The 56,455-nt window shown below is 71.6% G+C and carries 58 protein-coding genes and 1 riboswitch (2 of these 59 only partly in view); of the genes, 43 read left to right on the forward strand and 15 right to left on the reverse strand.

The features are described 5' to 3' along the window. The 30 genes from carB to ACYVNR_RS18145 all read left to right on the forward strand — a co-directional run. Window positions 1-54, forward strand: partial view of a carbamoyl-phosphate synthase large subunit gene (gene carB, locus ACYVNR_RS18000; RefSeq protein WP_461049888.1) — the 3' end only. The gene continues 3,279 nt to the left of window position 1, outside the view; the window shows 54 of its 3,333 coding nt (coding positions 3,280-3,333); the start codon falls outside the window, past its left edge; the stop codon is at window positions 52-54. Window positions 55-113: 59 nt separating this feature from the next. After that, window positions 114-977: a dihydroorotate dehydrogenase electron transfer subunit gene (locus ACYVNR_RS18005; RefSeq protein WP_461049890.1), complete on the forward strand. Its 864-nt coding sequence runs from the start codon at window positions 114-116 to the stop codon at window positions 975-977. Then, on the forward strand, window positions 977-1,927 hold the full coding sequence (locus tag ACYVNR_RS18010; protein WP_045192266.1) for a dihydroorotate dehydrogenase: 951 nt from the start codon (window positions 977-979) through the stop codon (window positions 1,925-1,927). Before ACYVNR_RS18005 ends, ACYVNR_RS18010 begins: the two co-directional genes overlap by 1 nt. Before the next feature lie 69 nt (window positions 1,928-1,996). After that, the gene (gene pyrF, locus ACYVNR_RS18015; RefSeq protein ID WP_461049893.1) at window positions 1,997-2,839 is read left to right on the forward strand and encodes an orotidine-5'-phosphate decarboxylase; all 843 of its coding nucleotides are present in this window, start codon (window positions 1,997-1,999) and stop codon (window positions 2,837-2,839) included. Between the two features lie 48 nt (window positions 2,840-2,887). Further along, window positions 2,888-3,349 (forward strand): hypothetical protein, encoded by a 462-nt coding sequence (locus ACYVNR_RS18020; protein WP_461049895.1) that lies wholly within the window; start codon window positions 2,888-2,890, stop codon window positions 3,347-3,349. Between the two features lie 51 nt (window positions 3,350-3,400). Then, complete coding sequence (locus ACYVNR_RS18025; protein WP_461049897.1) at window positions 3,401-3,784, forward strand: hypothetical protein; 384 nt, start codon at window positions 3,401-3,403, stop codon at window positions 3,782-3,784. Window positions 3,785-3,918: 134 nt separating this feature from the next. Continuing rightward, window positions 3,919-4,236, forward strand: coding sequence for an integration host factor, actinobacterial type (gene mihF, locus ACYVNR_RS18030; RefSeq protein ID WP_045192272.1), 318 nt, complete (start codon window positions 3,919-3,921; stop codon window positions 4,234-4,236). Continuing rightward, window positions 4,236-4,874, forward strand: a complete 639-nt coding sequence (gene gmk / locus ACYVNR_RS18035; RefSeq protein WP_082081052.1) for a guanylate kinase — start codon at window positions 4,236-4,238, stop codon at window positions 4,872-4,874. The genes mihF and gmk overlap by 1 nt, the downstream gene beginning before the upstream one ends. A gap of 99 nt (window positions 4,875-4,973) precedes the next feature. After that, a complete protein-coding gene (gene rpoZ, locus ACYVNR_RS18040; protein ID WP_045192274.1) occupies window positions 4,974-5,237 on the forward strand; it encodes a DNA-directed RNA polymerase subunit omega in 264 nt (87 codons plus the stop codon). Between the two features lie 28 nt (window positions 5,238-5,265). After that, window positions 5,266-6,513, forward strand: a complete 1,248-nt coding sequence (gene coaBC, locus ACYVNR_RS18045; RefSeq protein WP_461049900.1) for a bifunctional phosphopantothenoylcysteine decarboxylase/phosphopantothenate--cysteine ligase CoaBC — start codon at window positions 5,266-5,268, stop codon at window positions 6,511-6,513. A 79-nt stretch (window positions 6,514-6,592) separates the two neighbouring features. Next, entirely contained in the window at window positions 6,593-7,816 is a 1,224-nt protein-coding gene (gene metK / locus ACYVNR_RS18050) for a methionine adenosyltransferase (protein ID WP_045192275.1), read from the forward strand. Window positions 7,817-7,832: 16 nt separating this feature from the next. Beyond that, window positions 7,833-9,866, forward strand: a complete 2,034-nt coding sequence (locus ACYVNR_RS18055) for a primosomal protein N' (RefSeq protein WP_461049902.1) — start codon at window positions 7,833-7,835, stop codon at window positions 9,864-9,866. Window positions 9,867-9,902: 36 nt separating this feature from the next. Next, entirely contained in the window at window positions 9,903-11,237 is a 1,335-nt protein-coding gene (locus ACYVNR_RS18060; protein ID WP_461049905.1) for a saccharopine dehydrogenase family protein, read from the forward strand. Next, window positions 11,234-11,782, forward strand: coding sequence for a dihydrofolate reductase family protein (locus tag ACYVNR_RS18065; RefSeq protein ID WP_461049907.1), 549 nt, complete (start codon window positions 11,234-11,236; stop codon window positions 11,780-11,782). The genes ACYVNR_RS18060 and ACYVNR_RS18065 overlap by 4 nt, the downstream gene beginning before the upstream one ends. A 64-nt stretch (window positions 11,783-11,846) precedes the next feature. Then, window positions 11,847-12,395 (forward strand): ArsR/SmtB family transcription factor, encoded by a 549-nt coding sequence (locus tag ACYVNR_RS18070; RefSeq protein WP_045192277.1) that lies wholly within the window; start codon window positions 11,847-11,849, stop codon window positions 12,393-12,395. Then, window positions 12,392-13,696: an MFS transporter gene (locus ACYVNR_RS18075; RefSeq protein ID WP_461049910.1), complete on the forward strand. Its 1,305-nt coding sequence runs from the start codon at window positions 12,392-12,394 to the stop codon at window positions 13,694-13,696. The genes ACYVNR_RS18070 and ACYVNR_RS18075 overlap by 4 nt, the downstream gene beginning before the upstream one ends. A gap of 42 nt (window positions 13,697-13,738) precedes the next feature. Next, on the forward strand, window positions 13,739-14,284 hold the full coding sequence (gene def, locus ACYVNR_RS18080) for a peptide deformylase (protein WP_461049912.1): 546 nt from the start codon (window positions 13,739-13,741) through the stop codon (window positions 14,282-14,284). A 1-nt stretch (window position 14,285) separates the two neighbouring features. Next, entirely contained in the window at window positions 14,286-15,233 is a 948-nt protein-coding gene (gene fmt, locus ACYVNR_RS18085; RefSeq protein WP_461049914.1) for a methionyl-tRNA formyltransferase, read from the forward strand. Then, window positions 15,226-16,728: an RsmB/NOP family class I SAM-dependent RNA methyltransferase gene (locus ACYVNR_RS18090; RefSeq protein ID WP_461049916.1), complete on the forward strand. Its 1,503-nt coding sequence runs from the start codon at window positions 15,226-15,228 to the stop codon at window positions 16,726-16,728. The genes fmt and ACYVNR_RS18090 overlap by 8 nt, the downstream gene beginning before the upstream one ends. A gap of 93 nt (window positions 16,729-16,821) precedes the next feature. Then, the gene (locus ACYVNR_RS18095) at window positions 16,822-17,598 is read left to right on the forward strand and encodes a class I SAM-dependent DNA methyltransferase (RefSeq protein WP_461049918.1); all 777 of its coding nucleotides are present in this window, start codon (window positions 16,822-16,824) and stop codon (window positions 17,596-17,598) included. A gap of 29 nt (window positions 17,599-17,627) precedes the next feature. Next, the gene (gene rpe, locus ACYVNR_RS18100; RefSeq protein ID WP_045192441.1) at window positions 17,628-18,284 is read left to right on the forward strand and encodes a ribulose-phosphate 3-epimerase; all 657 of its coding nucleotides are present in this window, start codon (window positions 17,628-17,630) and stop codon (window positions 18,282-18,284) included. Between the two features lie 90 nt (window positions 18,285-18,374). Further along, a riboswitch (FMN riboswitch) is annotated at window positions 18,375-18,503 on the forward strand. A 115-nt stretch (window positions 18,504-18,618) separates the two neighbouring features. Beyond that, complete coding sequence (locus ACYVNR_RS18105; protein ID WP_045192282.1) at window positions 18,619-19,380, forward strand: nicotinamide mononucleotide transporter family protein; 762 nt, start codon at window positions 18,619-18,621, stop codon at window positions 19,378-19,380. Between the two features lie 2 nt (window positions 19,381-19,382). After that, entirely contained in the window at window positions 19,383-20,504 is a 1,122-nt protein-coding gene (ribD, locus tag ACYVNR_RS18110) for a bifunctional diaminohydroxyphosphoribosylaminopyrimidine deaminase/5-amino-6-(5-phosphoribosylamino)uracil reductase RibD (protein WP_461049921.1), read from the forward strand. A 32-nt stretch (window positions 20,505-20,536) separates the two neighbouring features. Beyond that, window positions 20,537-21,142, forward strand: a complete 606-nt coding sequence (locus ACYVNR_RS18115; RefSeq protein ID WP_045192283.1) for a riboflavin synthase — start codon at window positions 20,537-20,539, stop codon at window positions 21,140-21,142. Then, entirely contained in the window at window positions 21,139-22,383 is a 1,245-nt protein-coding gene (gene ribB, locus ACYVNR_RS18120; RefSeq protein WP_461049923.1) for a 3,4-dihydroxy-2-butanone-4-phosphate synthase, read from the forward strand. The genes ACYVNR_RS18115 and ribB overlap by 4 nt, the downstream gene beginning before the upstream one ends. Continuing rightward, the gene (gene ribH / locus ACYVNR_RS18125) at window positions 22,380-22,865 is read left to right on the forward strand and encodes a 6,7-dimethyl-8-ribityllumazine synthase (RefSeq protein ID WP_461049925.1); all 486 of its coding nucleotides are present in this window, start codon (window positions 22,380-22,382) and stop codon (window positions 22,863-22,865) included. Before ribB ends, ribH begins: the two co-directional genes overlap by 4 nt. Before the next feature lie 44 nt (window positions 22,866-22,909). Further along, on the forward strand, window positions 22,910-23,173 hold the full coding sequence (locus tag ACYVNR_RS18130; protein ID WP_028785574.1) for a phosphoribosyl-ATP diphosphatase: 264 nt from the start codon (window positions 22,910-22,912) through the stop codon (window positions 23,171-23,173). 14 nt (window positions 23,174-23,187) lie between these two features. Further along, entirely contained in the window at window positions 23,188-24,033 is an 846-nt protein-coding gene (hisG, locus tag ACYVNR_RS18135) for an ATP phosphoribosyltransferase (protein WP_045192286.1), read from the forward strand. Between the two features lie 23 nt (window positions 24,034-24,056). Further along, a complete protein-coding gene (locus tag ACYVNR_RS18140) occupies window positions 24,057-24,614 on the forward strand; it encodes a PH domain-containing protein (protein ID WP_461049927.1) in 558 nt (185 codons plus the stop codon). Further along, on the forward strand, window positions 24,611-25,162 hold the full coding sequence (locus ACYVNR_RS18145) for a flavin reductase family protein (RefSeq protein WP_461049929.1): 552 nt from the start codon (window positions 24,611-24,613) through the stop codon (window positions 25,160-25,162). The genes ACYVNR_RS18140 and ACYVNR_RS18145 overlap by 4 nt, the downstream gene beginning before the upstream one ends. Before the next feature lie 239 nt (window positions 25,163-25,401). Here ACYVNR_RS18145 and ACYVNR_RS18150 read toward each other — a convergent pair whose 3' ends face one another. From ACYVNR_RS18150 to ACYVNR_RS18160, 3 genes are all read right to left on the reverse strand, one after another. Continuing rightward, a complete protein-coding gene (locus ACYVNR_RS18150; RefSeq protein WP_461049931.1) occupies window positions 25,402-26,256 on the reverse strand; it encodes a phosphotransferase family protein in 855 nt (284 codons plus the stop codon). Window positions 26,257-26,330: 74 nt separating this feature from the next. Then, entirely contained in the window at window positions 26,331-26,663 is a 333-nt protein-coding gene (locus ACYVNR_RS18155; RefSeq protein WP_461049933.1) for a tautomerase family protein, read from the reverse strand. Between the two features lie 252 nt (window positions 26,664-26,915). Next, complete coding sequence (locus tag ACYVNR_RS18160; RefSeq protein WP_461049935.1) at window positions 26,916-27,662, reverse strand: hypothetical protein; 747 nt, start codon at window positions 27,660-27,662, stop codon at window positions 26,916-26,918. A gap of 207 nt (window positions 27,663-27,869) precedes the next feature. On the opposite strand from ACYVNR_RS18160, the gene ACYVNR_RS18165 reads away from it, so the two are divergent. The 4 genes from ACYVNR_RS18165 (at window position 27,870) to ACYVNR_RS18180 (ending at window position 31,672) form a co-directional block, all read left to right on the forward strand. Next, window positions 27,870-28,760: a pentapeptide repeat-containing protein gene (locus ACYVNR_RS18165; RefSeq protein WP_461049937.1), complete on the forward strand. Its 891-nt coding sequence runs from the start codon at window positions 27,870-27,872 to the stop codon at window positions 28,758-28,760. An 85-nt stretch (window positions 28,761-28,845) separates the two neighbouring features. After that, window positions 28,846-29,283, forward strand: coding sequence for a DUF6584 family protein (locus ACYVNR_RS18170; RefSeq protein ID WP_461049939.1), 438 nt, complete (start codon window positions 28,846-28,848; stop codon window positions 29,281-29,283). A 243-nt stretch (window positions 29,284-29,526) separates the two neighbouring features. Further along, on the forward strand, window positions 29,527-30,165 hold the full coding sequence (locus ACYVNR_RS18175; RefSeq protein WP_461049941.1) for a hypothetical protein: 639 nt from the start codon (window positions 29,527-29,529) through the stop codon (window positions 30,163-30,165). A gap of 493 nt (window positions 30,166-30,658) precedes the next feature. Further along, window positions 30,659-31,672: a serine hydrolase domain-containing protein gene (locus ACYVNR_RS18180; protein WP_461049943.1), complete on the forward strand. Its 1,014-nt coding sequence runs from the start codon at window positions 30,659-30,661 to the stop codon at window positions 31,670-31,672. Window positions 31,673-31,941: 269 nt separating this feature from the next. Here ACYVNR_RS18180 and ACYVNR_RS18185 read toward each other — a convergent pair whose 3' ends face one another. Beyond that, window positions 31,942-33,138: an IS110 family RNA-guided transposase gene (locus tag ACYVNR_RS18185; protein ID WP_461049945.1), complete on the reverse strand. Its 1,197-nt coding sequence runs from the start codon at window positions 33,136-33,138 to the stop codon at window positions 31,942-31,944. Between the two features lie 286 nt (window positions 33,139-33,424). Further along, window positions 33,425-33,766, reverse strand: coding sequence for a hypothetical protein (locus tag ACYVNR_RS18190; protein WP_461049947.1), 342 nt, complete (start codon window positions 33,764-33,766; stop codon window positions 33,425-33,427). A gap of 451 nt (window positions 33,767-34,217) precedes the next feature. On the opposite strand from ACYVNR_RS18190, the gene ACYVNR_RS18195 reads away from it, so the two are divergent. Further along, window positions 34,218-37,100, forward strand: coding sequence for a S8 family serine peptidase (locus tag ACYVNR_RS18195; protein WP_461049949.1), 2,883 nt, complete (start codon window positions 34,218-34,220; stop codon window positions 37,098-37,100). 170 nt (window positions 37,101-37,270) lie between these two features. Here ACYVNR_RS18195 and ACYVNR_RS18200 read toward each other — a convergent pair whose 3' ends face one another. The 8 genes from ACYVNR_RS18200 to ACYVNR_RS18235 form a co-directional block, all read right to left on the reverse strand. Beyond that, a complete protein-coding gene (locus tag ACYVNR_RS18200; RefSeq protein ID WP_461050169.1) occupies window positions 37,271-37,747 on the reverse strand; it encodes a DUF2500 domain-containing protein in 477 nt (158 codons plus the stop codon). Window positions 37,748-37,932: 185 nt separating this feature from the next. Beyond that, entirely contained in the window at window positions 37,933-38,265 is a 333-nt protein-coding gene (locus ACYVNR_RS18205; RefSeq protein WP_458799706.1) for a VOC family protein, read from the reverse strand. 115 nt (window positions 38,266-38,380) lie between these two features. Next, complete coding sequence (locus tag ACYVNR_RS18210) at window positions 38,381-38,677, reverse strand: hypothetical protein (protein ID WP_461049951.1); 297 nt, start codon at window positions 38,675-38,677, stop codon at window positions 38,381-38,383. Between the two features lie 132 nt (window positions 38,678-38,809). Continuing rightward, on the reverse strand, window positions 38,810-39,667 hold the full coding sequence (locus tag ACYVNR_RS18215; RefSeq protein ID WP_461049953.1) for a hypothetical protein: 858 nt from the start codon (window positions 39,665-39,667) through the stop codon (window positions 38,810-38,812). A 151-nt stretch (window positions 39,668-39,818) separates the two neighbouring features. Continuing rightward, a complete protein-coding gene (locus tag ACYVNR_RS18220) occupies window positions 39,819-40,301 on the reverse strand; it encodes a group II truncated hemoglobin (protein WP_461049955.1) in 483 nt (160 codons plus the stop codon). Window positions 40,302-40,377: 76 nt separating this feature from the next. Then, window positions 40,378-44,112 (reverse strand): IPT/TIG domain-containing protein, encoded by a 3,735-nt coding sequence (locus tag ACYVNR_RS18225; protein ID WP_461049957.1) that lies wholly within the window; start codon window positions 44,110-44,112, stop codon window positions 40,378-40,380. A gap of 375 nt (window positions 44,113-44,487) precedes the next feature. Beyond that, window positions 44,488-45,684 carry an MFS transporter gene (locus ACYVNR_RS18230; RefSeq protein ID WP_458799715.1) on the reverse strand — a complete coding sequence of 399 codons (1,197 nt, stop codon included), beginning with the start codon at window positions 45,682-45,684 and terminating at the stop codon, window positions 44,488-44,490. A 2-nt stretch (window positions 45,685-45,686) separates the two neighbouring features. Next, on the reverse strand, window positions 45,687-46,274 hold the full coding sequence (locus tag ACYVNR_RS18235) for a nucleoside/nucleotide kinase family protein (protein ID WP_458799716.1): 588 nt from the start codon (window positions 46,272-46,274) through the stop codon (window positions 45,687-45,689). 44 nt (window positions 46,275-46,318) lie between these two features. Between ACYVNR_RS18235 and hisF the strand changes: the two genes are divergently transcribed. After that, window positions 46,319-47,092, forward strand: coding sequence for an imidazole glycerol phosphate synthase subunit HisF (hisF, locus tag ACYVNR_RS18240; RefSeq protein WP_461049960.1), 774 nt, complete (start codon window positions 46,319-46,321; stop codon window positions 47,090-47,092). Window positions 47,093-47,095: 3 nt separating this feature from the next. On the opposite strand, the gene ACYVNR_RS18245 is transcribed toward hisF, so the two are convergent. After that, entirely contained in the window at window positions 47,096-47,737 is a 642-nt protein-coding gene (locus tag ACYVNR_RS18245; RefSeq protein ID WP_461049962.1) for a TIGR03085 family metal-binding protein, read from the reverse strand. A gap of 81 nt (window positions 47,738-47,818) precedes the next feature. On the opposite strand from ACYVNR_RS18245, the gene ACYVNR_RS18250 reads away from it, so the two are divergent. From ACYVNR_RS18250 to hisI, 4 genes are all read left to right on the forward strand, one after another. Continuing rightward, entirely contained in the window at window positions 47,819-48,853 is a 1,035-nt protein-coding gene (locus tag ACYVNR_RS18250) for a GNAT family N-acetyltransferase (protein WP_461049964.1), read from the forward strand. Between the two features lie 49 nt (window positions 48,854-48,902). Beyond that, window positions 48,903-50,783: an ABC transporter ATP-binding protein gene (locus ACYVNR_RS18255; protein WP_461049966.1), complete on the forward strand. Its 1,881-nt coding sequence runs from the start codon at window positions 48,903-48,905 to the stop codon at window positions 50,781-50,783. Beyond that, window positions 50,780-52,591, forward strand: coding sequence for an ABC transporter ATP-binding protein (locus ACYVNR_RS18260; RefSeq protein ID WP_458799726.1), 1,812 nt, complete (start codon window positions 50,780-50,782; stop codon window positions 52,589-52,591). The genes ACYVNR_RS18255 and ACYVNR_RS18260 overlap by 4 nt, the downstream gene beginning before the upstream one ends. A 116-nt stretch (window positions 52,592-52,707) precedes the next feature. Continuing rightward, window positions 52,708-53,115, forward strand: a complete 408-nt coding sequence (hisI, locus tag ACYVNR_RS18265) for a phosphoribosyl-AMP cyclohydrolase (RefSeq protein ID WP_461049968.1) — start codon at window positions 52,708-52,710, stop codon at window positions 53,113-53,115. 21 nt (window positions 53,116-53,136) lie between these two features. Here hisI and ACYVNR_RS18270 read toward each other — a convergent pair whose 3' ends face one another. Continuing rightward, a complete protein-coding gene (locus ACYVNR_RS18270; RefSeq protein ID WP_458799730.1) occupies window positions 53,137-53,883 on the reverse strand; it encodes a metal-dependent hydrolase in 747 nt (248 codons plus the stop codon). Between the two features lie 264 nt (window positions 53,884-54,147). Here ACYVNR_RS18270 and ACYVNR_RS18275 point away from each other — a divergent pair, with 264 nt between their 5' ends. The 3 genes in view from ACYVNR_RS18275 to ACYVNR_RS18285 are tightly spaced (at most 58 nt apart) and all read left to right on the forward strand, a layout consistent with a single transcriptional unit that may run on beyond the window. Then, entirely contained in the window at window positions 54,148-55,725 is a 1,578-nt protein-coding gene (locus ACYVNR_RS18275; RefSeq protein ID WP_461049971.1) for an anthranilate synthase component I, read from the forward strand. After that, complete coding sequence (locus ACYVNR_RS18280; RefSeq protein ID WP_461049972.1) at window positions 55,722-56,315, forward strand: Trp biosynthesis-associated membrane protein; 594 nt, start codon at window positions 55,722-55,724, stop codon at window positions 56,313-56,315. Before ACYVNR_RS18275 ends, ACYVNR_RS18280 begins: the two co-directional genes overlap by 4 nt. Before the next feature lie 58 nt (window positions 56,316-56,373). Continuing rightward, a protein-coding gene (locus ACYVNR_RS18285) for an HGxxPAAW family protein (protein ID WP_045192303.1) crosses the window boundary here: on the forward strand, window positions 56,374-56,455 show its beginning. 188 nt of this gene lie beyond the right edge of the window; the window shows 82 of its 270 coding nt (coding positions 1-82); its start codon is at window positions 56,374-56,376; its stop codon lies off the right edge, out of view.

The following is a 56,455-nucleotide window of genomic DNA, read 5'->3' on the forward strand; positions in this document are numbered from 1 at the left end:
CTCGACCTCTACGGGCGGAAGGACGCCCTCGTCGGGACGGGGGCCACCGCGTGACAGGCCCTGTGACGGGCCCTGTGACCGGCCCTGTGACCGAGCGCGGACTGCGTGCCCGTGTGACCCAGGAGGTCGCCGAGGTCATCGCGACCCGCCGCGTCGGCGCCTACCAGCACGTCACGCTCGTCGCTCCGGGGGTCGCCGAGCTGGCGCGCCCCGGCCAGTTCGTGGCGCTCGCCGTCGGTGGCGAGTCCTCCGGCACGCTGCTGCGGCGCTCGTTCTCGATCCACAAGGTCAGCCCGAGCGGCACCTACGGCGGCACCGTCGAGATCGTCGTCTCGGCGGTCGGGGCGGGCACACGCTGGATCGTCGACCGCGCGCCGCACGACACCATCGACGTCGTCGGTCCGCTCGGCAAGGCGTTCCCGCTCCCCACCGACCCGGTCGCCTGCGTCCTCGTCGGCGGCGGCTACGGCAGCGCCCCGCTCTTCTGGCTCGCCGGCGAGCTGCGCGAGCGCGGCTGCCACGTCGAGATGGTGCTCGGCGCCGCGAGCGAGGACCGCCTCTTCGGCGTCGTCGAGGCACGGCGCAGCTGCGACGGCGTCACCGTCACGACCGACGACGGCTCGGTCGGCCAGCAGGGCTGGGTCAGCGACGTGCTGCCCGACATCATCGACCGCACGAAGGCCGGCGTCGTCTACGGCTGCGGCCCCATGGGCATGCTCGAGTCGATCACCCGGGTCGCCGACAACCACGGCGCAGTCGCGCAGGTGGCCGTCGAGGAGTCGATGGCCTGCGGCATCGGCGTGTGCATGACGTGCGTCATGCCCGTGGTGGGCTCCGACGGGCGTACGCGCATGGTGCGCTCGTGTGTCGAGGGCCCCGTGTTCCGGGGAGACCGCGTCCGTTGGGACGCCTTCGACGGGGGGCACGCAAGGGTGCCCGACGATGCCGTCGGCGCGCCGAAGGTGGGTGGGCACTGATGGTCGACCTCTCCGTGGACCTCGGCGGCGGCCACCGCCTGCCGAACCCCCTCATGACCGCGTCGGGCTGCGCCGCGAACGGCAAGGAGCTGCACCGCTTCTTCGACGTGTCGGACCTCGGCGCCTTCGTCACCAAGTCGGTCATGGCCGACCCCCGTTCGGGGCGCGGCACCCCGCGCATGGCCGAGACGCCCTCGGGCATGCTCAACTCGATCGGCCTGCAGGGGCCGGGCATCGAGGCGTTCGTCGACGAGGACCTGCCGTGGCTGCAGTCCGTCGGCGCCCGGGTGCTGCCGTCGATCGCGGGCAGCTCGAGCACCGAGTACGCCCACGTGGCCGCGACGCTCCGCGCCAGCAGGGCGTTCGACGCCGTCGTCGGTGTCGAGGTCAACATCTCGTGCCCCAACGTCGCCAACCGCGGGCTCGTCTTCGCGTGCGACCCGATGGCGTCGGCCAAGGTCATCGCCCTGGTGCGCGAGCAGCTGCCGCGTGACGTCCCCGTGTTCGCCAAGCTGAGCCCCGACGTCACCGACATCACCGCGATCGCAGCCGCCTGCGTCAAGGCCGGCGCCGACGGTCTGACGATGATCAACACCCTGCTGGGCATGGTCATCGACACCGACCGGATGCGTCCGCAGCTCGGCGGCGTCACCGGCGGGCTCTCGGGTCCCGGCATCAGGCCCGTCGCCGTGCGCGCGATCTGGCAGGTGCGTCAGGCGATGTTCGAGGGCCGCATCCCGACCGTGCCGATCATCGGCGTCGGGGGAGTGCGCACCGGACGTGACGCGCTCGAGATGGTCGCCGCCGGCGCGAGCGCCATCCAGGTCGGCACCGTGGTCTTCAACGACCCGTCGGCCCCCGTCCGGGTGCTGCGCGAGCTGTGCGAGCTGCTCGAGGCCAAGGGCTACGACCACTTCACCGACGCCGTGGCGGTCGCCCACGGTCGCTGACGGCCGCCGCCCTTCCCTCCAACCCTCCCACCCCTGCCCCTCCCGACCGCCGAGCGGAGACCCACGACCATGACGCAGCCCTTCGGAGCGCGCCTGCAGCTCGCCATGCGAACCCACGGACCCCTGTGCGCGGGGATCGACCCGCACCGCGGCCTCGTGGAGTCGTGGGGCCTGTCCTACGACGTGAGCGGCCTCGAGCGGTTCGCCCTGACGTGCGTCGAGGCGTTCGCCGGGCGGGTCGCCGCCGTGAAGCCCCAGTCGGCCTTCTTCGAGGTGTTCGGCAGCCGCGGCGTCGCGGTGCTCGAGCGGGTGCTCTCCGAGCTGCGCGAGGCCGGCACGCTGACGATCCTCGACGCCAAGCGCGGCGACATCGGGTCGACGATGACGGCATACGCGGAGGCCTACCTCGGCGACGACGCGGTGGCGCCCCCCGACGCCCTCACCGTCAGCCCGTACCTCGGCTACGAGTCGCTGCGCCCGGCGATCGACCTCGCCGAGCGCACCGGCCGGGGCCTCTTCGTGCTCGCGCTCACCTCGAACCCTGAAGGGGCCAGCGTGCAGCACGCGGTCCGCGACGGGGAGTCCGTGGCGGCCTCGATCGTGCGCGGGGCCGCGCGTGACAACGCGCCGGCGCGCGACCGTGGCGAGCTGGGAAGCATCGGTCTCGTCATCGGGGCCACGGTCGGTACCGCTGTGCAGGACCTCGACCTCGACCTCGTGGGCGCCGCGACACCCGTGCTGGCGCCGGGCTTCGGCGCCCAGGGCGGCACCGTCGGGTCGCTGGGCTCGACGTTCGGGGCCGCGCGCACCCAGGTGCTCGCCGCCTCGAGCCGCGAGATCCTCGGCGCCGGTCCCGAACCGCGCCACCTCGTGGCAAGGACGACCCAGGTGGCCGACTCGCTGCGTGGTTGACGACCACCGGGCGTCGCCGGCCCCCGGGCCTCGGGTATGTCACGGTGCATGACTCACACCACGTCCGTTCGCCGAATCCTCGCCACGTCGGCCGCTGCGGCGGTGATCCCGTTGGCCGCGGCCTGTGGCTCCGGCACCACGCCTCCCGCCACGACCGGCGGCTCCTCGTCGAGCTCGGCCGCGGCCGGCTCCTCGAGCGCCACGGCCGCCGCCGACGCCGGCGCGCAGGGCTACTGCGACGCCCTCAAGTCGGGACAGAAGGAGCTGGAGTCGATGTCGGCGAAGGTCACCGACAAGGCGGCGCTCGAGCAGGGTCTCGGCGTCCTCGAGAAGATCCGGGCGGCGGCACCGGCAGAGGTGAAGTCGTCGTGGGGCGACTTCGTCGAGTTCGTGAAGACGGCGGCCGCCGGCAACACGAGCGCGATGGCGGGGGCGATGGAGAAGATGCAGGCCGCCAGCACCAAGATCGCGAGCCACGCGAAGGCGACCTGCAACATCGACATGTCCTGACGGGAACGGACCGCCCGGCGCGGGGCGCCTGACACCGCCTACGGTGTGGCCATGCGAACGACCGGCAGCCCCGCGCGGTGCATCGCGGCTGCGCTCCTGCTGTCGACGGCCGTCCTGGGGTCGTGCTCACCGGCGCCGGAGCAGCCGTACTGCGACGCGCTGGTCTCGGCCGAGGCCGAGTGGAAGGACGCCGGCGCGTCGCTCGCCGACCCCGCGTCCGCCTCCCGCTTCCTGCGCACCGTGACACGCATCGAGCAGCAGGCGCCCGACGAGGTGCGCGCGGACTGGAAGGCGCTCCACACCCTCTTCGCGAAGTTCACCGTCGCCAACCCCGACCTCGGGGCCCTGACGGCGCAGCTGAAGGGTTTCCAGAGCTCCGCCAAGCGCATCGAGACCCACGCCCACGAGACGTGCGGGGTCGATCTCGGCAGCTAGCCAGGCGGGTGGTCCCGCACCCGCGTTGCGGCGCGCACCGGCGGATCGCTAGGTTCGGCGGAGACAACACGTGAGACGTGACGAACGGCGGGGGCGCGAGGGCATCCCCGCAGGCAGCGAGGAGACCGAAGACCGTGGCGCTACCACCGCTCACCCCCGAGCAACGGGCCGCAGCACTCGAGAAGGCTGCAGCCGCACGACGGGAGCGGGCCGCGGTGAAGAACCGGCTCAAGTACTCCAGCGGCTCGCTCGCCGAGGTCCTCGAGGACGGCAGGACCGACGCGGTCATCGGCAAGATGAAGGTCACCGAGCTGCTCGAGTCCATGCCCGGTGTCGGACGCGTGCGCGCCCGGGCCATCATGGCCGAGGTGGGCATCGCCGAGTCGCGCCGCGTGCGCGGCCTCGGCGCCAACCAGGTCGCTGCGCTGCTGCGCCGCTTCGAGAAGCCGTGATGTCGGCTGACCCGACGCCGGCCTCACCCACCCAGCACGACGCACCCGACGGCGCCGCGGCAGCGGAGAGCCCGCGAGGCCGGCTCACGGTGCTGGCCGGCCCGACGGCGGTCGGTAAGGGCACCATCGCGGCCTACGTGCGCACGCACTTCCCCGGCGTGTGGTTCTCGGTGTCGATGACGACGCGCCGTCCGCGGCCGGGTGAGGTCGACGGCGTGCACTACCACTTCGTGGACGACCAGGAGTTCGACCGCCTCGTCGAGGCCGGACAGTTCCTCGAGCACGCCGTCGTGCACGGCGCGGCGAAGTACGGCACGCCGCGCGGCCCCGTCGAGCGCGTCATCCGGGAGGGGCGCGACGCCCTCCTCGAGATCGACCTGCAGGGCGCGCGGCAGGTGCGCGAGACGTGGCCCGACGCGCTCTTCGTGTTCCTCGCGCCCCCGAGCTGGGACGAGCTGGTGCGGCGGCTCGTGGGCCGCGGCACCGAGGACGAGGCCGAGCGGGAGCGCCGGCTCACCACCGCGACCGCCGAGATGGCCGCCCAGAGCGAGTTCGACGAGGTCGTCGTCAACGACGACGTTCGTCGTGCGAGCGAAGAACTCGTATCATTGATGAGATCGGGACGCGCCGAGAGGTGAGTCCCGTGTGATGTGTGCCGCGTGACGGGGTGCCACCGTGCCCCTCTCCGCGTCCCAGCACGCACCAGAGACCGCTGAAACCAACGAAACGAGATCACTGTGTCCGGTACCCAGGCAGCTCCCATCGGCATCACCAACCCGCCGATCGACGACCTCCTGACCGCCGCCGACTCGAAGTACGCCCTCGTGATCTACTCCGCGAAGCGTGCCCGCCAGATCAACGCGTACTACTCGCAGCTGCAGGAGGGCCTGCTCGACTACGTCGGCCCGCTCGTCGAGACCGAGGTCCACGAGAAGCCGATGTCGATCGCCCTGCGCGAGATCAACGAAGGCCTCCTCACCTCGACGCCCACCGAGGCCTGAGCGCCCCCCGGGCCGGCCGGTGCCGCAGATGCGTGTCGTCCTCGGTGTGAGCGGCGGGATCGCCGCCTACAAGGCGGCATCCCTGCTGCGGCTGTTCACCGAGAACGGCCACGACGTCACCGTGGTACCCACCGCGGCGGCGCTCCAGTTCGTGGGGGCGCCGACGTGGTCCGCCCTCTCGGGCAAGCCCGTCAGCACCGAGGTGTGGACCTCGGTGCACGAGGTGCCGCACGTGCGCATCGGCCAGTCCGCCGACCTGGTCGTCGTCGCTCCGGCGACGGCCGACCTGCTGGCCAAGGCCGCGCACGGGCTGGCGGACGACCTCCTCACGAACACCCTGCTCACCGCCCGGTGTCCCGTCGCCTTCGCACCGGCCATGCACACCGAGATGTGGGAGCACCCGGCGACACAGGCCAACGTCGCCACCCTCCGCGCCCGCGGCGCCCACGTCATCGACCCCGCCGTGGGTCGGCTGACCGGCAAGGACACCGGCGCCGGGCGCCTGCCCGAGCCCGAGCATCTGTATGCCGCCTGCCTCGCCCTCGTCGAGGGCCGTGCGACCGCTCCGGCCGGGACTGCGGACGAGCCCGTCCGTGACCTCGAGGGCCTTCGGGTCGTCGTCTCCGCGGGGGGCACCCGCGAGCCGCTGGACCCCGTCCGCTACCTCGGCAACCGCTCGTCCGGCAAGCAGGGCATCGCCATCGCGCGCGCCGCCGCCGACCGTGGCGCCAAGGTGACGCTCGTGGCCGCCAACGTCTCGCTCGCGGTGCCCGACGGCATCGACGTGGTGCCGGTCGAGACCACGCTCGAGCTGCAGCGCGCGGTCGAGGCGGCTGCCGACAGTGCCGACGTCGTGGTCATGGCGGCGGCCCCGGCCGACTTCCGGCCCGCCACCGTCAGCGGCAGCAAGATCAAGAAGTCCTCCGACCCCGGTGCCGGCCTGCGCGTCGAGCTCGTCGAGAACCCCGACATCGTCAAGGGCCTCGTGGCCGCTCGCGCGGAGAGCGGCCGGCAGAGGCCGTTCATCGTCTCGTTCGCGGCCGAGACGGGTGACGCCGACGGTTCCGTCATGGACCATGCCCGCGCCAAGTTCGCCCGCAAGGGCAGCGACCTGCAGGTCGTGAACGAGGTCGGCCGCGACCTGACGTTCGGCAGGGACGACACGACCGTCCACCTGCTGCGCCGCGGCCGCGACGAGGTGACGACCGTCGGTCCCACGACCAAGGACGTCGTCGCCGACGCACTCTGGGACGCCGTCTCGTCGTCGTTGGGCTGAGCAATAGACTCTCTCCCCAATGCGGCTGCGCCACGAGCGCACGACTCCAACCACCACGCACCCGAGCCAGGGAGTTCAAGTGTCAGCACGTCTGTTCACGTCCGAGTCCGTCACCGAGGGTCACCCCGACAAGATCTGTGACCAGATCAGCGACTCGATCCTCGACGCACTGCTCACCGACGACCCGCAGGCCCGAGTCGCGGTCGAGACGATGGTCACGACCGGACTCGTGCACGTCGCCGGCGAGGTGTCGACGACGGCCTACGTCGAGATCCCCAAGATCGTGCGCGAGACCATCCTCGAGGTCGGCTACGACGGCTCGCAGAAGGGCTTCGACGGGCGCACCTGCGGGGTCTCGATCTCCATCGGTGCCCAGTCGCCCGACATCGCCCAGGGCGTCGACACCGCGCACGAGCACCGCACGGGTGACGTCGACGACCTGCTCGACAAGCAGGGCGCCGGCGACCAGGGTCTGATGTTCGGCTACGCCTGCGACGACACCGCGGAGCTCATGCCGCTGCCGATCCACCTCGCCCACCGGCTGTCCGAGCGCCTGACGCAGGTGCGCAAGAGCGACGAGCTCGCCTACCTGCGCCCCGACGGCAAGACGCAGGTCACCATCGCCTACGAGGGCGACAAGGCGGTCTCGCTCGACACCGTGGTGCTCTCCACCCAGCACGCACCGGACGTGTCCCTCGACGGCATGCTCGAGCCCGACATCAAGGCGCACGTCATCGACCCCGTCCTGGCCGAGCTGCGCGACAGCGGGACGGACCTCGACGTGAGCTCGTACCGTGCGCTCATCAACCCCACCGGACGCTTCGAGATCGGCGGCCCCATGGGCGACGCCGGCCTCACGGGCCGCAAGATCATCGTCGACACCTACGGCGGCATGGCCCGCCACGGCGGGGGCGCCTTCTCGGGCAAGGACCCCAGCAAGGTCGACCGCTCCGGCGCGTACGCCATGCGCTGGGTCGCGAAGAACGTCGTCGCCGCGGGCCTCGCCCGTCGCTGCGAGGTCCAGGTCGCGTACGCCATCGGCAAGGCGCAGCCCGTCGGCCTCTACGTCGAGACCTTCGGCACCGAGACCGTGCCGGTCGACAAGATCCAGCAGGCCATCGCCGACGTCTTCGACCTGCGCCCGGCCGCCATCGTCGACGCGCTCGACCTGCTGCGCCCGATCTACCGGCCGACGGCGGCCTACGGCCACTTCGGCCGCACCAAGGCCGACGGTGTCGAGAACCCCTTCACGTGGGAGCGCACCGACCGGGTGGAGGCCCTGCGGGCCGCCGTCTCCGGCTGAGGCTAGGGTCGCCCCCGTGGGGGACGACGACGAGACGACGCAGCGACCGGCCCTGGGGCCGGTCGCTGCTGTCGTGGTGGAGACCCCGCTCGCCCACCTCGACCGCGTCTTCGAGTACTCCGTGCCGCCCGAGCTCGACGCGGGCGCCGTCCCGGGTGCCCGTGTTCGTGTGCGCTTCTCGGGGCGCGAGCTCGACGGCTTCGTCGTCGAGCGCCGTGCTGCGCCCCAGCACGACGGGCGGCTCACGCCGCTGCGCCGTGTCGTCAGCCCCGAGCCGGTGCTGACCCCAGAGGTGCTGGCCCTCTCGCGGGCCGTGGCCGACCGGTATGCCGGCACGCTGAGCGACGTGCTGCGCCTGGCCGTCCCGAAGCGCCACGCCACGGCCGAGAAGGCGCTCGCGCTCGAGTGCCCGACGCAGGAGCCGGTGCCGGCGCCCGAGCCAGGTGCGTGGACCGCCTACCCGGCCGGGCCGGCGTGGCTGCGACGGCTCGCGGACGGCGAGGGCCCCGCCGCGGCCTGGGGTGCCCTGCCCGGCCGCTCCGGCGATGCCGACTGGCCCGCCGCGCTCGCCGTGGCTGCGGCGACCGCGCTCTCGGCAGGGCGCGGCGCGCTGGTCGTCGTGCCGGACCACCGCGACGTCGACCGCCTCGACGCCGCGCTCACCGCGCTGCTCGGCAAGGGGCGCCACGTCCGGCTCACCGCCGACCAGGGGCCGCAGGCGCGCTACACCGCCTGGCTCAAGGTGCTCCGCGGGCACGTGAAGGTGGTCATCGGCACCCGGGCCGCGGCGTTCGCGCCGGTGCACGACCTCGGTCTCGTGGCCTGCTGGGACGACGGCGACGACCTGCTCGCCGAGCCCCGCGCGCCCTACCACCACGTCGGAGTCGTCCTCACGCTACGGGCTGCGGCGACGGGCGCCGCGCTGCTCACCGGTGGCTTCGGCCGCAGCCTGCGCGTGCAGGTCGACGTCGAGGCCGGTGCCCTCGTGCCGGTCGACGCCGATGCGCCGACGCTGCGCTCCACGGCGCCCCGGGTGACGATCGCGGGCGAGGGGGTCGACGAGGAGCGCGACGGCCCGTCCGCCCGGGCCCACATCCCGTCCCGCGCGTGGCGGGTGGCCAAGGACGCGCTCGTCGACGGTCCCGTCCTCGTCCAGGTGCCGCGCCGTGGCTACCAGCCGTCGCTCAGCTGCGCCGAGTGCCGCACGCCCGTGCGGTGCACCCGGTGCCAGGGGCCGGTCGCCGTGGGCGCGTCGAAGGCGGCTCCCGCGTGCCGCTGGTGCGGTCTGACCATCGCGGGCCACGGCTTCTCCTGCGCGCACTGCGGGTCGCGGCGCCTGCGGTCCTCGATCACCGGCGCCCGGCGCACGGCCGAGGAGATCGGCCGTGCCTTCCCGGGCTTCCCGGTGCACACCTCGGGCTCGGGCGAGGTGCTCTCGGCGGTCGGCCGCGAGTCCGCCCTCGTCATCGCTACCCCGGGCGCCGAACCCGTCGCCGAGGGCGGCTACACGGCCGTCCTGCTCCTCGACGCGTGGGCCAGCCTCGACCTCCCGGTGCTCGACGCACCCCTCGAGGCGCTCCGGCGGTGGATGGCCGCGTCGGCGCTCGCCCGCGAGGGCCGGGCCGTCGTGCTGTGCGGGGCGCCCGAGGCCGTCGCGCTGCCTGCCGTCGAGGCCCTCGTGCGGTGGGACCCGGCCTGGCTCGCGGCCCGGGAGCTGGCCGACCGCCGCGAGCTCGGCCTGCCACCGGCTGCGCGCGTCGCGCAGCTGACGGGCGGGCGCCGCGCGCTCGAGGAGGCGCTCGAGCAGGTCGACCTGCCACCCAGCGCGCAGGTGCTCGGGCCGGTGCCGCTCGTCGGCGGGGCGGTGCGCCGCGGCAGCGGTGACGGTGAGCCCGAGCGGGCGCCGGCCGACCACCACGTCCTCGTCCGCGTGCCTGCCGCCGACACGGCGGCTCTCACCCGGGCGATGCTGGCACTCAAGGCCTTCCGCTCGGCCCGCAAGGAGGCCGACGTCGTCTCGGTGCGGGTCGACCCGCTCGACACCTTCTGACCCGCGACGGGGAATGAGCCGTGGGAGAGTGACCGCATGCCCGAACGCGAGCTCGACATCGTCCTCTACGGCGCCACCGGTTTCGTCGGCGCCCTCACCGCGGAACATCTCGCCCGTCGGGCCGGCCCCGAGGTGCGGGTGGCCCTCGCGGGTCGCTCTCGCTCGAAGCTCGAGGCCCTGCGAGGTGAGCTCGGCGAGCGCGCGGCGTCGTGGGAGGTGGTCGCGGTCGATGCCACGGACGCCCCGGGTCTGCGCGCCCTTGCGGCACGCACGCGCGTGCTCGCCACCACGGTCGGCCCGTACCTCACCTACGGCAAGGAGGTCGTGCGAGCCTGCGCCGAGGAGGGAACCCACTACGCCGACCTGACGGGCGAGGTGCTCTTCGTCCGCTGGTCGCTCGACGAGCTCGACGCCCGGGCCCGCGAGACCGGTGCGGCCATCGTCCACGCGTGCGGGTTCGACTCGGTCCCCTCCGATCTCGGGGTCCTGACGACGGCTGAGCAGGTCGCAGCCGACGGCGAGGGCACCCTGGCCGAGACCACTCTGCTCGTCCGCTCGATGAAGGGCGGCTTCTCGGGCGGCACCGTCGACTCCGCGCGGCAGCAGGCCATCACGGTGCGCTCCGACGCCTCCGCCAGACGGGTCCTCGGCGACTCCTACGCCCTGAGCCCCCGCCGCTCCGAGGAGCCGTCGTCAGGGCGCCGGACACCGTCCGGGCTGCTCGACCGGCTGCGCCGCCTCGTGCCGGTGGACCGCGACCCCGGCACCGGGCGATGGACCGGACCGTTCGTGATGGCTTCGTTCAACACCCGCATCGTGCGCCTGTCCAACACGCTGAGCGACTGGTCCTACGGCCGCGAGCTGCGCTACCGGGAGGTGACCGACTTCGGCTCCGGGCCGATGTCCCCGCTGATGGCGAGTGGGATGGCCATCGGGCTCGGCGGTGTCGTCGCGGGCCTGTCGTTCACGCCGACCCGTGCCGTCCTCGACCGGTTCCTGCCGAAGCCCGGCGAGGGTCCGGGCCCCGAGGCGCGTGCCGCTGGGCGCTTCCGGATGGACATCCACGCCACGACGACCACGGGCGCGCGTTACCGCACCAGGGTGGGCGCCGACTACGACCCCGGCTACGGCGGCACCGCGATCATGTTCGGCGAGACCGCCCTCGCGCTCGCCACCGACGGCGGCATCCCACGCCGAACGGGGGTCTGCACGCCCGCGACGGCGGTGGGCGACGTGCTCACGGACCGGCTTCGTGCGCAGGGCTTCACGTTCGAGGTCGAGCGACTGCCGCGGGCCGGAGGCATGATGGGCCGCGTAGAGGACCCGCCCCGGTCCGAGCCCGAGCGGCCGGGGCACGACAGGGAGGCATGACTGTGGGACGCATCGAGGTGCACGAGTTCATCTCGCTCGACGGGGTGTACGAGAGCCCGAGCTGGACGGCGGAGTACGCCTTCGACCCGAAGATGGGCGAGACCATCGGCACGCTGACGGGGCCGGGCTCCGAGCTGCTGCTCGGCCGTCGCACCTACGAGATGTTCGCGCCCGCGTGGTCGACGCGCACCGACGAGGACGACCCGGGCGCCTCGTTCTTCAACGGCGCACGCAAGAACGTCGTCTCGTCCACCCTGCGTGACCCCGACTGGAACAACTCACGCGTCATCGGGCCCTACGACCCCGCGCGCATCGCCGAGCTGCGCGACGAGGTGGAGGGCTCGCTCTACGTCAGCGGCAGCGGCACGCTCGTCCGGGCCATGCTCCGCGACGGCCTCGTCGACGGCCTCCACCTCTTCGTCTACCCGGTGGTGCTGGGGTCGGGGGAGCGGCTCTTCACCGGTGACGAGCTGGTGCGGCTGTCGCTGACCCAGACCGAGGCGTATGACAGCGGCGTCGTCCACCTCGCGTACTCCCAGCGCTGAGGGAAGGCCCGACCCCCAAAGGGATGCTTGACGGTCGCCGCCCCTCCGCGTCATACTCCCAAACATGTCTTTGGAGGAAGGACGCATCAGCGAGCTCCGCGCCACGGCCCACCCGCTGCGGCTGCAGATGCTCTCGCTGCTCACCGGCGCCGAGCTGAGCGCCGCCGAGGTCGCCCGCGAGCTCGACATCACCCAGGCCAACGCCAGCTACCACCTGCGTCAGCTCGAGGCCGCCGGGCTGCTCGAGATCGCCGGCGAGGAGACCGTGCGCGGGGGTCGGGCCAAGAAGTACCGCCACCCGTGGGACGCGCCCGCCGTGCGGCCGCAGTCCGGGAACGACGACGACCGCCTCGCGTCCGTGCGGGTGCTCGCCGACATGATCCCGCGGCGCTTCGTCGAGCGTGAGCGCGGCACCCGCAGTCGCTTCACGGACGCCGACCTCTGGGTCGAGCCCGACGTGTGGGACCGCGTCACCGCCCTGCTCGACGAGGCCGGCTCGCTGCTGCACGCGTCAGCCCGCCCGCCGCGCAGCGAGGGCACCATCAGGACGGCCCTGTCCGTCGCGGCCTTCCAGCTGAAGGCGGCGACGGCGAGCCGGGAGGAGTCGTCGTGAAGGTCCAGGAGTCCCTCGGCGCGCTGGGCGACCGCCGCTTCGCGTGGTACTTCACGGCGCGCACCGTCTCGACCGCCGGGTCGGTGATGGTGCCCGTGGCCCTCGCCTTCGCGGTGCTGCACATCGACCAGTCCGCGGGGGCGCTCGCCCAGGTGCTCGGGGTGCGCACCCTCGCCCTCGTCGTCTTCCTGCTCGTCGGCGGCGTCGTCGCAGACCGGTTCTCGCGCATCGTCGTGCTCCAGGTCTCGCACGTGCTCACCTGCCTCACCCAGGCGGTCGCGGCCGGCCTCATCATCAGCGGCCACGCGACCCTGACCCAGCTGACGGTCATCGAGGGCGTCAACGGGGCCGTGTCGGCGTTCACGATGCCCGCCATGATGGGGGTCGTCCCGCTCGTCGTCGACCGGTCCCGGCTGCAGCAGGCCAACGCCCTGCTCTCGTTCAGCCGCAGCGGGCTGTCGATCATCGGCCCGGCCGTAGCCGGCCTGCTCGTCGTCGGGGTCGGGCCCGGGTGGGCCCTCGCCGTCGACGCCTTCACGTATGCCGTCGCCATCGTGTGTCTCGCCCGCGTCGGGCTGCCGCACCGCTCGGAGGAGGCCCGCGCCGGCCGTCACTCGATGGTGCGCGAGCTGCGGGAGGGCTGGGGTGAGTTCTCCAGCCGCGAGTGGCTCTGGGTCATCGTGCTCGCCTTCGGCCTCACGAACGCGATCCACACCGGCGTCATCGGCGTGCTCGGCCCCCTCATCGCCAAGTCCACCGACGCGATCGGCGAGGCCGGCTGGGGGCTCGTGCTCAGTGCCGAGGCCGTGGGGACCGTGCTCATGACCGTCGTCATGCTGCGGCTGCGGCTGCGGCACCCGTTGCGTGCCGGCATGGTCGCCATCTGCGTGCTCGCCGTGCCGATGGTGCTCCTCGGCGTGGCGCCGGCCCTCGTGCCCGTCGCGGTGGGCTTCTTCCTCGCCGGCGCCGCCGTCGAGGTCTTCGGGGTCGGCTGGAACACGGCGCTCCACGAGCACGTGCCGGTGTCGGTGCTCTCCCGGGTCTCGAGCTACGACGCCCTCGGCTCCTTCGTCGCGATCCCGATCGGCACGTTCCTCTACGGCTGGCTGGCGACGACGGTCGACGTCGAGACGCTCCTGGTGGTCAGCGCCGCCGTCTACGTGGCCATCTCGCTCGGCGCGTTGCTCTCACGGTCGGTGCGCGACCTGGGCCGGTCGTCGGTCGACCCGGGTGCGACCGAGGCGGACGTTGCCCCGGCCGGCGCAGCAGCCACGACGGACGGCGCCGCCACGCGGTCCTAGACTGGCGGGCGCACCCCGACCCCGATCGCCCCCAGGAGACCCGTGTCGATCAAGGACATCCGCCTCTTCGGCGACCCGGTGCTGCGCACCGCGGCCGCCGAGGTCGTCGACTTCGACAAGCAGCTGCGGGTGCTGGTCAAGGACCTCGAGGACACGATGCTCGACGCCCCCGGCGCCGGCCTGGCGGCGCCCCAGATCGGGGTGGGGCTCCGGGTCTTCACCTACTGGGTCGACGGCGTGCTCGGCCATCTCGTCAACCCGGTCCTCGACCTCTCCGACGAGGAGCAGGACGGTCCGGAGGGCTGCCTGTCCATCCCCGGGCTCGCGTTCGACACGAAGCGCGCCCTGAAGGTCGTGGCCAAGGGCCAGAACATGCACGGCGAGCAGGTCGTCCTCGAGGGCACCGAGCTGCTCGCCCGCTGCGTGCAGCACGAGACCGACCACCTCGACGGCATCCTCTTCGTCGACCGGCTCGACCCCGAGGCCCGACGAGAGGCGATGCGGGCGATCCGCGAGGCGGAGTGGTTCGCCGACAACCCGCCGGAGGTGCGCATCAGCCCGCACTCCACCTTCGGTCGGGCGATGTGAGATGAGAGTCGTCTTCGCAGGCACACCCGACGCGGCCGTGCCCAGCCTCGAGGCCGTCGCCGCCTCGACGCACGAGCTCGTCGCCGTCGTCACCCGCCCCGACGCGCCGTCCGGCCGCGGCCGTCGCCTCGAGCCGTCTCCCGTACGCGTCCGGGCCGAGGAGCTCGGACTGCCGGTGCTCACGCCCACGCGCGTCAAGGACCCCGACTTCCTCGACACGCTCCGCGAGCTGGCCCCGGACGTCTGCCCGGTCGTCGCGTACGGCAACCTCATCCCCGTCGAGGCGCTCACGATCCCTCGGCTCGGCTGGGTGAACCTGCACTTCTCCTTGCTGCCCGCGTGGCGTGGCGCGGCGCCCGTGCAACACGCCGTGATGGCCGGCGACGAGGTGACCGGGGCCTCGACGTTCGTCATCGAGCGCGGTCTCGACACGGGGCCCGTGCTCGGGGTGCTGACCGAGACGATCCGAGCCACCGACACGGCCGGCGACCTGCTCGAGCGGCTGTCCGTCGCCGGCGCCGGCCTCCTCGTCGCCACTCTCGACGGCCTCGAGGCCGGTCGGCTCGTCGCGCAGCCCCAGCCGTCCGAGGGCGTGTCCCTGGCGCCGAAGATCGAGGTCGACGACGCCCGCATCCACTGGCAGCGCCCGGCACTGTCGATCGACAGGCTGGTGCGCGGCTGCACCCCTGCACCCGGCGCGTGGACGACGTTCCGGGGCGACCGGCTCAAGGTCGCGCCGGTGAGCCTGGCGTCCGCCCACGACGTGTCGTCGCCCGACCCCCTCGCCCCAGGCGAGCTGCTCGTGACGAAGAAGGCCGTCTTCGTCGGCACGGGCAGCGCGCCGGTGCGGCTCGGCCAGGTGCAGGCCCACGGCAAGAAGGTGATGGCCGCCGCCGACTGGGCGCGTGGCACGCGCATCGAGGCGGGAGAGCGGGTCGGCGATGAGTGAGCGTCGTGGTGACCGGCAGCGACCACAGGCCCGGGAACGCTCGGCCGGCCACCGGTCCGAGCTGCGGCCGTCCGAACGAGCCCGGCGCACCGACTCGGCGCGCCTGGCCGCCTACACGGCGATGCGTGACGTCGCCGACGGCGGCTATGCCAACCTCGTCCTGCCGAAGATCCTGCGGGACAAGCAGATCCGTGGGCGCGACGCAGGCTTCGCCACCGAGCTCGTCTACGGGGCGACGCGCCTGTCCGGCCTCTATGACGCGATCATTGCCTCAGCCGCGGGGCGCCCGGTGTCCAAGATCGACGGCAACGTCCTCGACACCCTGAGGCTCGGCGCGCACCAGCTGCTCGGCATGCGCGTCGCCACGCACGCAGCTGTCGACGAGACCGTCGCCCTCGCCCGACAGGTGAACGGCGCCGGCGCGGCGGGCTTCGTCAACGCGGTCATGCGACGCGTCAGCGAGCGCACCGCCGACGAGTGGGTCTCTCTGGTGACCGAGGGGATTGCCGACCCCGTGGAGAGCCTCGCCCTGCGCGCCTCGCACCCGGTGTGGGTGGCCAAGGCGCTGCGCGCCGCGCTCATCGGCCACGGCGCGGCCACCGCCTCCACCGTGGACGCGTCGCTGACGGCCCTGCTCGAGAGCGACAACGCGCCGGCCAAGGTCTCGCTCGTGGCCCGTCCCGGCCTCGCCTCCCTCGACGAGCTCGAGCACGACGGCGCACGCCGCTCGGGCCTCAGCCCCGTCGGCGCGACCCTGCCCGAGGGCGACCCGGGCGCCATCGCCGCCGTCCGTGACGGCCGCGCGGCGGTGCAGGACGAGGGTTCGCAGCTGCTCGTCCTGGCCCTTGCCGGCGCCGAGGTGAGCGGTGAGGCGGCGAGGCACGAACGCTGGCTCGACCTCTGCGCCGGTCCCGGCGGCAAGGCCGGACTGCTCGCCGCACTCGCCATCGAGCGACGAGTTCCGTTCGTGGCCAACGAGATCAGCGAGCACCGGGCCGACCTCGTGTGGCAGACGCTGGCCGCGGCCCGGGCAGCCGCGCGTGAGGCCGACGTCAGTCTCAAGGTGCGCGAGGGCGACGGCCGCGACATGGGCGAGGTCGAGCCGGGCGGATTCAGCCGGGTCCTCGTCGATGCACCGTGCACCGGGCTCGGCGCCCTTCGCAGACGGCCCGAGGCGCGCTGGCGACGCACGCCCGACGACGTCGCCACCCTCGCCGGGCTGCAGCGCGAGCTGCTCACGTCCGGCATCGACGCCACGGCACCGGGTGGCCTCGTCGGCTACGCGACGTGCAGCCCGCACCTCAACGAGACACGCTTCGTCGTCACCGACATCGCCAAGAGGCGAGACGACGTCGAGATCGTCGACGCGCGAAGCCTTTTCGTCGACGCGTCCGGTCGCCCGCTGGACGACCTCGGCGACGGTCCGTTCGTGCAGCTGTGGCCGCACCTGCACGGCACCGACGCGATGTTCTTCGCCCTGCTCCGTCGCCACTGACGGGGTAGGTGCCCACTCGAGCGGAGTCGACGCGGGCGCCTGAGCCGAGAAACTCGCTCGACCCTGGAGTCGCCGGCTGGGCAGGGTGGGGGAGTGACGGCATACGCGATGGACGACCTCACCCCCAGCCCTTTCGACGAGCGCGTGGCGCCCACGTACGACGAGGGCTCCGCGTACATGTTCGACGCGGACGTCCTCGGCCCCACGGTCGACGTGCTCCACGAGCTCGCCGGCGACGGGCCGGCCCTCGAGCTCGCCGTGGGGACCGGACGCGTGGCGCTGCCGCTGCAGGAGCGTGGCGTCGAGGTGCACGGCATCGACTTCTCCGAGGCCATGGTCGCCGAGCTGCGACGCAAGCCGGGCGGTGACCGCCTGCCCGTCACGATTGGCGACATGGCGACGACACGCGTCGGCAGCGACTACCGGCTCGTCTACCTCGTCTACAACACCATCACCAACCTGCTGACCCAGGACGAGCAGGTCGAGTGCTTCCGCACCGCAGCCGAACAGCTCGCCCCCGGGGGCGTCTTCGTCATCGAGGTCTTCGTCCCGCAGCTGCGACGAATGCCGCCGGGGCAGTATGCCGTCCCCTTCCACGTGGGGGAGCGGCACGTCGGTCTCGACACCGTCGACGTCGTGACGCAGCGCTCGGTCTCGCACCACTTCACCCAGGCCGGTGTCGACTCGGGCGGACGCCGCCTCGCGACCTACGGCGCATCGGCGCACCGCTACGTGTGGCCGTCCGAGCTCGACCTCATGGCCCGTCTCGCCGGGCTGACGCTCCGCGACCGGTGGGCCGACTGGACGCACGCGCCGTTCACCGCCGAGTCGGACTCGCACGTGTCGGTGTGGGCCAAGGGCATCGAGTGACCGGAGCGCCGCGCCCCTAGGCTGTGCGCGTGCAGATCTCACCGAGCATCCTCTCCGCCGACTTCGCGAACCTCGAGGCCGAGCTGGGCCGCATCGCCAACGCCGACTGGGCGCACGTCGACGTCATGGACGCCCACTTCGTGCCCAACCTGACGCTCGGTCTGCCGGTCGTCGAGGCGCTGCTCAAGGTGAGCCCCATTCCGCTCGACGCGCACCTCATGATCGAGGACCCCGACCGGTGGGCGCCGCAGTACGCCGAGGCGGGGTGCCAGTCGGTGACCTTCCACATCGAGGCGGCCCGAGACCCTCGCGCCCTGGCGCGGGCGCTGCGAGCGGCGGGCGCCCGTGCCGCCATGGCGATCAAGCCCGGCACGGACTTCGCCCCCTACGCAGACCTGCTGCCCGAGCTGGACATGGTGCTCGTCATGACCGTCGAGCCCGGCTTCGGCGGGCAGTCGTTCATGGCCGACCAGATGCCGAAGGTCGCCCAGGTGCGTGAGGCCGTCCGCCGCCACGGCGGTGAGATCTGGGTCCAGGTCGACGGCGGGGTGAGCGCCGACACGATCGAGCAGTGCGCCGAGGCCGGAGCCGACGTCTTCGTCGCCGGGTCGGCGGTCTACGGCGCGGAGGACGCGGCCGGCGCCGTGGACGACCTGCGCGCCCTCGCCACGCGCCACCGGCACTGACGCAGCTGCCGCCACGGGGCGTCCACGCGGGTGGTGGCCGTCACGTGGGCACGATGTGTGCACGTGACGCGCACAGGTGCATACTGGCCGTACGTGCTCCGGGGTCGGTGTAATTCCGAGCCGGCGGTTAAAGTCCGCGACCCGACCGCATCCAGCGGCCGGTTGACCTGGTGAAATTCCGGGACCGACGGTGAAAGTCCGGATGGGAGGCAGCACGAGACAGGCCGTCGAGGTCTGGGGTTTTCGGCATCTTCCGTCGGCCCCGGTCCGCGTGGCGTGTGGAGTACCCCGGAGTTCGTCCGTGCACCGACGAACGACCAAGGACGAACACCACATGCAGGCTCTTGCTCTGGCCGACCAGACGAAGAACGTCTTCCAGCAGGCCATCGACGCCGCGATCCCGATCGGGCCCTACCAGCTGCACTGGCTGGAGCTCATCGGCGTGCTCATCGGACTCGCCTCCGCCTACCTCGGCATGCGCCGCTGGGTCTGGGCGTGGCCGGTCGGCATCCTCGCCAACGTCATGCTCTTCTTCGTGTACCTCGGAGCCGTCTTCGGCGCCGACGAGCGGATCCCGCTCTTCGGTCAGGCCGGCCGACAGGTCTTCTTCATCATCACGAGCATCTACGGGTGGTGGCGCTGGTCGCAGGTGCGCCGCCTCAACCACGCCGACGACGCGAGCGGCGTCGCCATCACCCCGCGCTGGGCCACGCAGCGCGAGCGGGTCGCCGTCGTCGCCTTCTGGCTGGTCGGCACCGTCGTCGTGCACCAGGCCTTCGTGTGGCTGTGGAACCTGTCGCCGAACCCGTTCTTCACGCCCGAGTGGTGGTTCTACTGGTGCGACGCGTGGATCTTCGTCGGCTCGATCGTCGCGACCTACGCGATGGCGCGCGGCTGGAACGAGTTCTGGCTGGCCTGGATCGGCGTCGACCTCGTCGGTGTGCCGTTCGGCTTCGCGACCAACTACGTGCCGACCGCGGTGCTCTACACCTTCTACGGCCTCTTCGTCGTCTACGGCTTCACCCAGTGGGTCAAGGCCTCGCGGGTCGACCGCAAGGACGTCGAGCCCCAGCTGGCCGGGTCGACGACGGCCTGAGGATGGGTGACTCCACGGCACCGGCCTGGATGCGACGGGCGCTGCAGCTCGCCGCGTCCGGGCCGTGGCCCGACCCCAACCCCCGCGTCGGCTGCGTGCTCGTCGGACCCGACGGCGACGTCGTGGGGGAGGGGCACCACCACGGCGCCGGCTCGCCGCACGCCGAGATCGAGGCGCTCGACGCGGCGGGGGCGGCGGCGCAGGGCGCGACGGCCTACGTGACCCTGGAGCCCTGCTCGCACACCGGCCGCACCGGCCCGTGCACCGAGGCGCTCATCGAGGCGGGCGTCTCGCGGGTCGTCTTCGCCCAGTCGGACCCGAACCCCGACGCCGCGGGCGGTGCCGAGCGTCTGCACGAGGCCGGCGTCCGCGTGACGGGAGGGGTGCTCGCCGAGGAGGCCGAGGCGCTCAACGCCAGGTGGGCCCGCACCGTGCAGCTGGGCCGCCCTCTCGTGACGTGGAAGCTGGCGACGACGCTCGACGGGCGCAGCGCTGCCGCCGACGGAACCAGCCAGTGGATCACCGGCGAGGCGGCCCGTGCCGACGTGCACACCCTCCGCGCCACGCGCGACGCCGTGCTGGTGGGCACCGGCACCCTTCTCGCCGACGACCCGCGTCTCACGGTGCGTATGCCGGACGGCGGGCTCGCACCGCGCCAGCCGCTTCGTGTCGTCATGGGTCTGCGCCCGGTGCCCCCGGACGCCAGGTTGCGGGTGGAACCCGGTGAGGTCCTCCACCTGGAGACCCGCGACCCGCGTGGGGCGCTGGACTCCTTGTGGCGGAGGGGAGTCCGCGACGTCTGGCTCGAGGGTGGCCCGACCTTGGCGGCAGCGTTCCTCCGAGCCGGCCTCGTGGACGACGTCTACGCGTACGTCGCCCCGGCCCTCCTCGGCGAGGGGCGTCCCGCCGTCGCCGGCCTGGGCATCGACTCGATCGGCGACGTGCGACGGCTCGACCTCGACGAGGTCGTCGTCGTCGGCGGTGACGTGCGCATCCACGCCGTGCCGCGGGCGGCCGGCCAGGACCCCGCCGGCGCCGCCACGACGGACTCCGCCGAGGGCGGCAGCACCACCGACACCGCGAACACCACCGACCTGCTCGCGCCGGCCGCTCAACGCCGCTGACGCTCGTAGTGCAAGACCCCCAGGAGAGAAGCATGTTCACCGGAATCGTCGAGGAGCTCGGCACCGTGGCCGGCATCGAGCTCGGAGCAGAGTCAGCCGTCCTGCGCATCGAGGGGCCGCTCGTCGTCAGCGACGCCACGCACGGGGCCTCCATCGCCGTCAACGGCGTCTGCCTCACCGTCACGGAGCACGACAGCAGCGGCTTCACGGTCGACGTCATGGCCGAGACGCTGGACCGCAGCAGCCTCGGAGCGCTGCGCGAAGGCGACCGCGTGAACCTCGAGCGGGCGATGCCTGCCGACGGCCGCTTCGGCGGCCACGTCGTCCAGGGCCATGTCGACGGCACCGCGACGATCACCGCGCGCACACCCGGGGACCGTTGGGAGACGGTCGACTTCACGCTCCCGCCCGGCCTCGCGGCATACGTCGTCGAGAAGGGCTCGATCACCGTCGACGGGGTGTCGCTCACCGTGGCGCACGTCAGCGACGACGCGTTCGGCGTCTCGCTGATCCCGACCACTCTCGACCTGACGACGTTGGGACACAAGGGAGTCGGGGATGTCGTCAACCTCGAGGTCGACGTCATCGCCAAGTACGTCGAGCGGCTGCTCACGCACCGACAGGAGGTCGCATCATGACCGCTCTCTCGACCGTGGAGGCCGCGCTGGAGGCGCTCCGTGCGGGTCGCCCGGTGCTCGTGCTCGACAGCGAGGACCGCGAGAACGAGGGCGACCTCGTGCTCGCCGCCGAGACGGCCACCGAGGACTGGATGGCGTGGACGATCCGGCACTCGTCCGGCTACCTGTGCGCGCCGGTTCCCGACGAGATCGCCGACCGCCTCGAGCTGCCCCTCATGGTCTCGGAGAACCGTGACCCGCTGCGGACGGCATACACCGTCTCCGTCGACGCGGCGACCGGCGTGACGACCGGCATCAGCGCCGCCGACCGGCTGCGCACCGTGAAGGTGCTGGCCGACCCCGGAGCGACCCCTGCCGACCTCATCCGGCCCGGCCACATCCTCCCGCTGCGGGCGCGTCACGGCGGGGTGCTCACCCGACCCGGCCACACCGAGGCCGCGGTCGACCTGGTCCGCCTCGCCGGCCTGTCCCCGGTCGGCGTCATCGGTGAGCTCGTGCACGACGACGGGGGGATGATGCGCTTCGACGCCGTCGTCGCCCTCGGCCGTGAGTTCGGACTGCCGGTCATCACGATCGAGCAGCTCGTCGACCACCGGCAGAGGCTCGACCGCGTCGAACGCCTCGCCACCACGCGCATCCCGACCGTCCACGGCACGTTCACGGCATACGGCTACCGCGACACGCTGACGGGTGACGAGCACGTCGCGCTCGTGAGCCCGCGCGGTCTGCAGGGACTGAGCGGCTCGGGGCCGGTCCTCACCCGTCTCCACTCGGAGTGCCTCACCGGCGACGCGTTCGGCTCGCTCCGCTGCGACTGCGGGCCGCAGCTGCAGGCGGCCCTGGCTCGGATCGGCCGCGAGGGCGGCGTCGTCGTCTACCTCGGCGGCCACGAGGGCCGCGGCGTCGGCCTCGTCGACAAGCTGCGCGCGTACGCCCAGCAGGACCGTGGCGCCGACACCGTCGACGCGCAGACGGCCCTCGGGCTGCCCGTCGACGCCCGCGAGTACGCCGCCGGCGCGGCGATCCTGCACGACCTCGGCGCCACGGGGATCGTGCTGCTGACCAACAACCCGAAGAAGACGTCCGCCCTGCGCCACCTCGGCCTCGACGTCGTCGCGGTCGAGCGTCTTCACGGCCCGATGAGCGAGGACAACGAGCGGTACCTGGTCACCAAGAGGGACCGGATGGGTCACGACATCCCGGCCGCGGGCGAGCGGCACGGCGGCAAGGAGACAGCATGAAGGACGGCGCCCCCACCCTCACGACGGACGGCCGCGGGCTGCGTGTCGCGGTCGTCGCCGCGAGCTGGCACGAGCAGGTGATGGACGGACTGCTCGACGGCGCCCGGCGTGGGCTCGCCGACGCCGGCGTCACCGAGGTCGAGGTGGTCCGGGTGCCGGGCACCTTCGAGCTGTCGGTCGCGTGTGCGGCCCTCGCCGAGCGCTTCGACGCCCTCGTGGCGCTCGGCGTCGTGATCCGCGGCGGCACCCCGCACTTCGACTACGTGTGCCACGCGGCGACGTCGGGCATCACCGAGGTGTCGGTCCGCACGGCGACGCCGATCGGCTTCGGCGTGCTCACGTGCGACGACGAGCAGCAGGCGATCGACCGGGCGGGGCTGCCGGGGTCGGCCGAGGACAAGGGCCACGAGGCGGCGACGGCGGCGGTCGCCACGGTGGTCGCGCTCCGTGCCGTCTCGGCGACCGGCACCACCACGACGTGAGCACTGGTCGGCTCGGCGCGCCACGGCCCGTAGGCTGGGCGACCGTGAAGAGCTTTGAGCAGCTGTATGCCGAGCTGGCCGAGAAGGCGCAGACACGACCCGAGGGGTCGGGCACCGTCGCGCAGCTCGATGCCGGCGTCCACGCGATCGGCAAGAAGATCGTCGAGGAGGCGGCCGAGGTGTGGATGGCCGCCGAGTACCAGTCGAACGACGAGGCCGCCGAGGAGATCAGCCAGCTCCTCTACCATCTGCAGGTCCTCATGCTCGCCAAGGGCATCTCGCTCGACGACGTCTACTCCCACCTCTGAGGACTTTTCACCCCATGCTGCGAATCGCCGTGCCCAACAAGGGCTCCCTGTCCGATGCCGCCGTCGAGCTGCTGCGCGAGGCGGGCTACCGCACCCGTCGCGACAGCAAGGAGCTCGTGGTGACCGACGTCGAGAACGACGTCGAGTTCTTCTACCTCCGTCCCCGCGACATCGCCGTCTACGTCGGCTCCGGCACCGTCGACGCGGGCGTCACCGGCCGTGACCTGCTGCTCGACTCCGGCTCGTCCGCCGTCGAGGTCATGGCGCTCGGGTTCGGTGCGTCGACGTTCCGGTATGCCGGCAAGCCCGGCCACGTGAGCGACATCGCCGACATCGCCGGCAAGCGCGTCGCGACGTCGTACGCCGGTCTGGTGCGTTCCGACCTCGCCGCGCGCGGGCTCGCGGCCGACGTCGTACGCCTCGACGGCGCCGTCGAGACGGCCATCACCCTCGGCGTCGCCGACTGCATCGCCGACGTCGTCGAGACCGGCACGACGCTGCGGCAGCAGGGGCTCGAGGTGTTCGGCGAGCCGATCCTGCGTTCCGAGGCGGTGCTCATCCGCGGCGACCGACCGGGCGAGGCCGCGGCCATCGAGGTGCTCCAGCGACGCATCGCCGGCGTCATCACCGCCCGCACGTACGTGATGCTCGACTACGACTGCCCGAAGGACCTCGTCGACCGGGCGTGCGAGCTGACCCCGGGTCTCGAGTCGCCCACCGTCTCGTCGCTGCAGGACGACGCCTGGGTCGCGGTGCGCGCCATGGTGCCGCGGGTCGGGCGCAACCGCCTCATGGACGAGCTCTACGACCTCGGGGCCCGGGCGATCCTCGTCACCGACATAGCCGCCTGCCGGCTGTGACCCGCGGTGGCGGTGATGACGAGATGACCGGGCAGCCGGCGGCGCCGCGCGAGCAGGGGGACGCGCCCGACCCGCTCGCGCCGTTCCGTCCGCGGCGTGGTCGCGCGGTCGCCCTCGGCGTCGGCTGGGCCTCGCTCGTCGTGTTCGGCGCCATCGCGGTCGTCATGCCCGCGCAGGCCGACGGCCGTTGGGGTATCGGTGACCGGCTCATGTTCTTCGGCCTCGGCGTCGCCGTGTCGTTCGTCGCCTGGCGCTACGCCTCGATCGTCGCGGTCCCCAGTCGTGAGGGCCTTGTCGTGCGCAACCTCGTGCTGACCCGCACCCTCGAGTGGGCCGAGGTCGTACGCGTGCAGTTCGGCGGAGGGGAGCCGTGGGTCAGCCTCGACCTGGAGGACGGCGACACGGTCGCGGTCATGGCGATCCAGAAGGCCGACGGTGACGTGTCCGGCAAGGAGGCCTCGCGGCTCGCCGCGCTCGTCCAGGCCTTCGGGGAGACGACGGAGCCCGGGGAATCGGGCCGGGCGGACGGTTCGGACGGCTCTGGCGACCCCGGTGGCCCTGACCTCCCGGAGGACTCGTGACGGGGGAGCCGACGCCCGAGCGCATGCGCCACGCGCTCGGCCACTTCGCGACGGGCGTGACGGTCGTGACGGGCTTCGCGGCGGACGGCGATCCTGTCGGCTTCGCCTGCCAGTCGTTCGCGTCCGTGTCGCTCCACCCACCACTCGTCCTCTTCTGCGCCGACCATCGCGGACGGTCGTGGCCGCGCATGCGCGACCAGGGACGCTTCACCGTCAACGTCCTGCGCCACGAGCAGCGCGAGCTGATCGGCCGTTTCGGGTCGACGGCCGGCGCGCGGTTCGAGGGGCTCGACTGGGAGCGGTCGGCACACGGTGGCCCGAGCCTGCCCGGTGTGCTGATGCGGGTCCACTGCGCCGTCGAGCAGGTGCACGTCGCCGGGGACCACGACGTCGTCGTGGGTCGCGTCGTGGAGCTGGAGGACGGGGAGTCCGGGCGGCCCATGCTCTTCTACCGCGGCCGCTTCACCGTCACCGAGCGGCGTACGTCCACGGGGGTCGACGAGGGCTCCGACGTGACTCCCGAGCCGATGGACGACTACTGGGGCTGAGGCCCGCCCAAGGTGCAGCCTGTCCACGGCTGACTGTCACACAGGCCGCCGAACGGCTCCTCGCGGCGGCATCGGTCGGCGACACGCCCGAGGGCGTGTGGCCCGACAGCTGGCGATCTGGGCGCAGTGAGTTTCGGCGACTTCCCCGGCCAGGACGGTCCTTCGTTACCGCCCCGAATGCGGAAACCTTGTTCCTGTCATGCCGATGTGCGGACGTCTGGCGGCGGCGACGGCTCCGGTCAGGAATCGCTCCGGTTCACCACCTCATGGAGCCACTGATCGAGTCGTTGCAGCTGGGCCTGTGACCCGAATAGAGGCTTCTTCCCAGGTGGCGGGAGAAACCCGACCGCGTCCATGACGAGCCAGTGGCGGTGTGGCGCCTCGGTCGCGAGGGCGGCGTAGCGCTCGAGGAACGCCCTGGCTGGCTCGGGTCCGAAGTCGAGGGAGAGGTTGGTTGCGGCGTGTCCGGCGTCGAGCCAAACCGGCCCGGTGGACGTCTCCACCCAGTCGACGACACCGGATACTTCGCTGGCCGCCCAGAGCAGGTTGCGGTGGCTGAAGTCGCGGTGCAGGAGGGTCGGCACGTACGGGGGTTCGGCCCCGGCCAAGAGCTGAAAAGCTTGCTGCCAGGACTCCGGATGCCGAGTCCAGGGCGGCACCACCCACTTCGCTTCCCATGCCCATGACTGGAACATGCGGAATGGCTCGGTGGGACGGACGTCGTGGATCGTGGCCAAGGTCGCGGCCATCAGGCTCACCGTGTCGTCCGTGACCTCGGTCAAGGGGCTGCCGGGCAGCCGGGACATCAGATGGGCAGCGACGCCTGCCACGGCCCCTTCGGCGTCCAGCGCCAGGCTTCTCGGGGCCGGCACTGCCGTGGCAGTCAAGGTCTGCAGGGCGGCTCGCTCGCGGCGGGTCAGGTCGGGGCCATGGGCACGCCATGGGTCCTTCGTCATCAACCGGAGCACGGACTGCTGTCCCGAGGTGTCGGTCAACATCAGCATCGTCGACGTGAGCCCGCCGGTGAGCTCGACCACGTCGGTGAACGAGGCACCGAGGGCGACCCCTGCCCAGGAGAGAACATCCGCGTGCACGGACGGAACCTATCGAAAGAGGTTGACGACCTTGGCAGCCCGGGGTCGCCCGCACTTGCCTTCTTCGGGGGCGCCTACACGTCGATCTTGAACCCCAGGTCGTAGTCGCTCGCGGGCACGCCGCCCGAGCCCCAGTTCTCGGGAGGGCTTTCGCGCAGCAAGATCGAAATGTCCTGGGGCGGGATGCCGTAGACGGCGAGCCGCTCAACAATCTGCCGGTACAGAGCGCGTTTGGCCTCGACGGACCGGCCCGAGAAGCAGTCGATCGTGACTCGCATGTACGTGTCCGAGACGCCGTCACCCAGACCGTTGACCATGGCGTGCGGCTCGAACTCCGTGAGCCGCACGAAGCGGTCGTCGTTCGGGATCTTGAACGCAGCAACGAGCGCCTCGTGGACCGCGTTCATCAGGGCGACTTGCTGGTCAGGCGGATACGTCCGACGGACTTCGATCAAGGTGCTAGGCATGGCTCCCTCTCGGTCTTGGTGCGGCCGCCCACGCTGCCACGATTGGCCTCCGTTGGCATGCCGGGGCTGCAGCGTTGAACCCTACGATCACGCCGACTGACACGAGGGCTGCGTCCGCCGGACGGGCCGTCACGAACGGCAGCCTGTCAGAGCGACCGCCCCGTCATGCCGCGCTCAGGACGGCCCTAGGGATCAAGGGCTGATGGTGAATAGCTCGCGCCGGGTCGCCCAATCCTCGTGGCCGAACGGCGTGTAGTCGGTGATCCAAGGCTGGAAGCTGACCACGGAAGAGCCGTCCCAGCGGACGGACTTGAGGGAGCGGTGTGCGGCTCGTAACGCTGGCGGTGCATCGACCCGTTCGCTTCGCTGCCACTGGTCGTCGGGACCGTCAACTACCAGCCATGTCCAGCCGTCACCGTTGCCATCGATCTCGAAGGCGACGTGCGCGCGGTGGCGCCGGTTCGGGCTGGACTTGGCCGGGCCTGCTGCGAGTACCTGGATCCCATCGGCCAGACACGCCTCGTAGGCGGCTACCAGCGGCGCTGTCGGCCACTGCAGGCTGGCGGCGAGGCTGAGAAGGCTGGACAGTACCCAGTCGAGGATCGCGTGCCGGCGTGCGGTGTCCGCAAGGTCCAGCACTGAGGGGTCGAACGGCACCTGATGGACCTCGCCGAACTCCCAGTCGTACCCGGACAAGGGAAGGCGACCGGACTCGTTGTCCGGGATAAGGCGCACCCAAGAGCTTCGCGCTTCGATGGGGTTCTGATAAGCCAGATGCAGTTGGTACGCCTCCGTGACGACGGTTGCGTACTTGGCGAACCGGTCGGCGATGGAGAGATCGTCGCCCGGAGCGGACATCATCCGGCTCGGCGACATCCTGGGATTCGTGTCGATCGACCTGATCCTGGTTGGGCGCGGCACAAGTAGATCCTTGCGCATACCGTTCGGCCCTCATGGACGTACGTCTGGACATGCCGCGACGCGGGGGTCAGCTGGAGGGCGGCTCCTCGCCCCGGACAGGCTGATGGAGCCCGAGGGCTGACGGCCTCCATCGCAGCAGATTCCTGCCACGATGACGCGTACCTGCAGAAGGAGGATGGTGTGCGTCGACACGAGGTGCTCCGTGCGTGGCGGGCCCGGTGGGAGGTGCCCGACGTCAAGCCGGTGGCCCGGCGGCTGTCATCGGAGTTGGTTGCCGGCGACCTCACCACCGCCTCACCCTTCGGGCTCATCGACGACCGCGTGGATCTTCGGGGGCTACAGGTCGATCTCCTGTCCGCGACCCGCGACCCGCTGCACGAACGCGTGACCGTCTCCGCGGGTCGGTGGCAGGCGCTGGACCCGTCAGGGGCCGGCCTCTCGGGCATGAACTGGAACAGCCTCACGGTCAACAACTGCCCTTTGGACGACGCCCAGCTCGACGATCTGCGCTGTTGGGGCGTCGAGGTCACCGACTGCTCGGCCCGCCGGGCGTCCCTTCACCACAGCCAGATCGGGGCCCGCGCCGAGGGATACAAACGTTCCGTCTGGCGTCGCGTCGATCTGCAGGGGGCCGACGTGCGGCGCCTCATCGCTGATGTCGTCCTCGAGGACGTCGACCTCAGCCGTGCCCGGTTCGGGCAGACCGATCTGGGGCGGTCAGATCTGGTTCGCGTCCGTTTCCGAGGCACCGTCCGGGGCCTCACCATCGGCGACCTGCGCGGCGACCGTCCGTCCGAGGGCTGGGCCCTCAGCGACGTCGACTTCACCCGAACGCGCCTTCGAGATCTGCGGCTGCTCGCCGTCGACCTCGGAGTGCCGCAGGTCGACCTTCGGCTGCCTGATGACGACGAGCAGTGGCTCATCCGGGACTGGCCGGAGTTCCTGGACCGTGTCGCTGTCCATGCGCCAGCCGATCTCCGAGACGCTACGGACGTGTGGGTCGACCATGCTCGCCGCCAGCTCGGCCCCCACCAGGTGTGGGGATTCACGACCCATCGAGACGCAGTCGACTACGCCGGCGAGCCATTCGCCGATTTTCTGCGAACGAACAGATGACCGCGCCGCCCTGACCGTCACGAGACGTCCGATCATGCCGTAAATCGACCGTACTTGATGACATCAAGGAGGCATTCTGTGCGTCATGGACGGGCTGACGAGGGCAAAGCTGGACCTAGAGCAAGGAGACGCGCGAAAAGCACGTGACCGGCTCAAGGGACTCGTCGCGACGTATCCACACAACAGGGAAGTACGTGCGCTCCTGGCCGAGGCATACAGACGCGACCGCCAGTGGCCAGAGGCCGGCAGGTGGGGGTATCTCGATGGCCCGGCTGCTTCTGAGCAGGAACGGGCTGCGTTCGAGAGGCACTGCGCCTTCGGGTGGTCGACACGGATCAAGGAGTCACGCCTTCGATGGCTTCTACGCGTCGACGATCTGGCCGTCATTGCAGACGACGCAGGGCGCGCTCTCTTGGCGGACCTACCTCACCGGCGCAATCCCCATCGGCCAGAGTCGGAGGGCCTCTTGGCGACCCTGGTTCGCGATTTCGCCGTTTGGCTGGCGAAGCGGCCTCGAGCTTGAAACGGCGGACCCGACGCGAATCGAACGTGCGGATCTGCCGCATACCGCAGGGTCGAGCGTCTGGCGAGGGACAGGCGTTTAGGGCGTAGTCCGACTGCTTGCGTCTCGCGAGATCAACTCGAGCACGTACCGGCAGGCCAGGTCCTCGTTTGGGAATGACCTGAGTCCAGTCTCAAGCCCACGTTCGGAGTAGTAGACGACCCACTCAGTCTTCCGGTCGCCCAGGACATATGCCTCGGACGGGTGTCCGCCAGAGAGACCGTAGGCCGTAGGGTCTACGCCCAGTTCGTCGAGTTCGCGCTTGAGCCGAGTGCGCGTCATCTGTTCAGGAGCCTCACCCACGCTCGCATCGTTGCAGCACCAGGAACGAAACGCACGCTCTTGCCGCAGGTGGTGTGTCATCGTGCCAAACAAAGCGCGTCCTGGCTGCCGCCGCTGCTGACTACGATCGCGCTCATGCAACCGCTGGCGGAGCTGACGCTGACCCGACCATGGCACTGGGGAATCGCCATTCTGGGCGACCCAAGGGCCGAGGTGCCCACCGAGTTCAACGGCAGCGGAGTGGCAATAGGGCGCAACGTGGTCACACTTAGCGTTCGACACGCTCAGGACATTGACGGGGACAAGTTCGAAGGCGAATGGGACTGGGCCACCGCAACGATCCACATGCGTTCATTGGTTCAAGGCGAGAAGACAGAGAGACACGTCTTGTGTGACATCGTGATCGCCACGCCCGGCGAAGCGGTGTCACTAGGCGACGCAGACGGGATGCTGGTGATTCCTGCGCCAGGCCTGCGGACCCGCCTCATCGTGTCCACGGACGACGTCGACCCCACCGGGCTGGAGACAGCCTGGATTGACCTGGTCGCGGTAGAGGACTGAGTTCAGTCGCTGGATCTCCCGGGTGCACGCTCATGCCGCGAACTGCGCTGCTGCGCTGACCTGACTCGCCCTGAGGGGACTGGGACCGAACCGCCGCTGGGACGCGCGACGGGCGCCTTCATCGTCACACAGCGGGTTGACAGAACAAGGCACGTGAGCGGCGGAGGGGGAGGACACTCGAACGATGCGACTCAGGAATTTCCTGTGCTGGGTCGTGGGCCCTCTGTTCCTCGCGGGGCCTGGCGACAAGGACATGCTCCTCTGCCAGCAAATGCGGCACTCAGGAGCAGCCGCATCCGGTACCGGCGCCCAGTCGGACTCCATGGGGACGCGAACCCCGGCGAGCGCTCGGTGGCGGCGTGTCGCTGGGGTTGCCGGCCCGGTATGCGGGCTGCTGCTGCTGCTGCTGACTGGCTGTGCGGGCGGCTCCCCGGCGCCGCACCCTACGTCCTCCTTGGCGCAGTGCCCCGTAGGAGACGTGCAGCGCCAAGCGATGGAGGCGAAGATCTCCGCCGCCCTCACGGAGCAGCTGGCCCTGCTGAGCGACTATCAGCTCCGCGAACTTCGGGCCGTGCTGGTCTACGTCTGCGGTGTGCCGGTCCATGAGGAGTACCGGGCCTCGACGCCGGACGACACCCACAACGTGCACTCGGTCACCAAGAGCGTCGTGGGGACCCTGATAGGGATCGCCTTGGCCGACGGTTCCCTGAAGAGCCTCGACCAGACCTTGGGTGAGCTGCTTCCCGAGGACCGAGGCGTGATGAGTCCGGCGGTGGCGCGCATCAAGCTGCGCCAGCTCCTGACCATGACGGCGGGTCTGGACGCCGACCTACCTGACGGCTCCGTCGGGGCGTGGGTCCAGAGCGACCACTTTGTCGAGGGCATCCTGCGGCAGGGCATCGTCGGGAAGCCCGGCACGTTCGCCTACTCCTCGGCCAGCTCGCACCTACTGGCGGCGATCCTGGTCAGAGCCACCCACCGCTCCGTGTTGAACTACGCGACCGAGAAGCTGTTCGGGCCACTGGGCATCGAGATGAGCGGCGCCGCGCAGCCGCTCCTGGTCGCGGCCTCGGCCGCGGCCTACGACAAGGCCGAGTTCGCTTGGCCGGTCGACCACCAAGGCATCAACTACGGGGCATCCTTTTTGAAGCTGCGGGCCCGGGACATGGCCAAGCTGGGGCAGCTCTACCTCGACCAGGGCACGTGGCAGGGCAAGCAGATCGTGCCCCAGAGCTGGGTGCGGGAGGCCACCACCGGGCAGGTGGACGTGCCAGGAACCCTAGGAGCGGACCGCTACGGGTATCAGTGGTGGGTCACCACCGCCGGCGGCCACCCCGCGTACGCAGCCCTTGGCTTCGGCGGGCAGCTCGTCGAAGCGGTCCCGGACAAGGCCTTGGTGGTGGTCTTCGCCACCCACGTGGACACACTCGCCAACGTCGCACAGGGACCTAGTCTGCACTTCTACCAAGACGTGGTGTCCGGCGCGCTGGTGCCACGTCTGCCGTGATCAGCGCGGATGCCGCTGGACCGCGGTTGAACACGGCTGAGCCGGCTGCGTCTGGGACCCATCCTCCGCGCTGCGCAGGTTCCCCGCGGAGGCGGCCAACCCCAGCCCGGCGCGTCGGATCCCAGATCGAGTCGCACACCAACGACAGTCCGCTGTGTCGGGAGTAAGCCCCGCCTCGAACGTCCGCGGACAGCACCGCCTCGGCCGCAAGGTCATCGCCGTCGTAGAGCATGAAGGGCACCAACGCACTCATCTGGCTCCCCTCTGTGTCAAGTGCTCAATGCGTGCGCCTTTGAAGGTGTGGCCTTTCGGCGTGGCGGGGTCGGGCGTAGCGTCGGTCTTGCGGGTCCGGGAAGTGGCTGATCCGAAGTGTCGATGTGCGGGTGCAGGTCGACCGCGCTGGATTGAAGAGTCGCCCCGCAGTGCCCTCCCGGGCCCGTGTCGACTGTTCGCGCGTCGGCGACGAGGCGCCGGTACACGACGTCGGACAGACGCCGTTTGAGGCAGCGCAGTGCTTCCATCCTGGTCTTGCCGGCGGCGACCTTCCGCAGGAAGTACGCCCGGCCCGGGGTGTCGTGACGCAGCTGGACGATGGCCGCGATGTGCAGCACATGGTTCATCCGCCGGTTCCCTGCCCGGGACAGGCGATGCCGGACCTGCTCCCCGGAAGACACGTCCAGCGGGGCGGTGCCGCTCCAGGAGGCGAACCGGTTCCGGTCCGCGAACCGGGCGATGTCCCCGACGTCGGCCAAGATCCGCGCGGCCCCTGCCGGTCCGACACCGGTGATCTCCATCAGGCTCGACCCGCGCCCCAAGACCGCGGCCCGTACCTCGGCCTTGATCGTCTTCAGCCTCGCATCGACCGCGACCAGGTCGGCCAGCTCCTCCGCGGCCATCCTGCGACGGGTCTTCCCGGCAATATCGCGTGGCCGCACCGACGCCAAGATCGCCTTGGCCTGCAATGCGGACAGGTCCCGCTTCCGTTGTCCTGGAACGAGTTCCGACAGCAACCGCTGCAACCGGTTCACCGTCTGCACCCGACGCTGGGCCAGCTCGTCGCGACGGTCGGCCAGCATCCGCAACGCCTCGAGCTCACCGTCAGGGGCCAGCTCACGCAGCCCCGCGGTGCGCACCGCGACCATCGCGATGGAGTGCGCGTCCAGCGCGTCGGTCTTGCGGTTGTGGCCGGTGTCGAAGAGCCGAACCCTGGCGGCGAGCTTCGCCGGGACGTCCACGACCCGCTCACCGTCGGCGAGGAGCCGCTGGGCCAGTGGCCGGCCAGTCCCGTTGGCTCCCTCGACGGCCCATGTTCGCTGCGGCCACGTCCTCACGTAGCTGCGCATCGCGGCGTAGCCGGCCTTGTCGGTCGTGAACCGGCCCGAGCCCAGCAGGTGGCCATGATGGTCGACGACCTCGATGGTGGCCGACAGCTTGTGGGGATCGACCCCGATGATCACGCCCGTCATGGCGCCTCCTGCACTCCTCGAACCGGTAGGGAAAACGGCGAGGTGGGCAGTGCTACTACGAGCTGGGCAGTCCCCTCTTGAGCCACGCCTCGTCACGGTGCCCGACGAGGCGCAGTCCAGTTGAGAGCCACACCCGAGCGGGCCGGGTGGGCAGCCGCGATTGAGAGCGTCCCGCCGAGCACCTAGATCGAGTCTGGCCAGACATCGATCCTGCGTGAAGTCTCTTAGTAGCCGCGAATGGTGAGTGCACTGTGCGCTGCCAAGATCGCCACTCGCCGCTTCGAGTTCACGGAGGGCCACACTGATCCCAAAGCTCGTGACGACGGGGGCCTTCCACCGGCTTGGCGTCGAACCTCCGACCAGAGACTTCGAACGTGCCCTGTTCCAAGTCGGAGACGAAATACCACTCGGGCCCGTAGTCGTCCTCGGGCATGTCTTGGCGGCCATCTAGCCAACAAACCTTGAACCACACGCTGTCGTGGTGCTTGCGGCCGAGCGGCCAGTACCGGAAGTGACTCACATTCGTGACGAGATGCGCTTCCACGGTGCCCTCATGACTCAGTTCCCAGACGGCATCACGGAAGGGGTCGAGTCGCGGGTTGCGAGGCAGAGCATCCTCGGTTGGCATGGGACCTTGTCTACAGGACCGCAAGGAACCCAGCGGGACGTTGACTCAGCGCCGCAGCAACTTCCTCAACTGGCGCGCGCAGGTGGTCCACGAGGGTGCGTTCGCGCTGCGTGGACAGCGCTTGGGGCCGCAAACGGCGCGGGCACGACCATGGATTTCGCCCGAGCCTCTGCGGCGGTCCCCCAACTCCTGCAGTCACACCCGCGCGCGGGTTGGCGGCCATCCTCCGAGACTGGACAGCCTCTTCCGGCGTGATGCGGGCCTCCGACCCTTGGCAAGCGGCTGCGCCAGAGGTGCAGACGTTTCATCGCAATGCCCTGACAGGTCGGAAGTGTCGGGGTCAGACTCTTGGCTGGGTGCCAAACCCGGTCCCCCGGACACTTGAGGTGGGTTGATGAGAACCAGATCTACACGCCACGTCACGGCGAGACGGCTGGCTGCCGTATCCGCAGTGGCTACCGCAGCCCTCGCCGCAGCCCCGCTCGCGACCATCGGTGCGGTCGCAACCGCTGCCCCGGTCGAGACCGTCGTCAGCGGTGCGGGACGTTACATCGTGACTTTCGCCGACGACCCGGTCGCGTCCTACGACGGCTACGAGAAGGGATATGCAGCCACGCGGCCCGTACGGGGCCGCAAGCTCGACCCTGGCAATGCAGCCGTGAAATCCTGGAAGGCGCACCTCACGTCGAAGCACGACGCGGCGCTCGCCAAGGTCGGCGCCACGAAGATCTACGACTACACGGTCACCAACAACGGTGTCGCCGCCGACCTCACCGCGCAGCAGGCGTCCAGTCTCGCGAAGCAGGCCGGCGTGCTGTCCCTGACCAAGGACGCACTGTCCCAGCCCACCACGACCTTCTCGCCCGAGTTCCTCGGCCTGAGCGCGGCGGGTGGCTTCTGGAGCCAGCTCGGGGGTCCGGCCAAGGCAGGCGACGGCCTCGTCATCGGCGTCATCGACTCCGGCATCTGGCCGGAGAACGCCTCGTTCTCGGGCGCCAAGATCACGCCCCGGCCGGCTGGCTGGCACGGAGCATGCGTCGCCGGCGAGAACTTCCCGGTCTCGCTGTGCAACAACAAGCTCGTCGGCGCCCGCTACTACGTCGACGGTTTCGGCAAGCAGAACATCGCCAAGGAGGAGTTCCTCTCTCCGCGCGACGGCTCCGGCCACGGCTCCCACACGGCGTCCACAGCCGCCGGCAACGCCGGCGTCACCGTGACGATCGACGGCAAGCCCATCGGCGCGGCCTCCGGGATGGCCCCGGGTGCCAGCATCTCCGCGTACAAGGTCTGCTGGGAGGGTGCTCCCGGCGTCGCCGCCGGCTGCTTCAACTCGGACAGCGTCGCGGCGATCAACGACGCCGTCCTCGACGGCGTCGACGTCATGAACTACTCGATCGGCGGCACCTCCGAGTCCTCGGTCCTCGACCCAGTGGCGCAGGCCTTCCGGGGCGCGTCCAACGCCGGCGTCTTCGTCGCCAACTCAGCCGGCAACAACGGTCCCGGTGCGAGCACGCTCGACCACCCGGCCCCGTGGGTGACGACCGTCGCCGCAGCGACTCACCGCCGTGCCTTCCAGGCCGTCGAGCTCGGCGATGGGCGTCGCTACGTCGGCGCCTCGACGACCGGGCCGCTCCCGTCGCTCACTCCGCTGGTGAAGGCCTCCGCGGTCGGACTCGCGGGAGCAACTGCGTCCGAGGTGGCGCTCTGCTTCTCCGGCACGCTGGACCCGGCCAAGGTGAGCGGCAAGATCGTCGTCTGCAACCGTGGCGTGAACGCCCGCATCGACAAGTCGTTCGAGGTCAAGCGGGCAGGTGGCGTGGGGATGATCCTGGTCAACACGTCGCCGAACTCGCTCAACGGCGACTTCCACCCGGTCCCATCGGTGCACCTGAACGACGTCGACGGTGAAGCGGTCACTGCGTACGCGAGCAGCGCCACCGCCGTCGCCAAGATCGTCCCGCTGACGCCGGCCGAGCTGGCAGCGGCTCCGCAGACACCGGAGATCACCGACTTCTCCTCCCGCGGCCCGTCGACGACGACCGGAGGGGACATCCTCAAGCCGGACATCGCCGCCCCGGGCAACGACGTCGTCGCGGCCGTCGCCCCGCCGACCAACCACGGTCGCAGCTGGGACTTCATGTCCGGCACGTCGATGTCGTCGCCGCACATCGCCGGGATCGCCCTGCTCATGAAGGACGCCCACCCCACCTGGCTGCCGTCCGAGATCAAGTCCGCACTCATGACGACGGCTCGTCCAACCGTCTCCTCGGCCAACGACCCCTTCGCCCAAGGCGCCGGCTTCGTCAACCCGAACTCGGCGATCGACCCAGGCTTGGTCTACCCGACCACGGCCACCGAGTACCGGCAGTACCTCGTCAGCCTGGGTGTGCGGTTCGCGCCGCCGAACGACACCCTGACCGCCGTCTCGGCCTCCAACCTCAACCAGGCGTCGATCGGCATCGGTCGTCTGGCCGGCGTGGAGACGGTCACTCGTCACGTCAAGAACGTCGGCACGGGCACTGAGACGTACACCGCCTCGGCGGCCGTCTCCGGCTTCGACACCGTGGTGACCCCGTCGAGCCTGACCCTGGCCCCAGGCGCGGAGGCGACGTTCACGGTGACCTTCACCCGTACCACGGCTCCGCTCGGTTCGTGGGCCAAGGGCTCGCTCACGTGGGCGTCCGGCCGCCACACCGCGCGCACCCCGGTCGCTCTCGAGCCCGTCGCCCTCAGCGCTCCCGTCGAGGTCCACGCCGACGCCAGCGCCTCCGGCTCCAAGGGGTTCTCGGTGACGCCCGGGACCACCGGTTCGGTGTCGACCTCGGTGAGCGGCCTCGTGGGGGTCACGCCGCAGGCCGACTCCGTCACGACCGGACCGTTCGACACCGCGAACCCCGTCGCGGGCGCGGCGACGAAGGTCTACCGCGTGCAGGTGCCGGTCGGCACGAAGGCAGCCCGCTTCTCCGAGGAGACGACCGTCGACACGGCTGACCTGGACATGTACGTCTACCGCGGCGGCACGCTCGTCGCACTCTCCGCCTCGGGCGCTGCCGACGAGCAGGTCACCCTGAACAACCCGGCCGCCGGGACCTACGACGTCTACGTCAACGGGTTCACCACGCCGGGCGGCGCGACGAGCTACGAGATCAGCAACTTCGTCGTCCCCGCGGCCAGCGCCGGCAACGCCTCCGTCACGCCGAACCCGTTCGCGGCGACCACCGGGGTGCCACAGGCACTGACGGCCTCGTGGACCGGCCTCAATCCGGCCATGCGCTGGTTCGGAGTCATCTCCTACAGCGGTGCCGACGACCTGACGTACCTATCGGTCGGCTGAACCACACCCGCGCCCGCTCGGGACGCGGCGAGGGCCCTCACCCCGTCCCGGGTGGGGGCCCTCTGAGGTGACCCACCCTCACGGGAACCAGAGCGGGTGGTTGGGCCCACCACAACGCCTCATAACCCGCTCTGAGGAAGGAACGTCCGACACCGCCGCGGGACGGTGCCTCATCGACCCGTCGGCGGGACGTACCGGCCGGGCGGATCAGAGTGGCGGCCGTCAGCGGCGCGCTCGCGGGTGAAGCCTTTGTAGCGCGTGCCCTGGTGGATCAGGTGCCCCCGGTCGCCCTCGGCCATCTGGCCGAACTCGACGCCGCTCATCTGCAGTTGGCGCCGTTCGCCCGAGGGCTCCTCGAAGGTGACGAAGTAGGCGGTGCTCGAGCTCGGCATGGTGGAAGCCATGGGCATCGTGCCCGAACCGTCCGTCGGAGCGCCGACCGAACCGGGCCGGCGGCGCACGTCGGTGCGACGCGATACGACGATTGCGTCGATGGTGCGCAGCGGTGAGGCCTCGTCGGCGCGCCACGGCGAGAGCCCCTTGACGGCGACCGTGACGAAGCCCGCGATGACGAGCGTGAAGATCAGCCCGAGAAGAGGAGGAAGACCGTCGGCGGTCCGGACACATCCGGGTGAGGGGGCCGAAATCGTCTGTGATCATCGCAGAACCCTGTGTATCGAGCGGGTGAGGTCGGCAGTATGACTCCCGACAGCCGGAGCGGTTGCACCGACATGCGCGCTCGACCGGACGCGTGGCCGAGCACACGCGGGCCTTCAAGCATCGTGAGGCGAGGAGGCCCTGCCGCTGACCCGCCCAGCGGGGGCACCTCCGCCTACTTGCTCAGGTCGACCACGCAGAAGAGCGTGCCACCCGGGTCCGCGAGCACGACGAAGTCCGCGTCCGCGGGATACTCCCAATCGACGCGTTCAGCGCCCAGGGCGATGAGGCGCTCGACCTCAGCCGCCTGTTGCTCTGCGGTGTCGACCCACAGGTCGAGATGCGTGCGGTCGTTCTCGTCGAGATGCAGCCGTGGCCCGTCGCCCGTCCGAGGCGCGAGGAACGCGGCGTCGTGCGGTTGCGGGTCGTACTCCAAAGCGCGAGCCCAGAAGGTGCCCGAGCTGTCGGTGTCCTTCACTTTCAGCACGACCGCTCCGATACGCAGCATGGGTCGAGGCTCGCACGGCGCGACTCCGGCGGACAAGGCACGAGCAGGCGCAGCCCGGCGCACAAGCGCGACGTCAGGTGCCCGGTCGCGAGGGCAGCGCGTGCCGTGAGCGCCTTCACAAGGGCGGCTCGATGACGTGGAGATCCAGGATCGTCAGCTTGGTCGGCTCTGGAAAGCCCACGCCGGCCAGCAGGCTCCGCATCTCGTCGCTGGACCATCTCTGGCGGATGTGGTCGGCCGACTCCCACACTCCGATGATGTAGAGGGCATCGTCGCTGGTCGCGCAGTGATGGCGCAGCTCGCCGAACCGTGCGGCGCCGCCCCGCTGCCCGATGAGCTCGTGTGCGCGGTCGTAGGCGGCAGTCAGCTCGTCGACGTCGCCGACGAACGTGGCGATCATCATCGCGGCCACGATCGAACGGTAGACCCGCTGCCCGCCCGTGACCAGTGGGCAGAACGGTCCTCCGCCCAACACTTGAGCGGGTGCCGGGTGGGGGAGCGGAGCACCCGTCGGACCACGGTGGAGCGCCGGCAGACATCCGGTTCAGGAGCTGCCCTGGAAGAAGCCGAGCAGCGCGGGTGCCGGGTGCGCCGCCGTACTGAGGTTGGCCGCGGTGATGAGAGCGAAGGACGCCGCGACCACCAAGGCCGCCGTCGCACCGCCCCGTCGCACCCACCGCGCCGACTGCCCCGACTGCGCCGAGCCGGTGCGTCGGGAGCGTCGCCACAGTCGCGCGGCCACCAGGACGAGCCCGACCGTCACCATCGCTCCGAGCCCCACCATCACGCGGTGGTAGGCGGCGAAGTCCTCGATGAGCCGCGTCATGGCGGGCGATGCTGGCACCACGGCTGACGTCCCGAGGCTGTCCTTGATGCCGCGCACCGCCGTGGCGAGCGCCGGCTCGGGTCCACGGACGTCGACCAGGCCCAAGGCCGACGACAGGGGGACGAGGGCGCCCTGCACGTTGGCGACCACGAGGAGCACGGCGAGCAGGACCAGCGGCGCCTCGAGCACTCCGGCGGCCGCGAACCACGCGCGGCGTCCGCGACCGACGGAGCGCACGCACTCACGCCAGAGTGCGAGGCCCAGCAGGACCGACGTGACGAGCAGCGGAACCGCCAGCACCGCCTTGACCATGTGGAACCGGGTCCAGAACGCCACCGACGCCGCGAGCTCGGGGCTCAGGTCCGCGGTGCCCGCCTCCCAGAAGCGCACCAGCCCTCGGCCCACCACGGCGCTGAGGGTCGACACGTCAGAGTAGCCACCGCCCGGCCACAGCCCGGCCGCCGGGAACGGCAGCACCATCACGGCCAGCAGGGCGACGCCGGCAGCGACCGCGAGGGTGGCCAGTCTGCGCGACCCTCGGGCGGGTGACGTGTCGGTGGGTGGGGCCGGGTGCATGGCGGTTCCTTCCGTCGGGGCAGGCGGGCGAGTGCCGCCGGCCAGCCACGTTAGGCAGCCGAGAAGCCGGAGACGTCGCCCCGCAGGCTGATCCGGCCGACACTGCGCTGCCCCCGTCGTCGTACGCGCGTGCGACCCCGGGCTGACCCGCCTACCCCGCAGCCTGCCCGGGTCGCGCGTCGGTGCCGTCGACGAGCCCGTCCCACGTCCACTTCGGCACGGTGAGGCCGTCCGGCACGTCGCCCGCCGAGTCGTGGTAGGTGCTCATGTATGCCGTCGCCCACGTGAAGTACTCGACGAGCGCGTCGCGTACGGCGGGGTCGTCGCCCAGACCCGCGTCGCCCACGGCGGCGGCGAAGCAGGCCACCGCCCTCGCGTCCATCTCGGGATGGGGGCCGTTGCCCGAGTGCATCCGCACCACGTCGGTCTCGCTCGCGAGCTCGCTGGTGTAGCGCGGCGGGCCACCGAGCGCCTCGGCCCAGTAGGCCGCGAGGCGGCCCGTGTGATCGGGGTGGAAGCCGTGCGAGAACGCATGCGAGACAAGGGGATCCGCCAGGCACCGCTCGTGCCAGGAGTGAGCGAGCCGGGTGAGGGCCGGCATCCCGCCGACGGCGTCGTAGATGGAGGTGGCCACCGAGGCAGACTCCCACCCGAGTGGGCGCACGACAAGAGCCCGGGACCGGCGCGTGCGCGGTCCCGGGCTCTTGTCGTCAGCGGAAGTGGATGAAGTTCGACGGCCAGGACGAGCTCGTGCGCGCGATGATGCGCCGCCCGCTCATCGACGTGTAGGTGCGGCCGAGCACCGTGCCGCCGTAGCCGCTCTCGGAGATGGCGATCTGGTTGCCGTCGGCGCTGACCCAGTCCACGTAGGCGACGTGGTTGGAGTTCCACTGGGCGATGTCGCCGACCCGCGGCGACTGGTCGACCGCGAATCCCTTGGCGCGCGCGTTGTTGTCCCAGCTCTCGGCGTTGCCGAGGTTGCCCGGGTTCCTGATGCCGTTGAGCGAGAGGCGGTACGCCGAGTAGTTCGTACAGTTGTTTCCCCATGCATCGACCGGATAGTTCCACGCGCGCTGGCCGTAGTAGCCAAACCGGTTGATGCAGTTCTGCGTGGCGCGTGAGTAGCACGTCCAGTTCTGTGGCGCCGATCCACCGGTGACAGCCCATGTCACGGTCGAGGCCACGTAGACGGCGGCGTTGCCGGTCCCCAGGACGCGCAGGGCGGAGTTGGCGCCGGCAGTACCCGTCGACCAGACGGCGCCACCGGAGGCGTTGCGGATGACGAGGTTCCCGTTGGACTGCATGCTAGCCGTGCTGCCCGCCGCCGACGTGAACGACGCCCACCTGCGGATGCCCGCCGACGAGACCAGCACGAGGTTGCCGTCGGACCTCATGGTCATCGACCAGGCCAGGTTCGTGGACCTGACCGACTCACCGGAGCGGAGCACCTGACCGGCCAAAATCCGGTCGTAGCGGACGCCCCGGTGGTCCCACACGGTCGTGCCCGCCTGCCGCACCTGCAGGATGCCGTCGTCCGTCAGTGTGACCAGACCGCCGATCCAGCCGTTGGTTCCGCTGGTCCAGGCCACGGCGCCGGTGGGGCGCACGAGGGTGAGGTTGCCATCGGCGCGGATCTCGATGCGACTGCCGGCGCCGGCGCTGCCGGTCGACCAAAGGGCGGTCCCCGCCGCGTTGCGGATGACGAGGTTGCCGTCGCCCTGCACAGTGGCGACGTAGGCCCCACTCGGGGACCGGAGCGCCGTGCCGCTGGACAGGATCTGGCCCGACAAGAGCGTCGTGCCCGCGACGTACGTGTACGCGGCCGCCCGGGTGGTGGTGCCGGCTCGGGTCGTGATCCGGACCGGCACGGCGCCCGTCGCCATGGTGGACGGCACGACGGCCGTGACCTGGGTGGCGGACACCCTTGTGACGCCCGTCGCCGGAACACCACCGATCCACACGCCGGTGACCACCGTGAGGGAGGTGCCGCGCAGCATCACGACGTTTCCACCACGGAGCGGCCCCGACGCTGGCGCCACCGACGAGATGACAGGGGCGTCCTGGTAGGAGAAACGCCCGGCGGGTACAACCGGCGAGGTGCCACCGGGCGTGGTGACGCGCACGTCGACGTCCGCCTCCGCGTGGGCCGGGATGCTGACGCGCAGCTGGGACGCCGAGACCCAGGTCAGACCATTGGCCGGTACGCCACCGAAGGTGACGGCCGAGACACGGCGGTAGCCGCTGCCGGTCAGTGTGACGACGGTGCCCCCCTTCGTCCCTGCAAGCGTCGGGGTGACGCCGCTGACCGTGGGGACCGCGAGGTACTCGAAGCGGCCCGCGGCCACGACGGGGGAGACCCCGCCGGGGGTGGTGACGGTCACGTCGACCGCGCCAAAGGCGTTTGCAGGCGCCGTGACGCGTAGCGTCGTAGCCGAGACGCGGACGAGCCCGGTGCCGGGGCGTCCGCCGAAGGTGACACCGGACGTGAGGGCCAGACGGGTGCCGGTGACCGTGATGACGGTGCCGCCCGTGAGCGGGCCGGCCGGCACCGAGAGCGCCGTGACCGCAGGGACGCCCACGTATTCGAAGGTCGCGCGGGCGTTGTCGGTACTCGTGCCGTTGACGTTGGTGGCGCGCACCCGCACGGCGCCTTCAGCGTGCGGGGGTGCCGTCACCTGCAGGCTGCTGTCGGAGATCCTCACGAGGCCGGTCGCCAGCGCCGTGCCGAAGCGCACCTCACGGACCTCGGCGAGGTTGACACCGGACAGGGTCACGACTGTGCCTCCCTTCAGCGGGCCGGCCGACACCGACAGACCGCTGACGACCGGTGGCCACCCGTAGGTGAACCGGGCCATGGCTGAGGCGAGGGATGTCCCGCCGGGGGCCGTGACGCGTACCTCGACCGGTCCCGACGGGCGCGGTGGCGTGATGACGCGCAGCGTGGTCGGCGACACGCGCACGACACCGGTGGTCGTCGTGGTGCCGAACGTGACGGACGTGGCGCGCCCGAGGTCCGCCCCGGTCAGGGTCACGGACGTGCCTCCGGCCGGCGGGCCGATCTGCGGGGTCAGCCCGGTGATCGTCGGGACGGGCTCGTACGCGTACGCGGAGCCCGCCGATGCGCGGGAGGTCCCGTTGGCGGACGACACGTGCACGTGGACGACGCCTGCCGGCCGCGCCGGTGCGACGGCCCGGATGGTCGTCGCCGAGACGACCGTGAAGGAGGTGGGCGTGCCGCCAAACGTCACCTTCGCGGCGCTGGCGAGGCGGGTGCCCGTGATGAGCACCGGCGTCCCCCCACGCAGGGGACCCGCCGCGGCCGAGAGCGACGTCACGGCAGGCGGGGGGTAGTAGCCGAAGCGGCCCGACGACACCGGGGACGTGGTGCCCCCGAGTGACGTGACGCGGACGTCCACGGTGCCGGGGGCGTGGGGCGGGCTCACGACGCGCATGCTCGTGGAAGAGACCGGCGTGACGGAGGGGGCGGCGGTCGTGCCGAACCAGACCGAGGTGACGGCCGAGAGGCCCGTTCCCGTGATGATGACGACGGTGCCCCCACCGGTGCCGCCCGAGGCCGGCCACACCCTCGTCAGGGTCGGCGGGGCGATGTACGTGTAGGTGCCCGCGGTCGTTGCGGCTGAGCTGCCGCCCGGGGTCGTGACGACCACTCGCGCGGCTCCGGCGGCGTGAGCGGGCGCCGTCACGCGCAGCTGGGTGCTCGACAGCACGGTGAGCTGAGTGCCTGCCACGCCGCCGAACGTCACCTTCGTGGCCCCGGTGAGGCGGGTCCCGGTGACGGTCAGAACGGTGCCGCCCCGTGTCGGTCCGGCCACGGTGGAGAGCCCCGAGACCGTGGGTGTGGGCACGACCGGCGGTGCGACGTAGACCAGTCGTCCGGCAGACGTCACCGGTGACATGCCGCCCGGGGTCAGGACCCGCACCGCGACGGCGCCCGCGGGGCGCCCGGGAACGGTGACCCGCACCTGGGTGGCGTTGAGCCGGCTGAACGCGGTCGCCGCGGTGGGGCCGAGGTAGACCGCCCTGCTCCGCGTGAGGTCGGTGCCGGTGACGGTGAGCAGCGTGCCACCAACAGTGGGGACCCTCCCGACGGACAGCGACGTCACGGTCGGCACCGGGTCGAAGGCGAAGGTCGAGCGGATGGAGACGGGCGAGGTGCCGGCCGGCGTCGTTACTCGGACGTTGACCACGCCGGCCGCGTGCGCGGGCGTTACGACGCGCACGCGGGTGGCCGAGACCTTGGTGACGGCCGTGACGCCCGCGGTTCCGAACCACACCTTCATGGTGGTGCCCACACCGGTCCCCGACAGCTCGACGGAGGTGCCACCTTGCACGGGTCCGGCCGTGACGGAGAGGGCGGGGGCGACCGGGGCGGCGGCGACGACCGCGGCCTGCGCACGGACCACGGGCGCCGGGGACGTCGTCACCTGAGCCGCCGACGAGGCCGGTGTCGTCGTGACGCCGGGAACCGGGACGGACGGGGTGGGCGACGTGGCCGCGTGAGCTGGTGGGGCGGCGGCCAGGCCCGGGATCCCGGCAAGGAGGGCCAGCGAGACCAGAGTGGCGAGGGCGCGCCCTCCGACACGCTGGTGGGGGGCTCGGTGTTCGGCGTTCCGTGTCGTCGGTGGCATCATTCGTCGCTTCTCCTTGCAGTCAGCACGTCCGCCGAGCAGTCTGCATGGGCAAATGTCGCCTTGTACGCGGTTTCGCCCTAATTGGGGTGCCCCAACCGCAACACCAGCCCCAGATGTGGTGGCGATGCGCCGCCCGACGAGGCCGTCGGAGACCTCGGAGAGCCGGTCTCAGTCGACCCGCGGCAGGTCCGGGCGCAGCCGCAGCACCACGAGGGCCTGCACGCCGCCGATGACCGCCAGGACCAGCCAGACCAGTGACAGGCTGCCGCTGACGTCGCGGACGAGGCCCATGGCGAGCGGTCCCACCGAGGCGATGCCGTAGGAGAAGAGGAAGGCCATGCCCGTGAGGCGTCCGCTCGCCTCCGGCGTGCGGGCGTAGCGCACGAGCAGCACGAGGGCGAGCGAGAACGCGGCACCCTGCCCGAGACCCGCGATGACGGCCCACAGCCACGGCGCCGCGAGCGGCGCGACGAGGATGGCCAGGCAGCCGACGACGCCGAGGCCCGCGGCCGGCATGAGCAGGCGCCGCATGTCGGTGGCCTTGTCGCTCAGCACCGGTCCGAGCAGACCCGACACGATCTGGGCACCGCTGAAGGCGGCGGCGAGGTAGCCGGCCGAGCCTCGGGACCAGCCGTGCTCGACGTAGGTCGGCGCCAGCCACGTGACGGCCGAGTAGAAGCACCACGACTGCAGGGCCAGGTAGCCCGCGACGAGCCAGGCCGTGCGGTGGCGCCACGGCAGCCGACCCGGCCCCTCCTCGTCGGGCGTGTGGTGCGGGTTGGCGCGCACGGTGAAGGGCACCCACGCGAGCACCCCCACGACCGCGACGACGGTCCACGAGCCGAGCGAGCCCTGCCAGCTGCCGAGGCGGTCGGCGAGGGGCACCGCGAGCGCGGAGCTCACCGCCGCCCCGCCCATCATCGCCAGCATGTAGAGACCTGTGACCAGGCCGGTGCGCCTGGGCGGGAAGTACGTCTTGACCAGGCGCGGCAGCAGCGTGCCGGCGACGGCGATCCCCACCCCGCACAGGAACGTGCCGACGTAGAGGACGACGACGTTGCCCCCGCTGAAGCGGCTCGCCGTGCCGACGACGATGCTGACGGCAGCGGCCAGGACCGCGCCCGCCGCGCCCATGCGGTGGGCGATCCGGCTCGCCAGCGGCGCGAAGAGACCCATGCAGAGCACCGGCAGGGTGGTCAGCGCCCCGGCGGCGGCGTGGCTGAGGCCGAGGTCGGCCGAGATCGCGTCCAGCAGGGGCGGGATGCTCGTGATGGCGATGCGCAGGTTCGCCGCGACGGCCACGAGCGCGACGGCCATGACCCACACGGGTGGGAGGGGCCGGATGGCTGGGTCTCGTCGGAGCACCCTCAGAGACTAGATGTGTCGAGCACGAGGTCCGCGCGGTCCCTCGTCGAGTCGCCCGAGAAGAGCGCGGACTCCTGGTCGGCCCACCGCTGCCACTGCGGCCGGTAGGCCTCGCCGTCCCGGGCGATGCCGCGGTCGCGGCGCAGCGCGGTGTCCGCGTCGACGAAGACGGTGACGGCGGCATACGGCCGGGCAGGACCGACGCTGGCACCGCAACCCTCGACGACGAGGAAGCGGCACGGCGGCACGTCCTTCGTCCCCGCCCACCGCTCGCGCACCCAGCTCCACAGCCGGTATGCCGCGTGCTCCCCGCGAGACAGCGGCTCGAGCACCTGCCGGGTGAGCAGGGCAGGGGCCGCGGCGAGGCCGTCCCAGCCGGGGTAGAGGTGGTCCATGTGGACGACGGCGACCGGTCCCGTGGCTGCCAGCGCCAGCTCGACGCCGCGCGCGAGGGTGGTCTTGCCGGCGCCACTCGGGCCGTCGAGGGCGATGACCACGACGTCGCCGCAGCGGGGCTCGGCGGTGAGCGCGAGGGAGACCACGGCAGCGACGTGCTCGGCGCGTGGCGGCCTCGTCACCTCGTCCCACATGGGCGCGACCCTAGCCGGTCAGGTCGCTGGCCTAGCCTTGGTGCATGCCCGTCGCCACCAGAGTCATCGCCTGCCTCGACGTCGACGCGGGTCGCGTCGTCAAGGGCGTCAACTTCGAGAACCTCCGCGACGCCGGCGACCCCGTCGAGCTCGCCAAGGTCTACGACGACCAGGGCGTCGACGAGCTGACCTTCCTCGACGTGACCGCGAGCAGCGGCAACCGCGAGACGACCTACGACGTCGTGCGGCGCACGGCCGAGCAGGTGTTCATCCCGCTGACCGTCGGCGGCGGCGTGCGCACCGTCGACGACGTCGACCGCCTGCTGCGCGCCGGGGCCGACAAGGTCGGCGTCAACACGGCGGCGATCGCGCGGCCCGAGCTCATCTCCGAGATCGCGAGCCGGTTCGGGGCCCAGGTGCTGGTCCTGTCGGCCGACGTGCGCCGCCGCATCGGCGACGACGGCCGCCCCACCGACGACTTCGTCATGACGACTCACGGCGGCCGCACCCCCGTCGACCTCGACGCCGTCGAGTGGTGCGCCCGCGCGGCGGAGCTCGGTGCGGGCGAGATCCTGCTCAACTCGATGGACGCCGACGGCACCAAGGACGGCTTCGACCTCGAGCTGATCCGGCGCGTCCGGGCCGCCGTCTCGGTGCCGGTCATCGCGAGCGGTGGCGCAGGTCGGGTCGAGCACTTCGCTCCGGCCGTCGAGGCCGGCGCCGACGCCGTCCTCGCCGCGAGCGTCTTCCACTTCCGCGAGCTCACGGTCGGAGAGGTCAAGGACGCCCTGCGCGCCGCCGGCGTCACGGTGCGCTGAGCCTCAGCTGATGCCGAGCTCCGCGCCCTGCAGGGCCGCAATGTCGTCGGCGTCGCCCTCGAAGGCGATCCGGGCCACGCTCTTTCGGCCGTACGCGTAGAGGACGAGCTCGCCGACCGGGCCGCGCAGGACGACGGTCCCGTGGGCGTCGGGCAGCTTCGCGGCATACCGGCCTCGGCCCTCGGCGATGAGCACGATGCCGGTGGGCGCCTTGCGGAACATCAGGCGTGCCGACCGGCGCAGGGCCGACCACAGCTTGCCCTCGAGTTGCGGCACGAGCTCGCGCGGTTGCCACCCCGGCTGCGCCCGGCGGACGTCCTCGTGGTGCACGAAGTACTCGATGAGGTTCGTGATCTCGTCGACCTTCGCGTTCGACATCGGGTTCCAGGCCGGCGCGCCCCGGCGCACCCGGGCGACGACCGCGGCGTAGTCGCCGTTCGCGATCCGGCTCTGCTCGCGGTCGAGGTGGCCCTCGAGGAAGGGCACGAACCGGCCCACCGAGAGGTCGGGACGGTTCTCGCGCACGAGCAGGTGCGCGGCGAGGTCGCGCGTCTGCCAGCCCTCGCACAGGGTCGGGCGGTCGGGTCCGAGCCGGTCGAGCTCGTCGCAGAGCAGGAGGCGTTCGGACCTGGCGTGGCGCGTCATGGCCTCATCCTGTCAGGGGCGCCCGGCAGGTCACGAACAACTCGTTGGATCACCGGCCCGTCACCTCCGTAGGGTCGGACGGTGATCGAGCTCGTGCGCCCCACCGCAGACCTCAGCGACGGCTGGTGGGAGATGGTCGACGACTTCGGAGGCACCACGATCCACGGGTCCGGCTACCGTTCGGGGGACCGCGAGGTGCTCGCCGAGCCGGCCGCCTTCGCCGAGTGGGTCGACTGGCTGGGGCGGCAGGAGCACCCGGACGAGCCGCTGCCGCCCGAACGTGTCGCGTCGTCGTACCGCTGGGTCCTCGACGACGGCCGTGTGGTCGGCACGATCGCGATCCGCCACGGGCTCACCCCCTCGCTCGTCGCCGAGGGCGGCCACATCGGGTATGCCGTCCGGCCGGCCGCGCGTCGCCGGGGCGTCGCGACGGCGGCGCTCGCGCAGGCTCTCGCCATCGCCGCCCGCCGTGGCATCGACCCGGCCCTCATCACGTGCGACCGCACGAACGTCGCGTCGGCGCGCACCATCGCCGCCTGTGGCGGAGTGCTCGAGGACACGCGCGACGACGTGCTGCGCCACTGGGTGCGGACCGGCGCGGCGGCCGACCCCATCGGCCCGGGTCCGGTCGAGACGCGGCTCGCGCGGCTCGTGCCGGTCACCTGGGACGAGGCCCAGGCGATGCTCGCCGGCTCCCGGCGAAGCGACTGGGCGCCGGGCTACCCGCGCGAGGACGACCTCGACGCGGTGCGCGGGATGACCGCGGACGGACCCGACGCGTGGACGCCCCGGCACGTCGTGCGGCGCTCCGACGGGTTGGCGGTCGGCAGCATCGGCTGCTTCGGGCCGCCCGTCGACGGGGTCGTCGAGGTGGGCTACGGCCTCGTCGAGTCGGCGCGGGGCGGCGGGCTGATGACCGACGTGCTCTCGGGAATGGTGCGGTCGCTCGAGGCAGCCGGCCTCCGCGTCGTGGCGCACACGCTCCCCGACAACGTGCCGAGCCACCGGGTGCTCGGCCGGCTCGGGTTCGTGCGCGAGGACGAGGCGCCCGGTGGGGCGACCGACGAGTGGCTGTGGGTGAGGCGAAGCGGTGCCGGTGCTGTCGTCGGCGCGTGAGAGGCTGAGGGGTCGACCACAGAGCAGAACACCAGGGGAGCCGAAGAGCGTGAACGTCCCGACCACCTCGACCCTGCGGGAGGGTCTCGCCGTCATCGGCCGAGGCATCAAGGGACAGCCCCGGTGGTTCTCCCTCGCCGTCGTCGGCAGCATCGTCTACGGCGTCATGACCAGCCTCACCGCGGCGGCCATCGGCTACGTCGTGCGCGAGGCGGTGACGCCCGCGATCGCCGCACGGCACGTCACGCCCGGGCAGCTCTGGTTCATCGGTGGCGTCATGGCCGCCGTCGTGCTCACGACCACCGTCGGGGTCATCGGCCGACGCCTCGCCGGAGGTGTCGCCATGTTCAACCTCGGCGCGATGTACCGCCGCCGGGTCACGCGGCAGTACCTTCGCCTCCCGCTCAGCTGGCACCACAAGCACCCCTCCGGGCAGCTGCTGTCCAACGCCAACGCCGACGTCGAGGCCACGTGGAACATCTTCGCGCCGCTGCCGATGGCGCTCGGCGTCGTCGTCATGCTGCTCTTCGGCATCGTCCAGATGGTCGTCGTCGACCCCTGGCTCGCCGTCGTGGGCCTCACCGTCTTCCCGATGCTCTTCCTCGCCAACGTCGCCTTCCAGCGCGCGATGTCACCGCGGGTCACGCGGGCCCAGCAGCTGCGGGCCGACGTCTCCGAGGTGGCGCACGAGAGCTTCGAGGCCGCACTCATCGTCAAGTCGCTCGGGCGTGAGGACCACGAGGCCGACCGGTTCCGTGCGGTCACCGACGAGCTGCGCGACGCCAACATCGACGTGGGCCGCACCCGTGGACGGTTCGACCCCGCCATCGAGGCCATCCCGACCATCGGCACCCTCGCCGTCCTCTTCGTCGGCACCCTGCGCGTGCGCAGCGGCCTGCTGTCCGCGGCCGAGGTCGTGCAGATCGCCTACCTCTTCTCGATCCTCGCCTTCCCGGTGCGGGCGCTCGGCTGGGTGCTGGCCGAGCTGCCCCGAGCGGTCGTCGGCTGGAACCGCGTCTCCGCCGTGCTCGACGCGACGGGCAGCATGACCTACGGCGAGCGGGCGCTGCCAGTCGGCGCCGCCAGCCACCTGCAGGCCGAGGGCCTCGCCTACGCCTACGAGATCGTGGCCGAGGACGGTTCCGCCGACCTGAACCCCGCCATCGTCGACGTCACGCTCGACGTCGCGCCCGGCTCGACGGTGGCGGTCGTCGGCCTCACGGGCAGCGGCAAGTCCACCCTCACCAACCTCGTGATGCGCCTCGTCGACCCCGACAGCGGGGCCGTGCTGCTCGACGGCGTCGACCTCCGTGAGGTCAGACGCGCGGGCGTCAGCGACGTCGCCGCGCTCGTCGCGCAGCAGACGTTCATGTTCGACGACAGCGTGCGCGGCAACATCACGCTCGGCACCGCACACGACGACGACAGCGTCTGGCGGGCGCTCCACGTCGCGCAGGGAGCGACGTTCGTCGAGCGGCTGCCCGACGGCCTCGACACCCACGTCGGCGAGCGGGGCGCCAGCCTCTCCGGCGGCCAGCGCCAGCGAATCGCCCTGGCCCGCGCGGTGATCCGCCGTCCGCAGCTGCTCATCCTCGACGACGCCACGTCCGCCGTCGACCCCAGTGTCGAGCAGGCGATCCTCGGTGGCCTGCGCGAGGCCAGCTCGGGCACCACGGTGCTCGTCGTCGCCTACCGCATGGCGACGATCCTGCTCGCCGACGAGGTCGTCTACGTCGAGCAGGGCCGCGTCCTCGACCACGGCTCGCACGCCGAGCTGCTCGGCCGGTGCGCGGGCTACGAACGGCTCGTGACGGCATACGCCCGCGAAGCCGCCGAACGCGAGGCCATCGCCGCCGACGAGGAGTTCGGCGACGCCCTGCCCGTCGACGACGAGGCCGGGCGCGGCCCGGCCGAGGAGGTCTCCCGATGAGCATGCGTTCCCAGGTCCTCGTCGAGCACCACGGTGTCGCCACCGGCAAGGACATGTCGACGTGGCAGACCCTCAAGCGCGGCGTCGAGCTCTCGCCCGAGCTGCGCAAGGGCATCTGGGTCACCGTCGCCCTCGCCGTCCTCTCCACGCTCGGACGCGTGCTCGTCCCGTTCGTCGTGCAGCGCATCACCGACGAGGGGCTGCTCGCCGCGGGTGGTCCCGACACGGGTGTCGTCGCGCTCTACGTCGGCATCGCGATGGTCGGCGTCGCCGTGACCGCGCTGTCGGCGTACTTCGTCAACGTGCGCCTCTTCCGCTCGTCCGAGAGCGGGCTGGCGACGCTGCGGCTCAAGGCGTTCCGGCACATCCACGACCTCGCGATGCTCACCCAGAACACCGAGCGCCGCGGATCGCTCGTCTCGCGCGTCACCTCCGACGTCGACACGATCTCGATGTTCGTGCAGTTCGGCGGGCTCATGCTCATGATCAACCTCGCGCAGATCACCCTCGCGACGGTGCTCATGCTCGTCTACAGCCCGCTCCTCGGCCTCGTCGTGTGGCTGTGCTTCGTGCCGCTGTTCCTCATCATCCGCAAGTTCCAGGGCATCGTCGGTCGCGCCTACACGCGGGTGCGCGAGCGCGTCGGCGACATGCTCGGCGCCATCTCCGAGGCCGTGGTCGGAGCGCAGGCGATCCGCGCCTACGGCGTCGAGGACCGCACGGCCGAGCGCATCGACGCCGCGGTCGAGGAGCACCGCAAGGCCGCCATCGGCGCCCAGGCCCGGTCGGTCGTCGCCTTCACCTCCGGGCAGCTCGTCTCGGGGCTCACCACGGCAGTCGTCCTCGTCGTCGGCACCGTGCTCGCCGTGCGTGGCAGCCTGACCCTCGGTGAGCTGCTCGCCTTCCTCTTCCTCGTCAACCTCTTCACGATGCCGGTGCAGCAGGCGACCGAGATCCTCAACGAGATGCAGAACGCCGTCGCCGGCTGGCGCCGGGTCATCGGCATCATCGACACCCCGGCCGACGTCTCCGACCCCGGCGAGTCCGGCGTCGAGCTGCCGCGAGGGCCGATCACCGTGCGGTTCGACGGAGTCGGCTTCGCCTACCCGGGCGGCGAGCAGGTGCTCCACGACGTCGACCTCACCATCGCCCCCCGCAGCCGCGTGGCCATCGTCGGCGAGACCGGCTCGGGCAAGTCGACCCTCGCGAAGCTCCTGACGCGCCTCATGGACCCCACGAGCGGGCGGGTGCTCCTCGACGGCGTCGACCTGCGCACCGTGCGCTTCTCGTCGCTGCGCTCGCGCGTCGTCCTCGTGCCGCAGGAGGGCTTCCTCTTCGACGGCACCCTCCTCGACAACATCCGGTTCGGCCGGCCTGAGGCGAGCGAGGACGACGTGCGGCTCACCCTCACCGAGCTGGGGCTCGACGCCTGGGCCGCGACCTTGCCGCTGGGCCTCGCCACCGACGTCGGCCAGCGCGGCGAGTCGCTGTCGGCAGGGGAGCGGCAGCTCGTCGCGCTCGCCAGGGCCTACCTCGCCGACCCCGACCTTCTCGTCCTCGACGAGGCGACGTCGGCCGTCGACCCGAGCACCGAGGTGCGGCTCCAGCGCGCCCTCGACTCGCTGACGCGTGGGCGCACCTCGATCGCGATCGCCCACCGTCTCTCGACGGCCCAGGCCGCCGACGAGGTCATCGTCGTCGACGCGGGGCGCATCGTCGAACGCGGCCACCACACCGAGCTCGTCCGCCTCGGCGGCGTCTACTCCCGCCTCCACGCCTCGTGGGTCGCCCAGCAGCAGGCCGTCTGACCCCACCGACCCGCGCCCTGGGCACCGAACGCAGCGTTCGATGTCGAAAACCGTGTTCCAACACCGCTTTCGAGACCGAACGCGGCGTTCGGTGCGCGCGACGGCACAATGGCGGCGTGACCGACTCCCGCAACCCGACCGGCCCGGCGCTCGACCCGGCACTCGACCCCACGTCCCTCGACCCGAACGTCGCCGCGCTGCTGAAGCGCGACCAGCACGGGTTGGTGGCGGCCGTGGTGCAGCAGCACGACAGCGGCGAGGTGCTCATGGTCGGCTGGATGGACGACGAGGCCCTGCGTCGCACCCTCACCGAGGGCAGGGTGACCTTCTGGTCACGCAGCCGCGAGGAGTACTGGCGCAAGGGCGACACGAGTGGTCACGTCCAGTGGGTCAAAGGGGTGCGCCTCGACTGCGACGGTGACGCCCTGCTCGTCAGCGTCGACCAGGTCGGGGCAGCCTGCCACACGGGCGACCGCACCTGCTTCGACGCGCGCGTGCTGCCCGCCGTCGTCGGCGAGGCCTGATCACAAGCGCCTTCGGCAGCCTCAGGCCGGCACCACCGATCGCACCACCTCGACGACCGCCTTCCAGGCCGGGCCGAGCATCTCGACCCCGCCCACCTCCGCGACGGCGAGGTAGATGGCGATGAAGGTCAGCGCCGGCCCGACGACGAACCGCTCGGTGAAGTGGTTCGTGCTCAGGGCCGCGTAGTTGAACCGGTGCCTCCAGAACGGCCAGAACAGCGGGCAGCCCTGCACGGTGGCCATGTCGCCGAGCAGGTGCACCGCGGTGCCGATGCCGACCGCCCACGGGATGACGTCCGGCGAGAACGAGTCGAAGAGGGCGCCGCGCGTCAGCGCAGCGCCGACGAGCAGGCAGGCCGCGGTGTGGAGCACGGGCACCTTGACGAGCGACACGTGCACGGCGGCCGAGGCGATCGCGAAGAGGAACGCGAGGTAGAGGCCGAGGGCGAGACCGCCCGCGTTCGTGGCGAGGACGCCGAGCCCGGTGAACATCGCGAGCCCGAGCAGCGAGTGGGTCCCGTTGCGGTGCCCGCCCAGGCAGAACCCGACGACTGTCGCGAGCACCGTCGTCACCGGCCCCAGCGAGCGGGCGATGGTGCCGGACGGGTGGTCGAGGTCGGGAAGCATGGCCGAGCCGGCCCCCACGACGGCGGCAACGGGAACCGCCCAGCCGTCCACGGCCACCCCGTGCTGTCGCAGCAGCGGCACGACGGCGAGCACCGCCACGGCCCCCGAGGTCGCGTGCGTGCGGCCGATCACCGGGCGCACCGGGGGAGCGATGGGCGCCTGGGGCGCCGGCTCAGCGGGGACACTGCTGTCTCCTTCGTGTCCGGTCGGTGCCGTTGCGGCTCGAACCCTGGGCGCAACCGTGGAATCGCCTGTGCCGCAACGACTTGCCGGTGCCGACTCTCCCTGCGCAGATGTCGGCGTGAGGCTATCGCGACGGATTCGAAGACGCGCGCCCGGGTCGCCACCCCTCTCGCCTGGCGGAGCCCGCGCGGCCCGGTCTGCCCGGTGGGCCAGAATGGTTGCGTGCCCGACACGACGACCCCGCCCGCTCCGACGCCGCACGCCGACCTCGCCTGGGGTCGCACGTGGCCGAGCCTCGAGGTCTTCACCGAGCTCGCCCTCGAGCACCGTCGCGTCATCCCGGTCGTACGCCGGGTGCTCGCCGACGCCGAGACGCCCGTGGGCGTCTACCGCAAGCTCGCGAAGGACGCGCCGGGCACCTTCCTGCTCGAGTCTGCCGAGCACGGCGGCGTCTGGTCGCGCTACTCCATCGTGGGCGCGCGCAGCGCCGCCACCCTCACCGAGCTCGACGGCCAGGCGCACTGGATCGGCGAACCGCCGGTCGGCCTGCCCGTCGACGGTGACCCGACCGCCGCGGTCCGCGACACGGTCGCGGCCCTGGCCACGCCGCGTACGGCAGGGCTGCCTCCGCTGACGGGCGGGCTCGTCGGCGCCATCACCTACGACGCCGTGCGCCACTGGGAGAAGGTGCCCGACGACGGCCGCGACGACCTCGGGCTGCCCGAGGTCGCCATGATGCTCGCCACCGACCTCGCCGTCTTCGACCACAGCGACGGGTCGTTGCTGCTCGTCGCGAACGCCGTCAACCACGACGCGACCGACGAACGCATCGAGGAGGCGTGGGCCGACGCCGTGGCCCGGCTCGACCGCATGACGGACGAGCTCGCGGCACCGGCCCCCAGCACGGTCGCGACCATCGAGCCGCTGAGCAGCGAGCCCACGAGCAGTCACACCCAGACCGAGTTCGAGGAGATGGTCGAGGAGGCGAAGGAGGCGATCCGTGCGGGCGAGGCCTTCCAGATCGTCGTCTCGCAACGCTTCAGCGTGCCGTGCCGGGCCGACTCGCTCGACGTCTACCGGGCCCTGCGCGTCAGCAACCCGAGCCCCTACATGTACCTCCTGCGTCTGCCCCACCCGGACGGCTCGTCCTACGACATCGTGGGCTCGAGCCCCGAGGCCCTCATCAAGGTCACCGGCCGGCAGGCGATCACCCACCCCATCGCCGGCTCGCGGCCCCGTGGCAAGAGCCCCGACCACGACGCGCACCTCGCCGAGGAGCTGCTGGGCGACGCCAAGGAGCGCGCCGAGCACCTGATGCTCGTCGACCTGGCCCGCAACGACCTGCAGCGCATCTGCCGGGCCGGCACGGTCGACACGGTCGACTTCATGTCGATCCGCCGCTACAGCCACATCATGCACATCGAGTCGACGGTGGTCGGCGACCTGCGCGACGACCAGAGCGCCTACGACGCGCTCGTCGCCACCTTCCCGGCGGGCACGTTGAGCGGCGCGCCGAAGCCGCGGGCGATGGCGCTCATCGACGCGTACGAGGGACTGCGTCGCGGGCTCTACGGCGGCGTCGTCGGCTACCTCGACTTCTCCGGTGACCTCGACATGGCCATCGCCATCCGCACCGCCCTCATCAAGGACGGCCGGGCGCACGTCCAGGCGGGGGCGGGGATCGTCGCCGACTCCGTGCCGCACCTCGAGTACGAGGAGACCGTCAACAAGGCGGCCGCCGCGCTGCGGGCCGTTGCCGCGGCCGGGGGGCTGCGACCGCTGGGGAACCACCGCGCATGACCTTCCTCACCCTGGACAAGAAGCGAGCCGCGCTCGTCGTGCTCCTCCCCGCGGCGCTCCTGCTCGGCCTCACGACGCGCACGTGGGCAACCGGCGAGTCCCGCGACGTGCTCAGCCGCGCGGTCACCGAGGTGACCGGAGGGGCAGCCGCCCCGGGCGTCGTCGGCCTGTGCGCCGTCTGCGTCGTCGCGCTGCTCGGTCTCATGACGGGCGGACGCGTGATCCGGGCGCTCTCCGCAGGCGTGCTGGTGCTCTCGGCCGTGGGCGCCGCCCTGATGACGCTGTTCGTCGCGCTGCGGCCCGTCACGACGGTGACCGACGCCGTGGCGCGCGAGCTGGCCCGCACGACGGCCCCCGCGGCAACGGGCACGAGCACCGTGTGGGCCTGGCTCGCGGTCGTCGTCGCCGCCCTCCTGGCGGTGGGCGCCGCCCTCGCGACTGCCTCGAGCCGCAGCTGGGCCGGTCTGTCCGGCCGCTACGAGCGCGGTGCCAAGCCGGCGAGCGGCCCTCGCGGCGAGGTGCGCACGACCTGGGACGAGCTGAGCGAGGGTCACGACCCGACCCTGCGCGACGCCCCTGACGAGACCTGACAGAATGAGCACCGTCGGCCCGCACGGGCGTGGAGCCGACCGGACGAGAGAGGACGCCATGGAAGAGCAGCACGAGGACCACGGTCACAGCACCGCCGCCTGGACGGGGGTCGGGGTCATCCTGCTCGGCACGGCGATCG

The organism is Terrabacter koreensis (assembly GCF_054783315.1).

Bases quoted from the DNA above. Each gene is read 5' to 3' on its own strand.
- ACYVNR_RS18185 (WP_461049945.1), bottom strand. From the start codon at position 33,138: ATGACGGGCGTGATCATCGGGGTCGATCCCCACAAGCTGTCGGCCACC.
- ribD (WP_461049921.1), top strand. From the start codon at position 19,383: ATGGGTGACTCCACGGCACCGGCCTGGATGCGACGGGCGCTGCAGCTC.
- gmk (WP_082081052.1), top strand. From the start codon at position 4,236: ATGTCGGCTGACCCGACGCCGGCCTCACCCACCCAGCACGACGCACCC.
- ribB (WP_461049923.1), top strand. From the start codon at position 21,139: ATGACCGCTCTCTCGACCGTGGAGGCCGCGCTGGAGGCGCTCCGTGCG.
- hisF (WP_461049960.1), top strand. From the start codon at position 46,319: ATGCCCGTCGCCACCAGAGTCATCGCCTGCCTCGACGTCGACGCGGGT.
- coaBC (WP_461049900.1), top strand. From the start codon at position 5,266: ATGCGTGTCGTCCTCGGTGTGAGCGGCGGGATCGCCGCCTACAAGGCG.
- ACYVNR_RS18170 (WP_461049939.1), top strand. From the start codon at position 28,846: ATGGACGGGCTGACGAGGGCAAAGCTGGACCTAGAGCAAGGAGACGCG.
- ACYVNR_RS18215 (WP_461049953.1), bottom strand. From the start codon at position 39,667: ATGCACCCGGCCCCACCCACCGACACGTCACCCGCCCGAGGGTCGCGC.
- ACYVNR_RS18025 (WP_461049897.1), top strand. From the start codon at position 3,401: ATGCGAACGACCGGCAGCCCCGCGCGGTGCATCGCGGCTGCGCTCCTG.
- hisG (WP_045192286.1), top strand. From the start codon at position 23,188: ATGCTGCGAATCGCCGTGCCCAACAAGGGCTCCCTGTCCGATGCCGCC.
- ACYVNR_RS18155 (WP_461049933.1), bottom strand. From the start codon at position 26,663: ATGAACGCGGTCCACGAGGCGCTCGTTGCTGCGTTCAAGATCCCGAAC.
- ACYVNR_RS18140 (WP_461049927.1), top strand. From the start codon at position 24,057: ATGACCGGGCAGCCGGCGGCGCCGCGCGAGCAGGGGGACGCGCCCGAC.
- ACYVNR_RS18205 (WP_458799706.1), bottom strand. From the start codon at position 38,265: ATGCTGCGTATCGGAGCGGTCGTGCTGAAAGTGAAGGACACCGACAGC.
- ACYVNR_RS18160 (WP_461049935.1), bottom strand. From the start codon at position 27,662: ATGCGCAAGGATCTACTTGTGCCGCGCCCAACCAGGATCAGGTCGATC.
- ACYVNR_RS18115 (WP_045192283.1), top strand. From the start codon at position 20,537: ATGTTCACCGGAATCGTCGAGGAGCTCGGCACCGTGGCCGGCATCGAG.
- ACYVNR_RS18245 (WP_461049962.1), bottom strand. From the start codon at position 47,737: ATGACGCGCCACGCCAGGTCCGAACGCCTCCTGCTCTGCGACGAGCTC.
- ACYVNR_RS18090 (WP_461049916.1), top strand. From the start codon at position 15,226: ATGAGTGAGCGTCGTGGTGACCGGCAGCGACCACAGGCCCGGGAACGC.
- ACYVNR_RS18180 (WP_461049943.1), top strand. From the start codon at position 30,659: ATGGAGGCGAAGATCTCCGCCGCCCTCACGGAGCAGCTGGCCCTGCTG.
- ACYVNR_RS18010 (WP_045192266.1), top strand. From the start codon at position 977: ATGGTCGACCTCTCCGTGGACCTCGGCGGCGGCCACCGCCTGCCGAAC.
- ACYVNR_RS18020 (WP_461049895.1), top strand. From the start codon at position 2,888: ATGACTCACACCACGTCCGTTCGCCGAATCCTCGCCACGTCGGCCGCT.
- ribH (WP_461049925.1), top strand. From the start codon at position 22,380: ATGAAGGACGGCGCCCCCACCCTCACGACGGACGGCCGCGGGCTGCGT.
- ACYVNR_RS18190 (WP_461049947.1), bottom strand. From the start codon at position 33,766: ATGCCAACCGAGGATGCTCTGCCTCGCAACCCGCGACTCGACCCCTTC.
- ACYVNR_RS18235 (WP_458799716.1), bottom strand. From the start codon at position 46,274: ATGTGGGACGAGGTGACGAGGCCGCCACGCGCCGAGCACGTCGCTGCC.
- ACYVNR_RS18105 (WP_045192282.1), top strand. From the start codon at position 18,619: ATGCAGGCTCTTGCTCTGGCCGACCAGACGAAGAACGTCTTCCAGCAG.
- ACYVNR_RS18260 (WP_458799726.1), top strand. From the start codon at position 50,780: ATGAGCATGCGTTCCCAGGTCCTCGTCGAGCACCACGGTGTCGCCACC.
- ACYVNR_RS18065 (WP_461049907.1), top strand. From the start codon at position 11,234: ATGACTGTGGGACGCATCGAGGTGCACGAGTTCATCTCGCTCGACGGG.
- ACYVNR_RS18060 (WP_461049905.1), top strand. From the start codon at position 9,903: ATGCCCGAACGCGAGCTCGACATCGTCCTCTACGGCGCCACCGGTTTC.
- ACYVNR_RS18070 (WP_045192277.1), top strand. From the start codon at position 11,847: ATGTCTTTGGAGGAAGGACGCATCAGCGAGCTCCGCGCCACGGCCCAC.
- ACYVNR_RS18280 (WP_461049972.1), top strand. From the start codon at position 55,722: ATGACCTTCCTCACCCTGGACAAGAAGCGAGCCGCGCTCGTCGTGCTC.
- pyrF (WP_461049893.1), top strand. From the start codon at position 1,997: ATGACGCAGCCCTTCGGAGCGCGCCTGCAGCTCGCCATGCGAACCCAC.
- fmt (WP_461049914.1), top strand. From the start codon at position 14,286: ATGAGAGTCGTCTTCGCAGGCACACCCGACGCGGCCGTGCCCAGCCTC.